Here is a 57671-nt window from a genome sequence, read left to right on the forward strand (position 1 = left end):
TGAGGGGTACAGCCTCCAGCCCCGCCGTGATGATGAGCTGCTGGCCGGGTCTGATGTTCAGCCCTGTGCGGACGGAGACTTCGGCCAGACGGTCCAGAAGCTGCTCATGTGTGAAAGATGATGTGGGCATGGTTTATCCTGTAAAATGATGATGTCTGGATGATTTTAGCGGGGCAGGAGCTCATCCAGTGCGGCCAGAAGGGCATCCATTTCTGCATCCGTACCGATGGTGATGCGGAGCCAGTCGCTGATACGGGGGCTGCTGCCCTGATGGCGCACGATGATGGCTCGTTCCCGCAGCCCTGTAAAAAGCGTATCTGCCGAACAGGAAGGATGATGGGCCAGAATGAAGTTGGCTGTGGAGGGGAGAACCTCCATGCCCCGTTTCCGCAGGGCGGCCACGGTACGCTCCCGTGTGGCGATGATGCGGGTCGTGGTCTGCTTCAGCCAGTCATCATCCCGGATGGAGGCCTCAGCTCCGGCCTGTGCCGGGCGGGAGAGTGGGTAGGAGTTGAAGCTGTCCTTCACTCGTGTCAGCCCTTCAATCAGCTCTGCCGAGCCAATGGCGTAGCCGACCCGCAGCCCTGCCAGACCGGAAGATTTGGAGAAGGTACGGACAATGAGCAGATTAGGATAATGCTGCGTCAGGGCTACGGCGCTTTCCCCACCGAAATCGACATAGGCCTCGTCAATGATGACCGTCTGTGACGTGAAGCGTTTCAGCAGCCCTTCGATGGCGGGTACGGGTAAGCTGATGCCGGTATTGGCGTTGGGGTTGGCGATGATGACGCCACCAGCCGGTCCGTCATAATCTTCCGGTGCGATGGTGAAATCATCCCGCAGGGGAATGGTGCGGTATTCCAGCCCGAACATCTGGCAGTAGATCGGGTAGAAGCCATAGGTTACATCGCTGAACAGCACCGGCGCATCATCATGAAAGAGCGCACGGAAGGCATGAGCGAGGACCTCATCAGAGCCATTTCCGGCAAAGACGCATTCAACCGGAACCTTTTCCTGTTCGGCAATGGCCGTGCGCAGGGCAAGGGCGGTCGGGTCGGGATAGAGGCGCAGATCGTCATTTACGCTGGCGATCATGGCTTCCAGAGCACGGGGGGACGGGCCATAGGGGGATTCATTGGTGTTCAGCTTGACCAGATTGGTCATGCGGGGCTGCTCACCGGGGATATAGGGGCTGAGGTCGTGGACCTGCTTGTTCCAGAAGCGGCTCATGGTGCTGGTGTCTCCGCAAAGAGGCTGCCAAGGCCCTGACGGTGGGCGAGGTCTCGCGCTGAAAGACCCTCAGCATCACGGAGATCAGGGTCAGCGCCACGGTCCAGCAAAAGGCGGGCCATGCTCTGACGCCCGAACATGATGGCGAACATGAGAGGGGTACGCCCGGCATGGTTGGGCCGGTCAATCTCAGCGCCACGGTCCAGTAGCAGGCGGGCGATGGGCTCATACCCCTTGAAGGCCACACCAGAGAGTGCCGTGGCGCCTTTGGCGTCCGTGCCGTTCGGGTCAGCGCCTTTATCCAGCAGCAGGCAGGCCGTATCGAGCTGGTCGTTATAGGTGGCGACAATCAGCGGCGTGTAGCCACGGCTATCGGCACAGTCAGCGGGCATTCCGGCTTCAAGGAACTGCTTGACCAGATCATTCTCTCCGTTGCGGGCCGCATCAATAAAGAGAGCGGTGATCTGCTCCGGGGTGAAAGACATTTCGGGCTGCGTCATGGATGGGCTGCCTTTACGGTAAAGAAATGGTGTCAGACGTGGTTTCCGAATGTCCTGCCTGTAGGCGGTCAGGTCAAGGGGGAAGCGCCTGTCTGTTCTGCTGGATATGTGATGGCGGGCCTGTGGATGGAAGGGGGTGGATCGACTGGAATCTATGCGGGGCTCTGACAGGAATGACTTATCTGTGAGTGTAAGGGAGAAATTTAACCTTATTTTTCTGTTGGGCATTGCGTTCTTTCGCAGGATAAGGCCAGTTGTGAAATATCTGGACCATGGTGGGTCGTGTTAAGGGGCACGGGCCTGCGATGGGAGATCAGATGAGTGTTTGAATTGAGGACGTTAGATCAGTGAACAGTATGCTGTCGAAACTTGGCATAGACACGATCCGCACATTGGTGATGGATAGTGTAGAGCGCGCAAAATCCGGTCATCCGGGTACCGCAATGGCTCTGGCTCCGGCCATGTATGCTTATTGGCAGTTTACAATGTATTATAACCCGGCCGATCCCTTTTGGCCGGGGCGTGACCGATTTATTCTCTCGGGTGGGCATGCGTCCATCCTTCTCTATGCCACGGTGTTCCTTGCCAGGGTGAAGGATATAGAGAACGGGCAGGTCGTTGACCGCCCGGCTCTGACGCTGGAAGACCTGAAAAATTTCCGCCGCTTTGAATCCCGCACGCCGGGCCATCCCGAATATGGGCTGACGGCAGGTGTGGAGATTACGACCGGCCCGCTGGGGCAGGGATGCAGCAGTGCCGTGGGCATGGCCATGGCCGAGAAATGGCTGGCTACTCATTATGGCCGCCCGGGCTTTAACCTGTTCGGCTATCACATCACGTCTTTCTGCGGTGATGGGGACATCATGGAAGGTGTCTCTGCCGAGGCAGCGTCTCTGGCGGGCCATCTGAAGCTGGGTAACCTCACATGGGTGTATGACAGCAACGCCATTTCTATTGAGGGCTCCACGGATGTGACCTTCACGGAAGATGTGGCCATGCGCTTCCGGTCCTATGGCTGGCATGTGCTGGAAGTGGAAGACGGCAATGACGTTCCCGCCATCTGTGAGGCGCTGAAGCAGGGGCGTGAAGAAACATCCCGCCCGACCCTCATCATTCTCAGGACGGTCATCGGCTATGGCGCACCGGGCAAGGCCGGAACAGCCTCTGCTCATGGTGAGCCGCTTGGTATGGAGGAGCTGATCGGGGCCAAGAAGGCCTATGGCTGGCCCGATGATGCGCCGCACTTCACGGTGCCAGATGGTGTCCGGGAGCGCTTCGAGGAGCTGGCCGGTCGCCGTGGTGCCAAAGCGCAGGCAGAATGGGAAGCACAGTTTGCTGCCTATTGTGCCCAGTATCCGAAAGAAGGGGATGAGCTGAAGCATATCTTCGCTGGTACCTTGCCAGAAGGCTGGGAAAAGGACCTGCCCGTCTATCCTGCTGATGAGAAAGGTCTGGCCTCCCGCCAGAGTTCCGGTGAGGTACTGAATGCCGTGGCGGCTCAGTTCCCGTGGCTGGTGGGTGGGGCGGCAGACCTTGCTCCCTCTACCAAAACGCTCATTAAAGGGGCACGGTCTGTCCAGTCACCATCCAACATGGTGCAGGAAGGGGCGCATTATGATGGCCGCAACATTCATTTCGGTGTGCGAGAACACGGTATGGCGGCCATCTGTAATGGTCTGGCTCTAAGCGGTCTGCGGCCCTTCTGTGCCGGGTTTCTGATCTTCTCGGATTACATGAAGCCCGCCATCCGTTTGGCAGCTCTGATGCATCTGCCGGTGATCTATGTCTTCACACATGATTCCATCGGGGTGGGGGAAGATGGGCCGACCCATCAGCCTATCGAGCAACTTGCTCAGTTCCGGGCCATGCCGGGCCTGACCATGCTGCGTCCGGCGGATGCCAATGAGGTGGTGGAAAGCTGGCGTGTCGCCATGCAGCATCGTGCTGGTCCTGTGGCTCTGGCCTTGACACGGCAGAATCTGCCTACTCTGGACCGTACCCGCTATGCGTCCGCCGCAGGTGTAGCCCGTGGTGGCTATGTTCTGGCCGATTGTGATGGCGAACCGGAGATTCTGCTGATGGCCTCCGGTTCCGAGGTCTCTCTCGTGGTTGGTGCCTATGAGAAGCTGACAGCCGAGGGTGTTCGTGCCCGTGTGGTATCCATGCCGAGCTTTGACCTCTTTGATAGTCAGGATAAGGCCTATCGTGACTCTGTCCTGCCACCTTCTGTCCGTAAAAGGGTTGGTGTAGAGATGGCTTCCGGTTTTGGCTGGGACCGTTATGTGGGGCTGGATGGCACCGTCATGGCCATGAACAGCTTTGGCGAGTCTGGTGCTGCGGCGGAGCTGATGGCGAAGTTTGGCTTTACGGTGGAAGCCGTCTATGAGCAGGCCCGCCAGCTCTTACAGAGGGCGGACTGACTGGATAAGGAGTGAGAATCATGGAGAGCACCCTGCCGGATACCCCGCTGACCCGTCTGGCCGATCATGGGCAGTCCATCTGGCTTGATTTCATCAGGCGGGATTTCATCGAGGAGGGCCATCTGGCCGCCATGGTGAAGGAGGATGCCCTGAAAGGGGTGACCTCCAATCCGGCCATATTCGAGCAGGCCATCGGTCATGGCGCTGAATATGATGAGGCGGTGCAGGCCCTTCTGAGCAAAGGGAGCCTGACGGCGGGTGAACTCTATGAGGCTCTGGCAGTGGAGGACATTCGCAGGGCCTGTCAGGTTCTACGGCCTGTGTTTGATGAAACGGCAGGGCGGGACGGCTATGTCAGCCTCGAAGTCTCTCCCTATCTGGCCTATGACGCCGAGGGCACGCTGGTCGAAGTCCGCAGGCTCTGGAAGCAGGTGGGCCACCCTAATGTGATGATCAAGATTCCGGCAACGGAAGTGGCCATTCCAGTCATTGAGCAGGCCATTGCTGAAGGGATCAATGTCAATATCACGCTGCTTTTTGCGCTGGGCCTGTATGAGAAGGTGCTGGAAGCCTATCTGCGGGGGCTGGAAACCCGTGTGAAGGCGGGTCAGCCTGTGGGACATATAGGCAGCGTGGCCTCTTTCTTTGTCAGCCGGATTGATGGGCGGATTGATGGTCAGATCGATCGCCGTGTGGCCGCTGGTGATCCGGAAGCCGATGCGCTGAAGGCGCTGCGGGGCAAGGTGGCTATTGCCAATGCCCGTATGGCCTATCAGCATTATCTGAGTGTCATGAACAGCCCCCGTTGGCAGGCGCTGGCCGCCAAGGGGGCGCAGACGCAGCGTCTTCTCTGGGCCAGCACGAGTACGAAAGATAAAGCCTATCGTGACGTGCTGTATGTGGAAGAACTGATCGGGGACGATACCGTCAATACTCTACCACCCCGCACGCTGGAGGCCTTTCGGGACCATGGGATTCCCCAGGCCCGTCTTGGGCAGAATGTGGAAGCTGCTCGTAGGATTCTGGCAGAAACGGGGCGATTGGGGCTTGATCTGGACAGCGTGACCACCACCTTGTTGGAAGAAGGGGTGGCTGCTTTCGAAGTCGCTTTTGATGGATTGCTCGGTGCGGTTGCAGCCCGCCGGGAAGCTGTTTTGGGGGAACGTCTTATGCGAGTATCCTTGGCATTATCGGATGAGCTGGAAAATGCTGTTGTCGCTGCCGGCAAGAGCTGGAGCCGGGACGGCAAGGTGCGGCGCCTCTGGGATCGTGATGCCTCCGTCTGGACCAATGGGCCGGAAAGCAAATGGCTCGGCTGGCTGGATGTCGTCAAGAATGGCCGTGCCAGCCTTGAGGCTTACGAGGCTTTTGCCCGTGAGGTGAAAGAACGTGGCTATAGCGATGTGCTGCTTCTGGCTATGGGTGGGTCTAGCCTTGGCCCGGAAGTACTGGAAGAAACATTCGGTCAGGTCTCTGGTGGGCCAAAGCTGCATGTTCTGGATAGTACGGACCCGCAGCAGGTTGCCAGCTTTGGCAAGGCTATTGACCCGGCCAAGACGCTGTTCATCATCTCCAGCAAGTCCGGTAGCACGCTGGAGCCGAACATTCTGTTCGCCTATTTCTGGGAGCAGGCTGGAAAAGCTCTGGGCCGCAAGCCCGGTGAGCATTTCGTTGCTGTGACAGACCCCGGTTCGTCTCTGGAGACGGTGGCTAAGGAACATGGCTTTGCCCATATCTTCCACGGCAACCCGGAGATTGGCGGGCGGTATTCCGTTCTGTCGGCCTTTGGTCTCGTACCGGCAGCCGCAGCGGGTTATGATGTCCGTGCCCTTCTGGATAGCACGCAGCTGATGATTGAAGCCTGCGATGCCTCCGTCCCGCCCGTGACGAATCCCGGTGTGAATCTGGGCCTTGCCCTTGGTGTGGCCGCAACGAGTTTCCGGCGGGATAAGGTCACGTTTGTGGCCTCTCCGAAGATTGCGTCCCTTGGGGCGTGGCTGGAGCAGCTTCTGGCTGAAAGTACGGGCAAGAGCGGCACAGGCCTGATCCCCATTGATGGAGAAACACTGGGCAAGCCGGACGTCTATGGTGATGACCGTGTGTTTGTGGAGCTGCGTCTGGGGCATGAGCCTGTCAGCCCGGGGCTGAAGGCTCTGAGGGATGCTGGCCATCCTGTCATTACCCTGCATCTCGATGATGTTGGGCAGATTGTTCAGGCTTTCTTTGTGTTCGAGTTTGCTACGGCTGTGGCTGGGTCCGTGCTGGGAATCGATCCGTTCGACCAGCCGGATGTGGAGTTCAGCAAAGTGGAAACACGCAAGCTGACAAAAGCCTACGCCGAGACAGGCCATCTGCCGGAGGAAACGCCGTTCGCCAAGGATGGTAACCTGTCTTTCTACGCTGATGAACGGAACCGTGAGGCTCTGGGAGCAGGGGATGCAGAAACCATTCTGAAAGCTCATTTTGACCGGGTGGGCAAGAATGACTATATTGGCCTCCTGGCTTATATTGAGCGGAACAAAGCTCATATCGCCTGGGAGCAGACGGTGAGAACAGAGTTGAGGGACCGGCTTCATGTCGCCACGGCGGCACAGTTTGGCCCGCGTTTCCTTCACTCTACAGGCCAGGCTTATAAGGGAGGCCCGAACAGTGGCGTCTTCTTGCAGGTGACGGCAGATGATGCAGCCGACCTGCCCGTACCTGGCCACGCTTATAGCTTTGGTGTTGTTAAAGCCGCTCAGGCACGAGGGGACTTTGACGTTCTGGCCTCTCGTGGGCGTCGTGCATTGCGTGTGCACATTACCGGGCCCCTACAGGCCGGGTTGGACCGTCTCGCTCAGCTGGTGACAGATAGTGTAAAAGGAGCTTGAGGATGCGTATCGGAATTATCGGACTTGGCCGCATGGGTGGCAACATTGCCGTCCGCTTGACCCGCAAGGGGCATGATGTTGTCGCGTTCGACCGGACACCTGCTGTCACTGAGAAAATTGTTGAGCGGTGTGAAAAAGGCCGTGCCCACGGGGCACCGACCTTCGAGAAAATGGTGGAGCTTCTTTCTGATGAAGAACGCCGTGTGATCTGGGTCATGCTTCCGGCTGGTAAAGTGACGGAAGACTGCATCCAGAAGCTCGCTCCCCTGCTGGGTAAGGGTGACATCATCATCGATGGTGGCAACACCTACTACAAGGAAGATATCCGCCGTGCGAAGGAGCTCGGTGAACGGGGGATCGACTATATCGATGTCGGGACATCCGGTGGTGTCTGGGGTCTGGAGCGTGGCTACTGCATGATGTACGGCGGTGAGAAGCACGCTGCGGAGTATGTAGACCCTATTTTGGACGCTCTGGCCCCGGGTATGGGGGATGTGCCTCGTACGCCAGATCGTGAAGATGATGGGCGCCATGACCCACGGGCTGAAAAGGGCTATCTCTATTGTGGTCCGGCCGGTGCTGGTCATTTCGTGAAGATGATCCATAACGGTATCGAATACGGCATGATGCAGGCCATTGCTGAAGGCTTTGATGTTCTTGCCAGCAAGAACTCCGAGAAGCTGCCGGAAAATGAGCGCTATGATCTGCACCTGGCCGATATTGCTGAAGTCTGGCGCCGCGGCAGCGTTGTCTCCTCATGGCTACTGGACCTGACAGCCGAAGCTCTGGCTCGTTCCGGTGATCTCAATGAGTTCAGCGGGGAAGTGCAGGATTCCGGTGAAGGTCGTTGGACGATCGAGGCTGCGATTGAGGAAGCCGTTCCGGCTCCTGTGATGACGGCGGCTCTCTATACCCGTTTCCGGTCCCGCACAGGCAACAACTTTGCCGAGAAGGCTCTGTCCGCCATGCGGTACGGCTTTGGTGGTCATACCGAACGTAAGAAATAAACTGTCCTGAAAAGGCTGGGGGATGCGGTAGGGGGAGCCGCACCCCGCTTCTTCTCCCGGAGAGGGAGGAAGAACACCATGACAGAAAAGTCCTCACATATAAGGCTGGTGCTGTCCGACATGGACGGCACCATTCTTGATTCAGACCATACCTTGTCCCCCAGAACATGCGCTGCTGTGCAGAGACTTGCCGAAAGAGGAATTGCTCTGGCGCTCGTCAGTGCCCGTATGCCGGCTGCTGTGCTGCCCTATGTTCGACAGCTTGGGCTGAAGGGCCCCTGTGCTGGCTTTAATGGTGGAGTCTTCTTCACCCCAGACGGTATTATTCTAAAAAGCCATCAATTTTCAGAGGCAGATCTTTCTGCTCTTATGGAGGCCCTGTCTCACTTTCCCGTGGAAATCTGGTGCCAGACAGAACAGGAATGGCTCCTTTGCGATAGCCAGACGAAACTGGCGTTACGGGAGCATAATCTGACAGGGATCACCCCACGGGAAGTTGAAGCTCTGCCCATTCAGTCAGGAACCGTGAATCGGCTGATGGTCTGCTCAGAGGACACGGCTCTGATTGCCCGATTGGAAACGGAACTGGCTGTGCCATTTGCTGGGCAGGCCAGCATGTTGCGGTCTGCTCCCCATAAATTGAACATCACCCCGGCGCAGGCCAATAAAGGCGCTGCTGTAGAGGAGCTGGGTAAGCTCTATGGTGTGACACCGCAGGAAGTGGCCACTCTTGGTGATGCGCAGAATGATATTCCGATGCTGAAAGCAGCTGGTATGGGCATTGCCATGGGGCAGGCTTCAGAATCTGTTAAAGAACAGGCCGCTTATGTTACTGGAAAACCTGATGAAGGTGGCTGGGCATACGCAGCCGAGACGTTCATTATACCTGCGGCTCCCCCGCATAAGGGAGCCTGATGTGATTCGGAGGGTACGGGTATGACGACAGACATGCGCCATGCGGTCGTGGATGTTTTGGAGGATGCAGATGCAGTCGCCATGAAGATGGCTGAACTGTTCATCAAGGTGGTGAAGGAAAAGCCCGCAGGGAAGGTGCGGATTGCTCTTTCGGGTGGGTCCACACCCAAGAAGCTGTTCACGATTCTTGCCCGTCCGGAAATAGCCGGGCAGGTGGATTGGTCCCGTGTCGAGCTGTTCTATGGCGATGAGCGTTATGTGCCGGATGGCCATGCGGACAGCAACCATGCCAGCGCACGGGAGCTTCTGCTCTCCAAGGTGTCCATTCCGGCCGGTCAGGTCCATCCGATGCCAACAGAGACAACCGCTGTGGAAGACGCCGCTCGCTATCAGACCAGCCTTCAGAAGGCTTATGGCGCTGATACGCTGGAAGCAGGCCGTCCGCTGTTTGATATTGTCATGCTGGGGCTGGGTACGGATGGCCATACGGCTTCCCTGTTCCCCGGTGAGGCTGTTCTGGATGAAAAGAAAGCTTGGGTGGGTGTTTCTGCCCCCAAAACAGCCCCGCATGAGCGCCTGACATTGACATACCCAGCCATTGCTTCCAGCGCTCTGGTTGTTTTCCTCGTTACGGGGGAAAATAAAGTACCAATGCTGGCCCGTTTGCGTCAGGGTGATGGCAGCATCCCATCAGGGCGTATTGTTTCCGAAGGGAAAATACTGATACTGGCAGACAGAGCTGCTGCTGGAGAGCTTTCATGAATGTAGATGACTGTAAACGTGCTGCTGCCCATCTCGCTGCCAGTTTTGTCAGCTCGGGAATGGTTGTCGGGCTGGGAACGGGTAGCACTGCGGCATTCATGATTGAAAGGCTCGGTGAGCGTGTTGCGGAGGAAGGGCTGGACATTCAGGCCATTCCGACTTCCGAGGAATCAACAAAGCTTGCTCGTGCAGCGGGTATTCCAATCACAACGTTTGCAGATCATTCCACGGTCGACATCACTATTGATGGCGCAGACGAGGTGGAGCGTGGTACGCTGAACCTCATCAAGGGGCTGGGGGCTGCGCTACTGCGTGAGAAGATTGTTGCTCAAGCGTCACGGCGTTTTGTCGTGATTGTGGATGTGACGAAACCGGTTGACCAGCTTGGCCAGCGGGTGCCCGTGCCTGTGGAAGTTGTTCCATTCGGGTACGAGGCAACGGCAGCACGCCTGGAGGCTATGGGGGCAAAGGTTATTCGCCCTCGCAGGCTCCTGACGGGCGAGCTGCTTACTACCGATAACGGGAACAGGATACTTGATTGCGCTTTTGGGCCGATCAGTGACGTGCAGGCTCTGGCCGCACGGCTTGACGGCACTGTGGGCGTGGTGGAGCATGGGTTGTTCCCCAATATGGCAACCGATGTGCTGGTTGCCACCGAACGGGAGGTTGAACAATGGACGCCATGACAGAGAAAGAAGCTGCTAAGGCAGCATCTGGTATTGCTCCGCATTACATTGTGGTGATGGGTGTTTCCGGTAACGGTAAGACCACTGTGGCCGAGCTTCTGGCTAAGAGCCTTGGCTGGCCGTTTCAGGAAGGTGACGACCTGCATCCGAAAGCCAACGTGGAAAAGATGCGGAACGGCCACCCGTTGACGGATGAAGACCGTGCCCCATGGCTGGAGCTGTGCCACAATTGGCTGGCCAAATGTGCCGAGCAGGGGACTGGTGCCGTGCTGACATGCTCCGCACTGAAGAAGAAATATCGTGATGTGCTGGCCAAGCATATTCCCGTTCAGTTCGTTTATCTGAAGGTGGACCCGAAGATTATAGAGGAACGGCTGAAGCACCGTGTCGGCCATTACATGCCGCCGTCTCTGCTGCCGAGCCAGCTGGCTACTCTGGAGGAGCCGACCGATGATGAGCCGGTGATCCGTGTTCCCGGTGATGCTACTCCGGAAGAACTGCGTGACCGTGTGATTGCACGTCTGCGTGTTGTTCCGCCGCCGAAGGTGGTGGACTGAGCCGCATCACCCTTCCGGGTATTGCGACAATGGCGGGGCTCTGACCCCGCCATTTTTTTATGAGGCTGTTTTCGATCACGTTGGGGAAATGGTTGGGTGCTGTCTATCGCCGTTACAACGTATCGGCTGTCTGCCAGCCCGGCCCGATGATGGCCACACGGCGGTGGCGCCCTGTTCCCTGCACGATGATGGCCTCACACTTTTCGAGATAGGTGAGCTGGCGGCGGGCCCGGCCGAGGGAATGGGTCCCATAGGCACGGGCTAGAGCGGCATCATCCGGGCAAGGATGGCCTTCCATGGCGGCATGGGCAAGCAGAAAATAGACGGGCTGTATGTCGTCCGGCAGCTGGCTGGCCCGTTGCTGGATGTCCTGCCATGCTTCACTTTCCGCTTCTTCCCGGCTGATGCCGCAGCGGATGGTGCTTAAGATGGTCTGAAACTGCGCTATGGGGAGCACGTTACGGGAGAAACCCGCCAGACGGGCCTTCATCTGGAAGTCCTGATAAAGGGTGGCCAGTGGGCGATAGGCGACTTCTTCATCCTGCCCGATGTCGGCAATCAGGTCCCAGAGCATGTTGGGGTCTGGTGTGGGCATCTGTTCTGCCTGTTTCTGCTCCTCGGCATCCCGGGTGGCGCTGTAGGCATCCAGTTGGGCCAGAAGGTCAGGTTTGGGAGCGGCCGGTTCTTTCCGGGGGCGGGGGATAGGCTCGGCCACGGGTTCAAGAATCAGGTCACGGAGCTCCTCCACGGGCATGGTAGGCTGCTCCAGTGGCATGAGGGCCGGACCACCGGCATGGCTGGCCGTTTCCACCGGACCGATGGTGACCTTCTGGGGGCGGCGGGCAAGGGCAGGGCCAAGGGCCATGAACTGCCCACGGGCAAGGTCTCGGAACCCTTCGGCAGCCCGCCGTTCCATACCGAGCAGGTCGGCAGCACGGGCCATATCAATATCCAGAAAGGTCCGTCCCATCAGGAAGTTGGAGGCTTCGGCTGCCACATTCTTGGCCAGCTTGGCCAGACGCTGGGTAGCGATGATACCCGCCATGCCACGCTTGCGCCCACGGCACATGAGATTAGTCATGGCGTTGAGGGAAAGACGGCGGGCTTCATCAGAAGTATCCCCGCCAGCGATGGGCGCAAAAAGCTGCGCTTCATCCACCACGATCAGCACCGGGTACCAGTAGGAGCGTGGTGCCTCGAACATGCCCGTCAGAAAGGCGCCAACGGAGCGGAGCTGCCCTTCCGGTTCGCTCTGTTCCAGATTCAGGACAACAGATGCCCGGTGCATCCGCACCCGTTCCCCGGCAGCCCGCAGACTGGCCTCAGACTGTGTGTCCGTCTCGATGACCAGATGATCGTATTTCTCAGCCAGTGTGACGAAATCGCCTTCAGGATCAATGATGACTTGCTGGACAAGGGTGGCACTCTGTTCCAGCAGGCGGCGGAGAAGGTGCGATTTACCGGAGCCTGAATTGCCCTGAACAAGCAGACGTGTCGCCAGCAGTTCGGGCAGGTCGATATGGGCGTCCTCGCCACGCTGTGTTGTGCCGAGGAGAAGGGGACCGAAATGTGATGAACTCATGAAGGCAGTTTACCGGGCAATGGCTGTGAGAGCCAGCGATGAACACCTTCAGCACATTGGTATGCGGTGGAAAAACAGCCCTGAAGCAGATACCCGCCTGTAGGGGCTTCCCAGTCCAGCATTTCACCGCAGGCGAACAGGCCGGGCTGATGGCGGAGCATGAAATGCTCATCCAGTGCATCCTGTTTCAGGCCGCCCGCAGTCGAGATGGCACGGTCCAGCTCCGCCGTGGCTGTGAAGCGAAGCGGGATCAACGTGATAGCATCGGCCAACTCTCCGGGTGTGCGGGCATCCGGGCAGAGTTGGGTGAGCAGCTCCCGCATGGTGCGGTCCAGATTCAGCGCTTTGCGGAGCTTGTTGCTGCGGCTTTCACGCAGGCGCTGACGGGCGAGGCGTTCCATTATCTGAGCGTGGCTCAGGGTAGGGCGGAGATTGAGCGTGACGGTCACGGGGTTGGACCGGGCCAGAGCCTGCCGCAGAGCGGCGGAGAGTGCATAGAGTGGTGCGCCTTCCAGCCCCCGTTTCGTGATGATGAGATCGCCACGATGGGTTTGCCCGTCAAAACTGAGCGTGATGCCCCGCAGGGTTGCTCCTTCATGGCGCAGCAGGAAATCATCCGGCCAGTCTGGCATGAAGCCGCAGTTGGACGGAGCAAAAGGCGTGCAGTGACCTTCCAGCAGGGAGGTCCAGCGCCCGTCACTGCCCAGCCGTGACCAGCTGCCACCGCCTAGAGCCAGAATGATGGCAGAAGCCTCTCGCTGGATGAGCCTTTCGGGGGTCTGGAAGGCGAGGGAGAGCCCTTGCATATCCACCAGCCTGTGGTGGGGAAAGAATTGCACGCCTTGGTCCTGAAGGCGTGTCAGCCAGCGCCGCAGCAGAGGAGAGGCCTTCAGGGATTTCAGGAACACACGGCCTGAACTGCCGGTGAAGCAGGGCTCACCAAGGTCTTCAGCCCAGTGGCGAAGGGCTTCGGGCGGAAAGTTGTGAATGCACGGTGCCAGCCACTCTCGTGCAGTGCCGTAGCGCTGAAGAAAAGGTTCCAGTGGCTCGGCGTGGGTGAGATTCAGCCCGCTCCGCCCTGCCATGAGGAACTTCCGCCCCGGGCGGGCCATATGGTCGAATAGATGGACCTCATGGCCTTTCTGGCTCAGCCTTTCGGCGGCGAACAGTCCTGCCGGACCGGCGCCAATGATGGCGATGGGGGCCGTCTGGGCTGTGGAAGAAACGGGCATGAGGTCATCCATCAGGAATATAGAATTGTTCAGGGTAGGGTGTTGTTAGCCTGTTCTTCTGTTCCGGGGAAGGTGGAGGGTGACAGGCTTTGTCTCCTTTATGGCATCCTGATGGTGGACACGGTATGGAAGGGGCACCTCCCGTCATCAGCAGACAGGGCGGGGTGAATCTATGTCCAGATGGGAAGTAATATGAAACTCTGTACGACAATTCAGGAGATGCGGCAGGAGCGGGCACGGCTTGGGGCTGTAGGCTTTGTCCCGACAATGGGTTTCCTGCATGAGGGACATCTGTCGCTTGTTCGTCGTGCCAGAGCGGAGAATGAGGCAGTCATCGTGAGCCTTTTCGTGAATCCCATTCAGTTTGGCTCTGCGGATGACCTCGCCAATTATCCTCGTGCTCTGGAAAGGGATGTGGCCCTGCTGCGTGAGGAAGGTGTGGCCTGTGTTTTCGCCCCGGAGGCGGCCGCGTTTTATCCTGAGGGTTTTGCTACGCAGGTGAATCCCGAAGGTGTGGCACTGGAACTTGAGGGGCCATCCCGTCCCGGTCATTTCGCTGGTGTGGCGACTGTGTTGACCAAATTTTTCAACATTATCCAACCGCAGCGGGCTTATTTTGGGCAGAAGGATGCCCAGCAATGCGCCGTTGTCCGCCGGTTCGTGAAGGATTTGAATATTCCGGTGGAGATCATCACCCTGCCGACATGGCGAGAGAAGGATGGTGTGGCGGGGTCCAGCCGGAATAGCCGTCTGACAGAAGCTGAGCGTCTTCAGGCGCCTGTTCTGTATCAGGCTCTGTGTCGTGCTCGTGATCTGGTGCAGGCTGGTGAACGCAGACGGGCCGTGCTGGAAACAGCCATGCGGGACGTGCTGGTGCAGGCGGGTCTTACGGAGATTGATTACGCCACGGTTGTGGACCCGGAGACGTTTCAGGCGAAAGAGACTTTCACGGAGGGTGCTCTGGCCCTTCTGGCTGTTCGGCTGGGTGCCGTGCGGCTGATTGATAACATGCCACTTCTTCCGGTGCCTTGAGACTATTGCTTCAGTAACCGGGCGGATATGGTGTGGAAGCCCTGCAATATTCCCCGGTTCAGTCTGATTAATCTCGGAATGGGGAAGATGATATAAAGAGGGCTGTATTTGTCCTGTTATTCATTGGGGACTGTCTGGTCAGGAAACCTATGCATGACAATACATGCTGTCATGTCTGGAAAATTGTGCAGCCCTCTGGTCAAGTCATGGGGAAGGGCGTAGCGTGGCGGGGTATCAGGCATTTTCAGATGCTTCAAGGAGATATCGAGCATGGTTGAGAAAACCCCGCGCACCGTTTCAGCCCCCAAAAAATTCATCATCGGCACGGGCCTGTTGGCCCAGCTGCATGACTTTGTGAAGGACTTTGGTGACAATGCCCTCATCATTAGTGATGAGTTCTTTGTTGAGCGTGTCCAGAAGGAATCCGTTGCCGGTCTGGAGAAGGCGGGCCTGAAGGGTAAAGCCGAGAAGTTCAACCGTGAATGTACGGATGCCGAAATCAAGCGTCTGGGTGAGCTGGCCAAGAAGCAGGGTGCCAATGTCATCGTAGGTATTGGTGGCGGTAAGACGCTGGATACCAGCAAGGCCGTGGCGCATTACTATAAGCTGCCGCTTATCCTGTACCCGACCATTGCCTCAACCGATGCTCCCTGCATTGCTCTGGCCGTGATCTATACGGAGAAGGGTGAGTTCGACCGTTATCTGTTCCTGCCGCAGAATCCGGATGTTGTGGTTGCTGATACGAGCGTGATTGCCGGCGCTCCGGTCCGCTTCTTTGCGGCTGGTATTGGTGATGCTCTGTCCACCTATTTCGAGGCTCGTGCCTGCTATCGCTCTGACGGGGTGAACCTGTCCTGCAAACGTCCGTCCCGTACGGGGCTTGGTCTGGCTCGTATGTGCTATGATCTGGTCTGCCAGAATGTTGAGCTGGCTATGGATGCCGTGCGTAACAAGGTGCCGACCCGTGCGCTGGAAGAAATGGTGGAGGCCACCATCTATCTCAGCGGAACAGGCGCCGAGACAGGCGGTCTTGCTGCCGCCCATGCTGTGCATAACGGCATGACAGTCATCGAGGAGCTCCATCACGCTCAGCATGGTGAGAAGGTCGTCTTCGGTCTGATGACCCAGCTGGTGCTTGAGAATGCACCGAAGGAAGAAATTGAGGAAGTCCTGCGTGTGGTCCGGGTTGCCGGCCTGCCGATGACCCTCAAGGAGCTGGGCGTCAAGGAATTCGTGGAAGCTGACTGGCGCAAGGTGGCTGAGATTGCCTGCGACAAGAACGACACGATGGGCAACCTGCCCTTCAAGGTCACGCCGGATGATGTGTATCATGCCATGGTGGCCGCCAATGCTCTTGGTGAGCGTTACCGTGCTGCCCATCAGGGCTGAAACGACAGGGAGTGAGGGATGGCTGACAGGCCGCCCCGTCATCCGTGAGAAAAGTCCGGGGCTTCAGGCTCCGGACTTTTTTTTGTGATCCGTTAACTGATACAGTCTGTTCATCAATGCCATTTTGTAAGAGTTGATGACCGTGCCCTACAAGGTTGCCATTATCCTGCGTACGAAGAACCGCCCTCTCTTTCTGGCTCGTGCTTTGGAGAGCATGAGACGGCAGAGCTTTCAGGATTTTCGTATCTATATCATCAATGATGGTGGTGATGCGGATGAGGTTGCCAGAATAGCGGCCCAGTTCGGCCCGTATGAGGAAGACCGGGTCGTGCATGTGGACCTGCCGGTCTCCGGTGGGCGAGGACAGGCCATGAGCATTGGTCTGGGGCTGGTGAAAGAGGCGTATGTTCACATCCATGACGATGACGACACTCTGGAACCTGAGTTCTATGCCCGTACCGTTGCTTATCTGGACGATGATGTGGCTGGAACCTTCGTAGGTGTCACGACAAGCAGCTACGATATTGTCGAGCATATGGAAGATGGGCGGATCGTCTTTGATAATCGATTTGACGTATATGGCAGGAAAGAAGGTACGATCGTAGATTACAGCCTGTTCCTGTCGCATGTCAGTCTGCTGAGCACGATCACGACTCTGTTTCGCCGGTCGGCTGTTGCGGGCTCTCATGGTGTGGATACGACCCTGCCTTATGTGGAGGATCAGGATTTCTTCCAGCGTCTCATGATGGCTGGTGAGGTCGGGATCATTCCTGATTTTCTGGCGAATTATCATCAGCGGCCTTTTGTGACGGGCGGGCCGGAAGATAAAAGCGAGACGGATTTCAAATACGATGCCGTCATGGCATATACCAACAATGTCGTGCGGGACGCCATTCGGGGCAGGGGAAAGATGAGGGAACTTCAGGCAGCCTTCATCCAGAATAGCCGACAGGGGCACCGTTATGCGGCACCCCTGTCTCATCAGGTATCACAGCTTCAGCAGCAATGCGGTCAGCTCTCGCAGGAGGTGAGCAGCTTGAAGGACGATATTGGCCGGCTGGCCCGTCTCGTGTCCCGTCTGGCGGATCGACTGGAGAAGAACTGACGGCCTTCTTAGCCTTATCCCCGGAGGGTGAACTCCCCAAGAAGCTGCTTCAGCTGGCGTGTCCGCTGGGCCATGTTGGAGGTTGCGGCAGATGTCTCCTCCACCATGGCGGCGTTTTCCCGTGTTCCCTGATCGATGGTGACGACAGCGCCATTGACATCCCGGAGAGCTGAAGCCTGCTCCGATGTTGCTTTGGAAATTGCTTTGAGGTGCGTCCCGATATTGGCCACGCTGGAGATGATGGTGTCGATGGCGCCGCTGGCATCCTTCATGATGGCAGAGCCGGAATTGACATGCGTCTGGGAGGTGGTGATGAGGTCTTTGACCTCCTCGGAGGCATCACCTACCTGATTGGCCAGTTTACGGATTTCCTGAGCCAGAACCCGGAAGCCACTGCCTGCTTCGCCAGCATGGGCGGCTTCCACACCCGTATTGAGGGCCAGAAGGTTGGTCTGTGTGGCAATGTTGGAGATGACGTTGGTGATCTTATTCACGGCCTCGGCAGAGCGTTCGATCTCCTCCATGGCTTTACTGGCACGGCGGATCATGGTGCCAAACCGTTCCGTTATGGTCTGGCATTCCTCCACGAACTGGGTTGCTTCTCCGACACGGGATTCTGTGGAAGATACTGTAGCTGTGATCTGCTCCACCGCAGCCGCGGTTTTTTCGACAGAGGCTGCCTGTTTTTCCGTACGCTGGGCAAGGTCCTGTGCGGCGCTGTTGATTTCGTCTGCCGTATTATCGATGCTTTCCGTGGCCTCGCTGATGGCATTCAGTGTCTGGCAGAGGGATGATATGGCGTGGTTAAGGTTATTCCGCATGGGAATATAGGTGGTCGGAAACTCGCCTTCGACCGTATGGGAGAGGTTCTTGTTGGCGAGAGCATCAATGATGCGGCCAAAGCGTTCGGTAACAAATTTCCGTTCCTGCTCGATGGCCTCATCGAGTTTGTTCATTTCCTCTTTGTTGAGCTTCTTGGCTTCATCAATATAGATGGAAATGGTGAGGTCCATGTCCAGAAAGACGGCTTTGCAGAGGCTGGCCAGTGAGTCCGTGATCTTGGAAAATGGCATCTTGGGCGGCATGAGCGGCATGGGCGGTGCCAGCTGGTTCGTGACATCATTGATGATGGATGCCAGCAGCAGGGCATAGCCGCTGATATACCAGCGTGGTTCCAGCCCGATTTTGGCATGGGTACGACCGATGCGGCGGACAGTGTTGGCATATTGCAGGCCAAAATTGGCCGCTGATATGCTTTTCCAGTAACCAAGCTGGGCCTGTTTTGCTTTCTGTATATGTGCTTCAGAGGCAAAAAAGCTCCGTGTGTTGGGCTCGTTGCGGACAGTATCGTAGAAGGCATCCAGCGCTTTGGGCAGGGCTTTGTTGACATACTGTTCGATACGGCGGATGGACAGGCAGTCATGTTCTTCCAGCTGGAGGAAGTGTAGCCGTGATTTCAGATCGTTAATATCCTCAAGGTCTTCGCTTGGGTCTTTCATGATTGCTGAAAATTTCGACATGGGTTCCTCGTGAAAGTCTTTGCCTCTCATGAAGAAATACGCCTACAAAAAGGCCATTAAAAGAATTATCTTCAATTTAAGTTTACAGGTCATTACATAAAACCCGATGTTAAGTTTTTTGGCCATAATGTAATTTGTTTTTAAAATAGTTATCATGATGCGTTAGCCGAAGATCATTGCATCTGCGTACAGACTGTTTATTCAGGGAGGTATGTTGACTCAGGCCAGTGGAGAAAGTGCAGAGATGGATACCGGCACCGCACGGGCAGCTCTGCCCCTGCAACGGGCTGAAGGCATGTTTGCGATTAGCGCCCGTCTGCGGGATGGCCAGACGAGGCGGGGTGTTTTACGGCAGGGCGGGTGCAGCCGGCTGCTTTTTCCACGCCGTGACGAAACCCAGCTTGAGGCTGTGATGGTCAATATTTCTGGCGGGTTGGCAGCGGGGGATCACCTGCGGAATGAGGTGCGTTGTGAGGAGGGTGCCGAACTGCTCATGAGCAGTCAGGGGCATGAACGTGTCTATCGTGCCCGCCCGGAAGACCCACCCGCTGTGATACACACAGACTGCCATCTGGCCCCTCAGTCCCGATTGGAATGGCTGCCTCACGGGACCATCTTCTTCAATGGTGCCCGGCTGGAACGTTCCATGACGGTGGAGATGGCAGGAACGGCCAGCTTTCTTTTTTACGAGAGCCGTATTCTGGGCCGTCGTGGCTCCGGGGAACAGCTGCAACAGCTGCATCTGCGGGACAGGCTGAGCATCAGGCGGGATGGTCGTCCTGTTCTGGAGGACAGCACGATCATGATGGGGGATGGCCTGCATGAGTTCCTCCAGCAGTCCCCGGTTGCGGATGAGGCCTGTATGGATACCACGCTTGTTCTGGTGGACAGGGACGCAGAGAGTTATCTGCCCCGGCTGCGCCCTCTGCTGGAGGATATGGGGCCGGAGGCTTCTTTTGCGGTATCATGCTGGGATGGCAAACTCGTCATCAGGGGGCTGGCCCGCAATAACTGGGTGGCTGAATCCCTCATGCACCGGCTTCTACCTTGCCTTCGGGCAGGCCGGAGGCTTCCCACAGGCTGGCGTATTTAGGGAGAGGCGTTATTGTGGCTAAAGGTGGGTACAGGCAGGGAACAGACAGAGTATGAAACTGACTCCACGGGAAAAGGATAAGCTTCTGGTGGCTATGGCTGCCATTGTGGCCCGCAAAAGGCTGGAGCGGGGTGTGAAGCTGAACTACCCCGAAGCCGTGGCCCTGATTACCGATCATGTCGTGGAAGGGGCCCGTGACGGCCGCAGCGTGGCGGAGCTCATGGCCAGTGGTGGCGAGGTGCTGGTGCGGGAACAGGTCATGCCCGGTGTGGCGGAGATGATTGCCGATGTGCAGGTGGAAGCCACCTTTCCCGATGGAACGAAACTGGTGACCGTTCATGACCCGATCCGCTGACAGGAGGCAGGACTGCCTGCCAGAAGGTGCTATCCCCGGCGAGATTTTACCCGCAGAAGGGGAGATTATCCTCAATGAGGGACGCCCGACCCGGCGGCTGATGGTCGTCAATACGGGTGACCGTCCCGTGCAGGTGGGTAGTCATTATCATTTCGCCGAGGTGAATCCGGCCCTGCATCTCGACCGGGAGCAGGCCTGGGGCTGGCGGCTGGATATTCCTTCCGGTGGGGCTGTCCGCTTCGAGCCGGGGCAGGAGCGTGAGGTGACGCTCGTTCCCTATGGTGGGGCAAAGCGGATCAGAGGATTCCATGGTGGCGACCGGAACAGGGAGAAGGAAACATCATGAGTCGTCTGTCCCGTCATGATTACGCCCATCAGTACGGCCCCACGACTGGGGACCGCCTGCGGCTTGCCGATACGGCCCTGATTGCTGAAATCGAAGAAGACCGGACTCTTTATGGAGAAGAAGTCTGCTTCGGTGGTGGCAAGACCATCCGGGACGGCATGGGCCAGTCCCAGCACAGTCAGGCTGAAGGGGCGATGGATACGGTCATCACCAATGCGGTGATTTTCGACCATTGGGGAATCATCAAGGCTGATATTGGCATCCGTGCGGGTCGTATCGCTGCCATCGGCAAGGCCGGGAATCCGGACATTCAGCCGGGTGTGGACATCATCATCGGGCCGGGAACGGAGATCATCGCTGCGGAAGGGCGCATCGTTACGCCGGGCGGAATCGACAGCCACATCCATTACATCTGCCCCCAGCAGGTCGAGGAGGCGCTTTCTGCCGGAATTACGACTTTCGTGGGTGGGGGAACGGGCCCTGCTACCGGGACTGCCGCCACAACCTGCACGCCGGGGCCGTGGCACATGGCCCGGATGCTTCAGGCGGCGGAGGGCCTGCCCATCAATCTCGCTTTTGCAGGTAAGGGCAATGCCTCCCGTCCTGCGGCTCTGGAGGAGATGGTGCGCTCCGGGGCCTCCTGCCTGAAGCTGCATGAAGACTGGGGCAGCACGCCTTCTGCCATTGACTGCTGCCTGTCCGTTGCAGACCGGATGGATGTGCAGGTGATGATTCACACTGATACGCTCAATGAGAGCGGCTTCGTGGAGGATACCATCGCGGCCTTCAAAGGGCGGACGATCCATGCGTTCCATACGGAAGGGGCCGGGGGCGGCCATGCACCGGACATCATCCGGGTGGCAGGCCTGCCGAACGTGCTGCCATCCTCCACCAATCCGACCCGGCCTTACACGGTCAACACGCTGGATGAGCATCTGGACATGCTGATGGTCTGCCATCATCTCAATCCCCGTGTGCCGGAAGATATCGCTTTTGCCGAAAGCCGCATCCGTAAGGAGACCATCGCCGCAGAGGATATCCTTCATGACATGGGGGTGCTGGCCATGATGTCCTCGGACAGTCAGGCGATGGGCCGTGTGGGGGAAGTCCCTCTGCGGACATGGCAGACAGCTCACAAGATGAAATGCCAGCGAGGCCCTCTGGCCGGGGATGACGGGCGGGCGGATAATGCCCGCATTAAACGGTATCTGGCAAAATATACCATCAACCCTGCCATTGCTCATGGACTGTCGCATGAGGTCGGTTCCATTGCCGTAGGGAAGCTGGCTGATCTGGTCGTGTGGGACCCGGCCTTCTTTGCTGTCAAGCCGGACCTTGTGGTGAAGGGCGGGATGATCGTTTACGCCATGATGGGTGACCCCAACGCCTCCATTCCCACACCGCAGCCCGTGCATGGCCGGATGATGTTCGGAGCCTATGGCGAGGCTCTGGCGGCAATCTGCACGACCTTCGTGTCACAGGCCGCTCTGGAAGATGAGGTCGGCCGGAAACTGGGGCTGAAACGCCCCCTCTCTGCGGTACGGAATACACGGGGTGGCATTGGCAAGGCGGATATGGTCCATAACAGTGCCATGCCGCATATTGAAGTGGACCCGGAAACCTACGAAGTCCGGGTTGATGGTGAGCCGCTGACCTGTGAGCCTGCGGCTGTTCTCCCTATGGCGCAGAGGTATTTTCTGTTCTGATGAAACATGTTGTCGATATCCTGCCAGCAGGTCGCTGGAACAAGGCAGAGGCTGCTGATGTTTTCGTGGCGGATTATGAAGGGCGGCACAGGCGGCGCATCGTCCTGTCCCTGAAAAGCGGGGAGCGTGTCCTGCTGGAGCTGAAAGAGACCCGGCTGCTCAATGAAGGGGAAGGGCTGGTGCTGGATGATGGCCGCATCATCCGGGTGGAGGCTCTGCCGGAAGCCCTCATGGAAGTCACGGCTCATTCGGCCCTGCATCTGCTTCAGCTGGCATGGCATCTGGGCAACCGGCATTTGCCTGCCATGATAGAGGAAAAGCGGATTCTGGTGCGGCAGGATGCCGTGATCGCCGACATGCTCGCCGGGCTGGGGGCGCATGTGCATCTCTGCGAGGCGCCTTTCTCGCCAGAAAGCGGGGCCTATGCAGGGCGGGGCGGGCATGATCATGCTCACAGCCACAGCCACAGCCACAGCCACAGCCACAGCCACAGCCACAGCCACAGCCACAGCCACAGCCACAGCCACAGCCACAGCCACGAGGCCGGATGAACCGGGTGGAGGGCACGGGCTTTCTTCAGCTGCTCTCATGGGTGTCTCCGGCCTTTCCGACAGGCAATTACGCCTATAGTCACGGTCTGGAATGGGCCGTAGAGCAGGGCAGCCTGCATGATATGCAGTCCCTCTGCCTGTGGCTCACGGTCCTTCTGGAGCATGGTTCTTTGAAGAATGATCTGATCTTTCTGAAGGAAGCATGGGGCCATGCCGCTGATGAGACCGCTCTCATGGAGCTGGCAGCCCATGTTCTGGCCTGTGCGTCTTCACGGGAGCGGTATGAGGAAACGCTCTGGCAGGGGGAGGCCTTCCTGCGGGCAGCTACTGTCTGGCAGCCAGACTGCGAGAGACTGCGCCGGATGATGGCCTGTCCGCTGCCAGTGGCGCAGGGGCTGGTGTTCAGCCGGGGTGGTGTCGGGCGGGGTGAAGCCCTTCAGGCGGGGGCTTATGGTGCCGTGGCGGCTCTTGTGGCCGCCGTGGTGAAGCTGGTGCCTCTGGGGCAGACAGACGGGCTGCGTGTCCTGCATCATATGGAGCCTGTCATCCAGAAGGCTGTTCTGGAGACCGCAGATCGGACATTGGAGGATGTGGGCAGTGCCTGTTTTGCGGCCGATCTTGCTGCCATCCATCACGAAACACAGAGAACGAGGCTTTTTCGCACATGACGACATCATCTTCTGAGCATCTGGTAGCTGGACGGCATGGCCCCTTGCGTGTGGGGATTGGCGGGCCGGTTGGTACGGGCAAGACGGCCCTTATGGATGCGCTCTGCCGCATTTTCCGTCAGTCTTACAGTGTGGCGGCTCTGACCAACGATATCTATACCCGTGAGGATGCCGAGTTCCTCACCCGTGCCGGGTCTCTCCCGCCAGAGCGGATCATGGGGATCGAGACCGGGGGATGCCCGCATACAGCCATTCGGGAAGATGCCAGCATCAATCTGGCGGGGATTGACACGCTGCGGGAGCGTTTTCCTGATCTGGACCTCGTTCTGGTGGAAAGTGGCGGGGACAATCTCGCTGCTACCTTCAGTCCGGAACTGGCAGACCTGACGATCTATGTCATTGACGTATCCGCCGGGGACAAGATTCCCCGCAAGGGCGGGCCGGGGATTACACGCAGCGATCTGCTGGTCATCAACAAGACGGACCTTGCCCCGCATGTCGGGGCCGATCTTGGTGTGATGGATCGGGACAGTCGCATGATGCGGGGCAGCCGTCCTTTCGTCTTCACCAATATCCGGGCAGGTGAAGGGGTGGAGGCTGTTGCCCGCTTCATCATAGAGCAGGGCGGGCTGTAACCCGCCCTGGTTTTTCAGGATTTCTTCAGGCCAGCACAGAGAGAGCAGACTGTGTCGTCCTGCTCTGGCAGGCACAGCATGTCGGGCCGTTCATACTCGCCCTCGCAGGAGATGCAGCGGTGAAGGGTCGTGTTGGCCGTTCCATCGGGATGAAAGCGGGGTTCTTCAATACCGTCATCGTCCCGCAGGAGGTAGGTGCGCCCCCGTGTCAGCAGGGCCAGAAGGGGCGTGGCGATGCTGGCGACCAGAAAGGCGATGAGGGCGGAATAGGGCTGTAACCCGGCTCCCAATACGCCTTCATAGGCCAGAATGGAGATCACCGTGGCCAGCAGGAAGGCCCCCGTACCAACTGGATTAATGGCAGGGAGCATCGTCCGACGGAATTCCGGTTCCTTCGGGGAGAGACCAAGCAGATATTTGTTGAAGACGATATCCGCCGTGACGGTCATGATCCATGCAATGGCGCAGTCCGCATACAGGCTGAGAATGGCCTGAAGGATGGAGAACATGTTGCCTTCCATCAGGGCCAGAGCCAGCAGCAGGTTGATGACCAGAAAGACCAGCCGACCGGGGAAATGGCCTGTCAGCCGTGTATAGGCGCTCGTCCATGCCAGCGAGCCTGAATAGGCGTTCGTGATATTGATCTTGATCTGGCTGATGACGACCAGAATGACAGCCAGAATCATGGCAAGGGTGGGGGTGAAGATGGTCTGCAAGGCGGCAAGGAACTGATGGACCGGCTCGGCAGCCGTATGGGCACCAACCTGTTTGAGAATGAAGACCGCCAGAAACGCCCCGATGATCTGTTTCAAGGCACCCAGAATGACCCAGCCCGGCCCCGCCGCAATGACGCTGACCCACCATGACAGGCGGTTCTCTTTCGTCTTTGTGGGCATGAAGCGCAGATAGTCGATCTGTTCACCAATCTGCGCCATGAGAGCGAGGGCTACGCCAGAAGAAAGCATGATGGCGGAAAGACTTAGAGCCTCATGACCGGAAAGACCGGGGAAGCTGAGGAAATGCGGCACGAGGGCAGGCTGTTTGTAAACGAGATAACTGACTGGCCCCAGCATGAGCAGCAGCCAGAGCGGTGTGGTCCAGACCTGCATTTTGGCCAGAGCCTTCATGCCATAAAGGACGAAGGGGAAGACCACGAGGGTGGAAAGCAGATACCCGGCCCAGAGGGGCATTCCCAGCCCAAGGGCCAGCCCCTGCGCCATGATGGAGCCTTCCAGTGCAAAGAGAATGCAGGTGAAGCTGGCAAAGACCAGTGAGGTCAGGATGGAGCCGCCATAGCCGAACCCGGCCCCACGAGAGATGAGATCAAGGTCGATATTATACCGGGCAGCATACCAGGCGAGCGGAAACCCGCTGATGAAAATGATGAAGGCCGCCACCAGAATACCCAGAATGGCGTTCCATGTTCCATAAGAGAGGGCGATGGAAGCCCCTATGGAGAAATCAGCCAGATAGGCGATGCCGCCCAGAGCCGTGATGGCTACCGTGGCGGATGACCAGCGGCGGTAATGACTGGGGGCGTAGCGGAGGGGGTAGTCATCATCGGTCTGACTGCCGGTTTGTCTGTCCATAGTCTGGGGAGAAGATGGTGTTGCTTGCGGGCCGGTGCTCATGGGCTTGTGTCTCCTTCATCATCTGAAGGGTAGCCTAGGACATTCATAACGAAACCGGAACAGTGAAAAACATATCGTGATGAGAGGGGGAGGGCATGGTCAGAGGCGGTATTCATCATGTTACGTTTTTGTAACATGATGCTTCAGGTTAGTCTTTAATCCGCCATTTCCTACAATCCAGCAGGGAAAGTGATCATGTTCCATGGTGATGCCAGTATGGAGGGGGGATGTGCGGGGCGGCCTGTTTTGGTAAAGTGCGCCTTGGCATAATTTTCACCCAGGAGGACGCCATGGCTACAACTGCCAAAATCAGTATCACTCTTGATCGTTCCAAGATGCTGAACTTCAACTCATCCATGTATGGACCTGAGTTTCTTGAGCGTATCTTGGAGGCTGTCCAGAAGGTTGCCCCTGAATCTTATCAGGTACAGGCCAATTTCGGCTCAGACATTGCCACGGTGGACGTCACCACAACGGAAGATGTGGAGGAGTTCCCCGATCTCGCACAGATTTATGAAGCCATCCGTCAGACCTTCAAGGAATGGAATCATGCTGTCCGTCAGATTGACGAAGAAAAGCTGGAGGACCTTCCGTTCGGGAAGAACCAGACGCTGATGAAGACAGAGGAACATCGTGGTGAGGGTGATGCCTCCGACCGCTTCCTCATTATTGACATCCATTACGACAATGAAGGTTTTGTCGTTTACGAGATCGAAAAGCTGGATCATGAGGGCAAGCCCATCCCCGGTACGCGGGAAGCTGTGTCTCTCGAATATCTAGAAGAAATTTTTACAGAAGCAAAATAAGACGCAGGGGAGTCATCAGCGCCTTTTGGTGGGGTGCGATGACTCCCCATAATTATTTTTTGGGGAAAAGGTCACGGAATGTTGCAGTTTTTGTCTCATGGGCTGTCGCAGCTTTTTGCGCAGGTCCCGGAGCTGGCCTTTTTCCTGTCCATCGGCCTAGGGTTCTGGGTTGGGCGCATCAAGGTGGGTGTTTTTCAGCTTGGGGGCGTTGCGGGGTCACTGCTCGTTGCCGTGTTGCTGAGCCAGTTCGGCGTGACTGTCAGTTCCAGCCTGAAGACCGTTCTGTTTGTTCTGTTCATCTATGCTGTGGGGTATCGTAGCGGGCCGGGATTTTTCCGGTCGCTGGGGCGGCAGTCCCTGCGGGAGATTGCTCTGGCTGTCATTATGGCTGTCAGCGCCTTTGCGACAGTGGTCGGAATGGGGCGGCTGTTCCATCTGGATAAAGGTACGGCGGCCGGTCTGGCAGCAGGGGGGCTGACACAGTCCGCCATTATCGGTACGGCCAGCTCTGCGTTGGAGAAGCTGGGTCTGCCTCTGGCGCAGGTGCAACAGATGCAGGCGCATGTCGCTGTTGGCTATGCCGTGACCTATATTTTCGGTTCCATCGGGACCATCATTTTTTGTGCCACTATTCTGCCACTCGTTCTGCGCCGCAATATGCGGGATGACGCCATGGCAGCCGGCGTTCTGCCGGAAGCGGTGGAAGGCGATAACCCTCCCGCTACGCCTGATGCGCCGCCTCAGCAGGCTGCTGTGCCTGTGGCGACTGACCTTGTTTATAATATGATAGGCGTGGCACTTGGGCTTGTGTTCGGGCTTGTGGTGGTCCGATTGGGCGGTGTGCCCATCACGCTGGGCAGTGGCGGTGGTGCTCTGCTTTCCGGCCTGTTGTTCGGCTGGTGGCATGGGCGTCATCCGAGTTACGGGGCCATGCCGTCCTCTGTCTGTTCTCTCTGGGGCAGTTTCGGGCTGGCGGGCTTTGTGGCTGTAACAGGCTTGCAGACAGGTGGGCAGGTTGTAGCCATTATTGCGCAGCATGGCATGATGCTGCTTCTGCTTGGCGTTGTGGTAACCCTTGTGCCGCTGATTGTGACAGCTCTTGTCGGTCGTTTTCTGCTGGGCTATCGCAATGTCGCTCTTTTTGCGGGGGCTCTGGCAGGGACCCGCAGTTCCAACCCTGCATTTGGCGAGGTTCTGGCTAAGGCGGGCCATAGCAGCCCGACTATTCCTTTTGCCATCACCTATGCCGTGGCTAATGTATTGCTGACCCTGCTGGGTCCGCTCATTGTGGCTTTCGTGTAAGAAAAGGCCTTATTCATGACCATCCGACACACGCTGAACAATCTGAAATCTCGTACGGGAGCACAGCGCTGCCTGAAGACCGCCTGGTCTGCCCTCAAGGTGCTGCCTTTGGGGGCCGGGTTGATGGCCGCTCAGCCCGCTTCTGCTGAGGAAGGCACAGCAACGGCTGATCTGCCTCGTGTGCTCATTCTGGCAACGGGGGGCACGATTGCTGGAAAGGCTGATCCCCGTTCGGCTATTGGATATGATGCCGGGTCCGCCACGGGGCAGCAGCTTGTAGAGGCCGTGCCCGGTGTGGACAGGCTTGCCCGCCTTCAGGTGGAACAGATTTCCAACATTCCGTCTCAGGATATGAATCATAAGGTCTGGTTTCGTCTGGTGGACCGGATCAATGCGGCTTTTGCCCATCATGAGGCTGATGCGGTGGTCATCACCCATGGGACGGACACGATGGAAGAAACAGCTTTCTTTCTCGATACTGTCCTGCACCACGAGCAGCCTGTGGTTATGACGGGGTCCATGCGGCCGGGTTCGGCCATTAGTGCGGATGGCCCAGCCAATATTTATGAGGCCGTCAAGGTGGCGGCGCATCCGCAGTCCAGAGGGCGGGGTGTGTTGGTGGTGTTGAATGATACCATTCATGCAGCTCATTGGGTCAGTAAGGCGGATACAACGGCCTTGCAGACTTTTGTGTCTCGTAACGCTGGGCCGGTGGGAATTGTGGACCCTGCTGCCGTGCGCTTCTATGGTCCGGCTCGTGCTCGTCTTGCCCTGCCGCTCTCTGCCGGGACGGAGCTTCCTCCTGTGGATGTGATTTACGCTCACGCTGATATGGATGGCCGTCAGATCGATGAGGCCATTCGTGCTGGTGTGAAGGGGCTTGTGATTGCCGGGATGGGTGATGGCAATGTTTCGGCTCCAGCCATGCAGGCACTGGATCGGGCTGTGAAGGCCGGGCTGGTGGTCGTGCGTTCCAGCCATGTCGGGGACGGGTTCGTGAACCGTAATGTGGAAGTGGATGATGATGCCCATCATTTTGTGGCATCGTATGACCTGAATCCGCAGAAGGCCCGTCTGCTGCTTCAGATTCTTCTGGCTGGTGGTGTGCAGGATGTGGCTGCCGTGCAGCAGGCTTTTGCCTTTGGCTATTGAGTGATTGCGCCATCATGGCAGGTTGAGGGAAAGGGCTGGTCATGAAGGATATGATGAAAGGGATCGGAAAGAGGTATGGGTCTCAGTCTCTTATCCGTCTTTCCCGCCGTAGTGTGTTAGGTGGCCTTGCCGGGCTGGCGGCGGCGCCACTTACCGGGCGTGCGCTTGGCTCTCTTGCCTCCGGGGCGAGTGTGATTTCAACCCCGCCCCGCACATGGGATGCTGCGGATACCCCCGTGAACCTGCCAGACCCGGATGTGCTGGCACTGGACCCGTCTTTCGGGCTCGTGAATTATGGGAACTCCCCTTTGCGGAAGCTCTGGCAGGGAACGGGCTGGCTGGAGGGGCCGGCATGGTGCACGGTTGGGCGCTTCCTGCTGCTGAGTGATACGATCACAAGCCAGCAATATCGGTATGATCCGGAGGATGGGCCGCAGGGGCATGTGAGCCTGTATCGGCGGGAGAGCTTCAATGCCAATGGTAATACCTTTGATGCTGAAGGGCGGCTGATTACCTGCGAGCATGGGATGCGCCGGGTGATCCGCTGGGAGCATGATGGCAGCGTGACCGTTTTGGCGGATCGCTATCGGGGTAAGACGCTTAACTCTCCCAATGATGTCGTGGTGGTTCCCGATGGGGGCATCTGGTTCACGGACCCGGCCTATGGTGATGGCGTGGTGGAAGGCCATGCGGATGTGGATGGTCCTGCCAACCCGCAGCGTCACCTCAACCCGTATCTGGATGCGGAACTGACCAGCCAGTATGGTGGGTTGCGGCGGCAGGAGGATCATGTTTTCCGAGTGGATGGTAAGACCGGAAAAATCGAGGCCATGCTGTCTCAGCATGATGTGGCAGGGCCGAACGGACTGTGCTTCTCTCCAGACGGTACAAAGCTGTATGTTGTGTCTTCCGCACCGGCCCCCGGCTCACAGCCACCTTTGCCGGATCATGCCATTCATGTGTTCGACATGAAGCAGGGACGGCCGACTAATGGTCGTCTTTTCACGGATTTCACACTGGCCGGGCGGGCCATGCGCCCTGATGGTATTCGTGCTGATGTGGAAGGAAATCTCTGGTGTGGAGCATGGGGCCCGCTGGGGCTGTGTGGCGTGTTTGTCTATAACCCGCACGGCCAGATGATCGGTCGTATCCGACTGCCTGTTGGCTGCTCGAATCTCACCTTTGGCGGACCAAAACGTAATGTCCTCTATATGTGTTGTGGCACGGCCTTGTTCAGTCTTATCACCGCCACGCAGGGCGCAGGCCATAGCTGACAGGTTACCCACAGTTCCGGCGGATGGAACGGTGGAGGAATCGGGGATGATGGTGTGAATTGCGGGTATGGGGACAGGGTGTTTTCATGGGATGAATGATAGAGGCAAGTGATGAGACATCCACAGACCATTCAGATTTTCCTCCCTTTGGGAGACCCCCAGAGCTTGCGTATAGCTTCAGTCACGACCCGTATCGTCAGTCTGATCGAGATTCCACGGGCGCAGCTGGATGTCTTCCTGGAAAGGCCTGAAGCCGGGCAGGTCGGCATCTATTTCCTGTTTGGCGAGGACGACCAGACAGAGCAGTCGAAGGCTTATATCGGACAGACGGGTAAGCTGGGTGTACGGCTGAAGCAGCATAACGAGGGGAAGGATTTCTGGAACCGGGCTGTGGTGGCTGTTTCCCTGACAGCCAATCTGACCTTGACCCATGCTTATTTCCTTGAGGCCATGTCTCTTGAAAGGGCCAATGCAGCGGGGCGTTACGTGCTGGATAACAGGACGGTCGGAACGTCCCCTCACACACCGGCCTATATGGAAGCCGAGTGCAGGGAACTGTTTGAGACCATCAATATTCTTTTGACGACCCTTGGCTATCCCATTTTCGAGCCTACTCTGAAAAGAGCCGTACAGGACACACGGCAGGCAGGTGACGAAACCGGACGAGAGGAAGGGGAGATGTTCTTCTGTCAGGCAGAAGGTGTTGAGGGGCGAGGTTACTATACCGAGGAAGGTATGGTCGTCCTAAAGGGGTCTTACGGACGCAGGGCCTCTCAGGGGTTTGATACATATTCTCCCGGTTACGCTGCGAAGCGGCAGACTGCCATTGAGGAAGGGTTCTTGAAATGGGAACAGGACCGGCTGGTCCTGACACGGGACATGATCTTCAAGAATCCATCACCGGCAGCTAGCTTTCTGCTGGGGCGTTCCGCTAATGGCTGGACAGAATGGAAAGACGGGCAGGGACGAACTCTGTCGCACTGTGTGCGGGATGTTGATTCAGGAATGGATGCGGACGTCTGAGGAGTCCAGAGAGTGGGCATGACGTGGTGTGCCTGTTTCATCACTCTCGTAAACTAATGGCGTCCCGGTCGGGATTTCCAGCGTCCGGGCATCTTCCGGGTCAAGGCCGTTGAGATGGCCGATGAGGGCCCGCATGACGGTTCCATGTGTGATGACAAGCAGGGACTGGCCCTGCCGTAGGCTGGGGAGCAGCGTGTCCTGCCAGTAGGGCAGAACCCGTTTCATGGTCGTGGCCAGACTTTCCGCCCGTGGAAGGTCACTTACGGGAATAGAAGCATAGCGTGGGTCATTGCCGGGATAGTGGGGACTGTCCAAGGTTACCTCTGGTGGGGTGACGTCAAAGCCCCGCCGCCATTGCTGCACCTGTTCCCGCCCGTAACGGGCGATGGTGTCGTCCTTGTTCAGCCCCTGTAAGGCGCCATAATGACGCTCATTCAGCCGCCAGCTTCTATATTCCGGTAGCCATGCCTGATTGAGCTCGTCCAGACAGTGATGAAGCGTGTGAATGGTCCGTTTCAGCATGGAACAGTGCGCAGCATCAAAGAGGAAGCCATGTTCCCGCATCAGTTTACCGGCCTTGCGGGCTTCTTCATGGCCGCTGGCAGAGAGGTCCAGATCATTCCATCCTGTGAACAGGTTGGCTTCATTGCCTAAACTCTGCCCGTGGCGCATCAGTACCAGCCTTGTTTCTGCCATGATGGTTTCCTCTTAATTCGTCAGGGCGCCTACCGCTGATAGGGGCATTGTGAAGCAGAATTGCAGGATATGTCGATTCAAGAAAGGCGGCAGGCCCTTATTATAATGCATGGCATATATTACTTGTCAGAATGATGAATATACGTCATGCCTTGAAGGGTGATTATGGAAGGGATCGGGTCATGATTGATAATCAGCAGCAGGCGTTACTGAAGCAGGAAGGTAATTGCGGCATCATCATGGGGGCGTTGATTGTCCTCACGGGTATTCTCATGGCGATGACTCCCGTTCTGACAGTCATTTCCCTTACAGCCCTGATTGCGGCTGTTCTGCTGGTTGTTGGTATCTGTACTCTGGTGGATGTTTTCCGCCGTACGGGGATGGAACGCAGGATGCTGGATGGCCTTCTGGGCGTGTTCTTCATTGTTCTGGCCCTTCTGATTTTCTTTAATCCTGCCGGGTCGGCCGTGGGGCTGACAATCTGGGTTGCAGCCGGGTTCATTGTACGGGGCGTGATGGAGCTGGCCGGAATGGGGGCCTCACCTTATGGGCGCAGTTTCATGGCGCTGGATGCCATTGTGAACATTGTGTTGGGTGTGACGCTGTTTTGTATCAATCCGATTACGGCACAGGCGGCACTAGGCTATTATGTGGCCATTAGCCTGATGTTCTGGGGGTTCTCCCTGATCCATCGAAGTGTTTTGCTGCGGCATCTGGGCTGATACTCATCATATCTGGATGAAGAAAAACCCGGCCTTTCATGGCCGGGTTTTTCTATGGAAGGAGGTTCAGGCATCTTCCAGTGTTTTGATGAGCGCAGCGGTGAACTGCTCTGTGGTGGCTGTACCGCCAAGGTCTCCCGTGCGTGTGCCTTTCTGGAGTGTGGTGGTGATGGCATTACGCAGTCGTGTTGCCAGAGCCTCATGGCCTGTATGGTCTAACATCAGCGCACTGGCGAGAAGCAGAGCCGTGGGGTTGGCTTTATTCTGCCCTGCAATATCCGGGGCAGAGCCATGTACAGCCTCAAAGATCGCCATATTCTCTCCGATATTGGCCCCCGGTGCCAGCCCAAGCCCGCCTGTCAGGCCGGATATCTGGTCTGAAAGAATATCGCCAAACAGATTCGTTGTGACGATCACATCAAATTGAGAGGGGTTCAGACAGAGCTGCATGGCGCAGGCATCAACGATGCGCTCATCACAGGCGATGCGCCCTTCATAGCGGGCAGCAACTTTTCGGCCTGTTTCCAGAAACAGGCCACTCATCAGCTTGAGGATGTTGGCCTTGTGGACGAGCGTCACCTTCTTGCGGCCATGCGCAAGGGCGTATTCAAAGGCGTGGGTCACGATGCGCTCACATTCGGCCCGTGTTGTGTACCCGGCGGAAAGCGCCATGCCCTGCGGGTCATCCCCTTGTGGGAGGTAATAGTCACGGGCGGCGTAATAGCCTTCGATATTTTCCCGTATCAGCACGATATCCAGCCCGTCATAGCGGCGCAGATCCTCCTGCGGGATGAGCGTGCGGGCCGGGCGGATATTGGCATAGAGGTCGAATTTCTGTCGCAGCGTGACATTGACGGAGCGGAACCCCGTGCCGCTTGGTGTGGCCAGTGGAGCCTTAAGGGCAAGGCGGGTGCGTTCCAGACTGCGGAGGGTGGCTTCCGGCAGGGGAGTGCCTTCTTCTTCCAGCGCTGTAGCCCCGGCTTTCTGCTCATCCCAGAGGAAAGGCGCACCAAGAGCTGTCAGAACTTTCCGGGTGGCTTGTGTAATTTCCGGGCCGATTCCATCACCGGGAATCAGGGTAACGGGGATGGGTTGTCCTGCTGTGGGGGATGTATGAGCCGACATGAGAACTCTCCCTGAAAATGGGGCCTGATGCCCCGTTTATGGCCGTGCCGTGCAGGGCATATGCCCGCCTGCGATAATGACTTGATCATGCTTCATAACGATATGGCAAGGGTTTGAGCGTAAAGATGGCTCATCAGGTCGGCCGCTTGCAGGTGGCAGGAATATGTGCGTTATTTGAATATAACGATAACGAAACAAATAGGACTGTTCCGGTTTCTTTTCGTAGGGAGAGCGTATCATGGGCATCAGAGACACAGCGGCAAGGCATGAGAATGCCGGGCAGTGGGTGCTTCATAAGGCGGATGAGTCGGCCCCGGCTGTTCATCTGGGCAGCATGGAAGGCCAGATGGGGCCGGACGTGGTGGATATGCGAAACCTGTACAGGCAGGCAGGTGTATTCTCGTATGATCCCGGCTTTGCCAATACCGCATCCTGCGAGAGTGCTATTACCTATATCGATGGTGAAGAAGGCATATTGCTGCATCGTGGCTATCCGATTGAGCAGCTCTGCGAGAAAGCCAGTTTTCCAGATGTGGCGTGGCTTCTCTCTCATGGGGAGCTACCTGATGCCCAGCAGAAGGCCCATTTCGAACGTGGCCTGATGGTTGAGGCGCATCTGCATGAACAGATACGCAACTTCTTCAACGGGTTCCGGCGGGATTCCCATCCCATGGCGATGCTCTGCGGAACATTGGCCGGGTTATCCAGCTTCTATGGCAATCAGGAAGCCGACCAGCGGCACCGCATCACGCCGGAAGAACGGGAGATGTCCACGCTGAGGCTGGTCGCCAAAATGCCGACCCTTGCGGCATGGGTCTATCGTTACAGCCGGGGCCTGCCATTGATCTACCCTCGTCCGGATTTGAGCTATGCGGAGAACTGCCTGCATATGCTGTTCTCCATGCCGGAAGCCCCGTGGGAGGTGAATCCCGTTCTGGCCCGTGCCTTTGACAGGATTCTGATCCTTCATGCCGATCATGGGCAGAATGTCTCCACTTCTACCGTGCGGACGGTTGGCTCCACGGGGGTTAATCCGTTTGCCTGTATTGCTGCCGGTGTGGCGGCCCTCTGGGGACCAGCGCATGGCGGTGCCAATGAAGCCGTGCTGGACATGCTGGATGAGATCGGCACGGTGGATGGTATCCCAGACTTCATGGAGCGGGTACGGAACCGGGAAGATGGCACGAGGCTGATGGGCTTCGGGCACCGTGTCTATAAAAAGCTGGATCCACGGGCCGGGTTGATGCGGCGCATCTGTCATGAGGTTCTGGCCGAGCTGGGCATGGATCACGATCCCCGCCTTGAACTAGCCCTGAAGCTGGAAGAAACGGCCCTGAATGATGAATATTTCATTTCCCGGCGGCTTTACCCCAATGTGGATTTCTATTCCGGCATCATTCTGCGGGCGATGGGGATTCCGTCTTCCATGTTCACGGTCTTCTTTGCGGTGGCCCGAACGGCAGGCTGGGTCGCCCAGTGGAAGGAAATGCTGGAGAGCCGCCCCGGCATCAGCCGTCCCCGTGCCCTGTATGTAGGGCAGACGAGACGGGATGTTCCGTCCTCTTACGGCGCAGAGAATTGAACAGAAAGACGCAGGAAAGCGGGAGCATATCATGAGTGAGATGAACGGGGCCGAGGGGCAGGGAACCATTGCGTGGCAGACGCTGGAGCATGAAGGGCGGAGCTATCGTTATGTGCCCCTCCCGCTAGTGCTGGCGGAAGCCGGAGAAAAGGCACTGCGCCTGCCTTATGCGCTGAAGATCGTGTTGGAGAATGTTCTGCGGCAGGGGCGGCATGATGCAGCTTCACTGGTGACGGGTTGGGCTGAGACCTGTCATTCCGAGGGGGAAATTCCCTTTTGTCCTGCCCGTATCCTGATGCAGGATTTTACAGGCGTGCCCGCCGTGGTGGACCTCGCCGCCATGCGGGATGGCATGAAGGCGTTGGGGGGTGACCCGGAAAAGGTCAATCCGTTCATTCCTGTGGATCTCGTGATTGACCATTCCGTGACGGTGGATGTGGCCGGGCAGAAAGATGCTCTGGCGCAGAATGTTGCCCATGAGTTCAGCCGCAACCGGGAGCGTTACAGCTTCCTACGCTGGGGGCAGCAGGCGTTCGAGAATTTCCGGGTTATTCCACCAGAGGCAGGCATCTGCCATCAGGTGAATCTGGAATATCTGGCTCCGCTGGTCATGCGGAAGGAAGAAAAGGGCGTGACGACCCTGTTCCCGGATACGGTCTTTGGAACGGACAGTCACACGACCATGATCAATGGCCTCGGTGTTCTGGGTTGGGGTGTTGGCGGGATTGAGGCGGAAGCTGCCGCTCTGGGCGAAGCCATCGCCATGCGCCTGCCCGATGTTGTGGGCGTGTATCTGGAAGGACGGCCCGCTCCCGGCGTGACGGCCACGGATATCGTGCTGACCCTGACAGAACTGCTCCGGGCAGAGGGGGTTGTTGGCAAGTTTGTAGAGTTCTTCGGGCCTGCGCTGGATCATCTGCCGGTGGCGGACCGGGCCACCATTGCCAATATGGCCCCGGAATATGGAGCGACCTGTGGCTATTTCCCACCCGATGCGCTGACGATGGAGTATCTGGCCCTGACAGGTCGTTCTCCGGATCATATCCGTCTCGTGGAAGCCTATCTGCGGAAGCAGGGTCTGTTCCGTGAAGGTGGTGAGGAACCGCTTTTCACCACCGTGCTGCGGCTGGACCTTGCTACCGTGAAGCCTTCTGTCGCCGGACCGAAAACACCATCCCAGCGTCACGACCTTCCCGCTGTGGCAGAGACAAGCCGTGCTGCGCTGGCGGCTGAGAAGCAGAATGATGCCCGTCTGCCCATCCGCACGGAAGATGCGGCTCTTGCGGAGGAAACGCTGGGGGCTGGGGATGTCGTGCTGGCGGCGATCACTTCCTGCACCAACACGTCCAACCCGGCCGCCATGCTGACGGCTGGTCTTCTGGCCCGAAAAGCTCGCCAGAGGGGGCTGAAAGTGGCGAGACGCATCAAGACCTCTCTGGCTCCGGGCAGTCAGGCCGTGACCCGCTATCTGGAACGGGCCGGTCTGCTGGAAGATTTCGCTGCGCTGGGCTTCGAGATTGTCGGCTATGGCTGCACGACCTGCATCGGCAATAGCGGGCCGTTGCAGGCTGATATTGCCCGGACGATCACGGAGCATGATCTGACAGTTGCCGCCGTGCTGTCGGGCAACCGTAATTTCGAGGGGCGTGTGTCCCCCTATACGAAGCTGAATTACATCACCAGCCCGCCACTCGTGATGGCTTATGCTTTGGCCGGGACCGTGACACGGGACCTGACGACCGAACCGCTAGGGCATGACGAAGCTGGCAAGCCTGTTATGTTGGCCGATATCTGGCCTGCTGGGGAGGAGCTGGCTCAGCTCATGGTACAGTCGGTTGTGGCAGAAGCCTTCTCTCGTGGCTATGCCACTGTGGAGCAGGGACCAGCCCAGTGGCAGGCACTGGGAGACGGCAAGGCTGGAGCCACTTTTGCGTGGGATGAAACATCTACCTACATTCATTCGCCGCCATGGTTGGAGGCAGCGGGCGGAGGGGTAGGGCCTATCCGCAATGCCCGGATTCTGGCCCTGTTCGGGGACAACATTACGACTGACCATATCTCCCCGGCAGGGACGATTGCAGGACATTCGCCTGCGGCCCGATATCTGAGGGAGCATGGGGTGGCTCCGGCGCAGTTCAATTCCTATGGCAGCCGACGGGGGAATGATCTTGTCATGGCACGGGGGACGTTCGCCAATATCCGCATTCGGAATGAGATGATTCCCGGCAGTGAAGGCGGCATAACCCGGCACTGGCCCGATGGTGAGGAAGGGTCAATCTTCGATGTCGCTGCCCGTTACCAGCAGGATCAGGTACCGCTGGTTGTGGTCGCCGGGCGGAATTACGGCATGGGGTCATCACGGGACTGGGCGGCGAAAGGCCCCCGCCTTCTGGGTGTGAAGGCCGTGATTGCTGAAGACTTTGAGCGGATTCACAGGGCCAATCTGGCCGGGATGGGGATTCTGCCCATCACCTTCCCCAAGGGCGTGACCCGTCAGACGCTGGGCCTGACAGGGCAGGAGCAGGTGAGCATCGACCTGTCTGATCAGCTGGAACCTCGGCAGCCTGTTCAGGTGCGCTTTACTGCCCCGGATGGGACAGAGCAGGCCATTCAGGCAATTCTCCAGCTGGAGACGGAGGCCGAGCTGGCTTACATCGTTCAGGGAGGTATCCTGCCCTATGTGCTGCGGCGTATTGCGGCGGCTGATGGGGTGGCCGTGTAACCCTAACCCACAGTTTTCCTGATGATGTGAGGGCGTGTTGGTGTTACGGTGCCTGCACTGACCGTAGAAGGAGAAAAATGATGTTCAGACGCCCTCATGTCGTGATGCTGGCAGCATTGGCCGGTCTGTTATCTGGCGTGTCTGCGTCTGCCGCAGGCTCAAAGGATAAGACGGCTGCCGCTGTGGAAGCGGTGACAGAGCACGGGGGTGGCCTTCCGGAGATTATGGCGGCTGAACATCCAGGTGTTACGGCACGGTCTGCTTTTGCAGGGCCGTGGCGTTATGGCTGTGCTTATCCGGCCAAGGGCAGCCGACAGGGAACGCAGTTCTGCACCATCCAGCTGGAGCATATGGCAGGCACTACGATGAAAAGCGGCTTCTTCCTGCTCGCTCATGCCACGCCAGACCTCATCAAGAAGCCTCTGGCCCAGCAGCCATGGCAGATCAGCCTGAACCTGCCGACACGCCTGCCTTTCGGCATGAAGGCTGATCTTCAGCTGGTCGTGGATAACGGGCAGGCTGTTTCCCTGCCATTGCAGTCCTGTGACGAGACGGGTTGCATGGCTCAGCAGGAGCTTCCGGCCAATATCGTGCAGGCATTATCATCCGGGCAGACAGCTCAGCTTACGGCAAAAACAAAAACCGGCGAGCTATGGTCTTACGAGTTTCGTCTTGCGGATATTCAGCTGGGCATGCAGCAGATATCAGGCTGGCTGGAACGAGGCGAGCTGAACCCGTAAGTGGAAGGGGAGAGGCTTTTAGCCTCTCCTGTTTTTATGGATGAGTAGCAGGAAGGCAAGGCTGAGTACTGTGCCAACGCTTATGGTTGTAGCCATGGGGCGGGGTGTGCCATCAGTCAGCAGCCCTACCATGCCAGACCCGATAATACCGCTGCCATAATGGACAGCCCCGGTCAGGGCCGAGACGGTGCCCGCATGGGCGGGGTCGTCATGCATGGCGCCAGAGAGGGAGTTGGCTACGATGAATCCTGCCATGGAGACAAAAAGGAACAGGGGTAAGAACAGCCCCCATATGCCGCCAAAGTCTGTCCAGACATCAGCCACCAGCCAGAGAGAAGCCAGAGCGCTGATTACCGCCCCCATGATGAGCAGCCTGTCACTTCCCCATGTGCGGACTAGGCGGGAATTGATCATGTTCGCTGCCATGATGCCTACGATCCCCATACCAAAGAGTAGGGCATAGAGTAGAGAGGATGCATGATGGTAGCTGATATAGGCAAAGGGGGAGCCGGAAATATAGGCGAATGTCCCTGCATAATAGCAGCCACCAGCCCCGGCATAGCCGATCAGACGGGGACGGCGGATGAGATGGGCATAATGTGAAAAGGCGTGGAAGACGGAGTGGGGCCGTTCATCTCGTCTGGGTAAGGTTTCCGGCAGGAAAATCATGCTGCCAAGCATGATGATGCCTACACAGACCAGACTGACAAAAATGGCCCGCCATCCCCATAGTGTCAGAATCTGCCCGCCGATCAGCGGGGCAAGAAGGGGGGTGATGGCTGTGACGGTCATTAATGTGGAGAGCATCTGCGCTGCCCGATGACCGTGATAGAGGTCCCGCACCATGGCACGGGCGATGACGACATTGGCGCAGGCCCCAATAGCCTGAAGGATGCGGAAGGCTATTAATGTAGTAATGGAATTGGATAGGGCACAGCCCGCCGAACCGAGCGTGAACAGGACCAGCCCGAGCGCAATGGGCAGCCGCCTGCCATAATGATCACTGATTGGCCCCCAGATAAGCTGGCTGAAACTGAACCCGACCAGATAACCGGAAATCGTCCATGCCATTTCTCCGCCCGGCGCCTGTAGCGCCTGTGACATGGTGGGCATGGCAGGCAGGTAGAAATCGGTCGAGATGGCCGCAAAGCCCATCAGGACACTGAGGATTCCAAGCAGGCGGAGTGGATGGGCAGCCGGTGGTGATGGTGAACTGGCGGACATGACCTCAGAGATGCGGAGCTGGTGACTATCTGTCAAGCGATCCCTCACATCTGCTTCAGGCAGGTCTCACCGAGCATCAGCAGGGCAATGCCTGTCATGGAGCAGCCCGAAAGCCGGTTGACCAGCCCGGCCATTCTGGGGCGGGAGGAGAGGAGAACATGCGCTCCGTAGCCGACTGCCAGATAGACACACAGGCAGGTCACGCAATGGATGAGGCCGAGCAGGCTGATCTGCCAATAGGGGCTCATGGCTGAATTCTGTTGAAGGAGCTGGGGCAGGATGGCCATGATAATCATCATGACCTTGGGGTTGAACAGGCTGATCGTGACACCCTTGCTGAGCCAGTGAAAGGCAGAGCCGGATGTGATGTCCACCATGTCGGGCAGTGCGCCTTTTGTTCGGAGCTGTCCGATCCCCAGCCAGAGCAGGTAGAGCGCACCGCAGAAGGTGAGGGCAGGCAGGGCAAAAGGAGTGGCTTTGAGAAGCGAGCCGAGGCCTGCTGCGACCAGAAGAATGACGAGGAAATGCCCCAGCACCATGCCGCTGACAGCCGGAATGATACGGCGCCCCGTACTCCCTGCGGTAATGGCATAGGCCCAGTCCATGCCCGGAGACATGATGAACAGGAAAGAAACAAGCCAGAAGGTCGATAACAGGCTGAAGGACATGGAAGACTCTCATTACATGCAGGTGATGAGAGGAACGATAATCTTCCTTTCATGGGAATATTTTGCAAAATATCCTATTCTATGAAGAAAAATTGGAAGGAAATCCCCTATGGATGCGCTCGATAGAAAGATTCTTTCAGAGCTTCAGAGGGATGGTCGTCTGAGTGTCACGGAACTGGCCGAACGTGTCGGCCTCAGCCTGTCTCCCTGTCACAGGCGTGTCAAAGCCCTTGAGGCTAATGGAGCCATCCGGGCTTACAGGGCGCAGATCAATCCGGCGAGTGTAGGGCTGGCCTTTTCATCACTCGTGTTTGTGACGTTTCGGGACATCACGCAGAGCGTTCTGCGGGCGTTTGAGGAAGCTGTCATCGCTATTCCTGAAATCACGGAGGCCAGACGTCTTTTCGGAGACCCGGATTTTATGCTGGAGGTTATGACCAAAGACCTGCCAGCCTATCAGAAGCTGTATGACGACCGCCTGACGGCCCTTCCCGGTGTGCAGAGACTGACCTCAACCCTCATCATGAAAGATGTCGTGCGGGACAGGATGTTTCCCCTGTAGTCATTTTCCATCTGGTCTAGGGCGGGAAGTGCCGTTACGGTTCAAGGATCAGCAAGTTTTATGTGGAGTGCTGCCAATGGGCGCCGTGTCTTCTCTGCCGTCCCTGACTGGGGCAAAACGTCTTGTCATCAAGATTGGCAGTGCGTTGATGGTGGACCCACAGAAGGCAGCTCCACGCCATGAGTGGCTGGATAGTGTGGCGGCAGACGTTGCCTTTCTGCGGGAGCGGGGTGTGCAGGTCTGTGTCGTGTCATCCGGGGCGATTGCTCTGGCACGCTACAGGCTGGGGCTGACAGGTGGGGCTCTGCGGCTGGCTGAGAAACAGGCGGCAGCCTCTGTCGGACAGGTGCTGCTGGCGCAGGCATGGGCGGAGGCTCTGGGCCGTCACGGTATGACGGCCTCGCAGATTCTGCTGACGGTGGAAGATACCGAGGAACGGCAGCGGTATCTCAACGGGCGGGCTACACTTCAGACCCTGCTGGAGATGGGGTGTGTTCCGGTCATCAATGAGAATGACACGATTGCCACGGCAGAAATTCGTTTCGGTGACAATGACAGGCTGGCTGCCCGCATTGCCCAGATGATTGGGGCCGATCAGCTTGTTCTGCTGTCTGATATTGATGGCCTGTATGATTCAGACCCCCGCAGTAATCCCGAGGCCAGACATCTGCCCGTGATCGACCAGCTGACACCGGAGATTATGGCAATGGGGGGGAATCCTCCGCCCGGTTATTCCTCTGGTGGTATGAGAACGAAGCTTCTGGCGGCGTCTATGGCCACGCAGTCGGGTTGTGCCATGGTGATTGCACAGGGGGCCATGAATCATCCGCTCTGTGCCGTGCTGGAAGGCGGGCGGTGCAGCTGGTTCCTGCCTGCGGAGGAGGCCCTGACGGCCCGCCAGCAATGGATCGCTGGTGGCCTGAAACCCGGTGTTGCTCTGGTGGTGGATGCCGGGGCACGGGAGGCCCTGAGGCAGGGAAGCTCCCTGCTTCCTGCCGGTCTTGTCCGGGTGGAAGGTATTTTCTCGCAGGGTGAGCCTGTGCCTATTCTGGATGAAGACGGAACCTGTCTGGCGCATGGCCTGCCTGCCTATGATTCGGATGAGGTGGCCCGTCTGGTCGGGTGCCAGTCGGACGAGATTGCCGGGATCATCGGGCATGAAGGACCGGATGTGATCGTGCATCGCAACGATCTTGCCATGATGCCCTGAAACGGCCCGATGATATTTTGAAGACGGAAGGAAAAAAGGCCATGCCCGTGAAAACACAGAATGAGGGTACGTTCCCTCCCATGCATGTGCTGGCGAAGCGTGCTCGTGAGGCAGCTGGTGTTTTGGCATTGAGTCCAGCGGAGCAGCGGGCAGAGGCTCTGCGTCATATTGCCGCTGGTCTGCGGAGTGAGACGGAGGCCCTTCTGGCGGCCAATCGGCAGGACCTTGAACAGGCGGATGTGAGTGCGTCCTTCCGGGAGCGGCTGACCCTTACAGAAGAACGCCTCGAAGGGATGGCCAGCGGTGTGGAAACCCTTGCCGCCATGGAAGACCCGGTCGGACAGGTTCTGGCCGAATGGGAGCGGCCCAATGGCCTGAAGATGCGCCGTGTGGCTGTTCCTTTCGGGGTATTGGGCGTGATCTACGAGAGCCGCCCGAATGTGGGGGTGGATGCTGCGGCTCTGGGTATACGCTCAGGCAATGCCCTGCTTCTGCGGGGTGGATCGGAGAGTTTTCATAGTGCACGGGCTTTGCATAAGGTGATCCAGCAGGGGCTGGCCTGTGCCGGTCTGCCGGAAGATGCCGTCCTTATGGCCCCGGATGCTGGAAGGGAGCATGTAGGGGATATGCTCAGCGCTGCGGGGCTGATTGACGTGATCGTGCCTCGTGGTGGCCGTGCGCTGGTGGAGCGTGTACAGGCGGAAGCCCGTGTGCCGGTTCTGGCCCATGCGGCGGGGCTGTGCCACAGCTATGTGCATGAGGCTGCGGACCATGAGCTGGCAAGGAAGGTCGTGCGGAACGCCAAGCTGCGCCGACCCGGCATCTGCGGAGCCACGGAGACGCTTCTGATTGATGCCGCCATTGCTCCGGCTCTCCTGCCGAAGATTGTTGCCGATCTGGCAGTAGAAGGCTGCACCTTCCGGGCGGATGAGGCGGCCCGTGCCATCCTGCCGGACCTGCCAGCCGCCACTGAAGATGACTTTGCCACGGAATGGCTGGACAAGACCCTCAGCATCTCTGTTGTGGACGGTGTGGATGCTGCACTGGCGCATATTGCCCGTTTCTCCTCCCATCATACGGAGGCGATCCTGACGGAAGATGCGGCGGTGGCGCAGTATTTCATGCAGCGTATGCCCAGTGCCATCGTGATGTGGAACACGTCCACTCAGTTCAGTGATGGGGGTGAATTCGGGTTTGGAGCGGAGATTGGCATTGCGACAGGGCGTATGCCCCCTCGTGGTCCGGTCGGTCCGGCCCAGTTGATGACGTATCGTTATGAAGTGCATGGAACAGGACAGCTACGCCCATAAGTGACTTATGGCGGGGCATCTGTCCCGCCATGTCGATATGGAGATGAAATAATTTCCCAGAATCAAGATTCTGTGTCTAAATGTTCTCATAGCGAAATAAGATTATCGGATATGGGGAGAAAAGCTATGGGATCGTTCAGCGGATCCACTGGAGGGCAGGGTGGCGCATCTTCCCCATCCTCACAGTCAGGAAGTGTGGGGCTGAAAAAGGTTATGGGACCGTGGAAGCTGACGGCCCTTGGTGTCGGGGTAACGGTCGGTGCCGGTCTGTTTTCTTTGACAGGCGTTGCGGCGGGTCAGCATGCCGGGCCTGCTGTTCTGCTCTCCTTCATCGTGGCGGCTATTGCCTGCGGGTTTGCGGGTCTCTGTTACGCTGAACTGGCGGGCATGATGCCTGTGGCGTCTGGTTCGGCTTATTCCTATGCATCCCGCATCATGGGGCGGGGCATGGGCTGGGTTATCGGCTGGGACCTGATACTGGAATATATCGTTGCAGCTGCTGCTGTGGCGTCCAGCTGGTCAGGCTATGTAGTGTCCCTGCTGCGTGGCTGGGGGATTGTTCTGGACCCCCGTTTTCTGGCTCCCACCATGACACCGGTTATCATGCCGGATGGACGGCATACGGAAGCATGGTTCAATGCGCCTGCCATGCTGATCCTTGCACTGGTGTCGATCATGCTGATGCGGGGGATGAAAGAGTCCAGCACCATCAACAGCATCATCGTGGGGCTGAAGCTTTCCATCGTTGCGCTGGTCATCATCGTTTGTCTGCCTTCCGTAGCTGGAGAGAATTTTCATCCTTTCATTCCGCAGAATACGGGGCATTTCGGTCATTTCGGGCTGAGTGGCATCATGCAGGCGGCCAGCATGACCTTTTTTGCCTATATCGGGTTTGACATTGTTTCCACGGCAGCACGGGATACAGCGAACCCGCAGCGTGATCTGCCCTTGGGCATTCTGGGCAGCCTGCTGGTCAGCTCCGTTCTGTATGTGGCGTTTGCGGCTGTGATGGTGGGCGTGGTGAACTATCACGAGCTGGCCAATGACCCGAACCCGGTCGCCACATTGATGGATCGTGTTCATATTCCATTTCTGGCTCCGCTGGTGAAGCTGGGTATTTCGATAGGCTATATTTCGGTGCTGTATGGGCTGCTGCTGGGTCAGAGCCGTGTGGCGATTGCCATGTCGGATGATGGGCTTTTGCCCCGCCTGTTCGCACGGCTGAATCCACGGACCCATACGCCTTGGACAACTCATATTCTGATTGGTGTGGCTGCCTGTGTCTTGGCAGGAACATTGCCGATTGGCGTGCTGGGCGCCATGACCTCCATCGGGACGCTGCTGGCCTTCGTGATCGTCTGCGTGGCTGTCATGATTCTGCGGTTCCGTTCGCCGGAGATGGAACGGTGCTTCACGGTGCCGGGTGGCCCGTGGCTCGTCCCTGTTGCTGGCGCTTTGTCTTGCTCTGCCGTGATGCTCTCCATGGATGGCGTGACATGGGCACGGCTGGTCATCTGGCTGGTGATCGGGGGTGGTATTTATCTGGTTTATGGGCGGCGACATGGCCGTGTAAACGGATCGTGAGACAAAACCGCCTTTCCATTCAGGGAGGGCGGTTGACGTGCGGGGCAGTGGGGCAGAAGGTGGCTTTTATCAGAAAGGTTCATTGAACAGGAGAAAGCCCCATGTCCCGGAATGAGACGGATACAGCCCAGTCAGGCGGTGTTGTCGCCAGTCATGAAGATGGGGGTGTGTCATCCGTGGGTAGGCGGGCGTTTTTCTCCGGTGCGGCAGCTCTGGGGTCCCTGTCACTGTTTTCCTCAGCACAGGCAGCGGGGAGTAGCCCGTCTGTCGTGCAGGCTCCGGGGACAACGGGCCTTCTAGACCCTGTGACCCGTTATCCGGCACCACCATTTCCTCAGCAGCCCCAGAAATGGCCGGGTCTTCAGAGTGAGATGACACCTCGCCCCGACTGTGGGGAGGAGCATTATCAGGGTTCTGGCCGTCTTGCAGGGCGTAAGGCCCTGATTACGGGCGGGGATTCCGGCATCGGGCGGGCTGTTGCCATTGCCTATGCACGGGAAGGGGCTGATGTTGCCATCAGCTACCTGCCGCAGGAAGAAAGCGATGCCCGTGAGGTGGCTGCCCTGATTCAGAAAGCGGGACGGAAGGCTGTCCTTCTACCGGGGGATATACGGAAAGAGTCTATCTGTCAGAAGATTGTTCATAAGGCTGTATTGGAGCTGGATGGGCTGGATATTCTCGTCAATAATGCGGGGCGTCAGCGTTATTGTGAAGATATTCTCGAACTGACGACCGAGGAGTTTGACTGGACGCTGAAGACGAACATTTATGCGCTGTTCTGGCTCGTCAAGGCAGCCGTGCCGCATATGCCGAAGGGCAGTGCGATCATCAATACGGCATCCCGCAACGCCTATCAGCCGAACCCCATTCTCGTTGATTACGCCATGACGAAGGCGGGCATTGCTAATATGACGCATAGTCTGGCCCGGCAGTTCCTGCCCCGGGGTATTCGGGTCAATGCTGTGGCACCGGGGCCGTTCTGGACGCCTTTGCAGGTCTGTGGGGCTCAGCCTCAATCAGTCGTGCAGCATTTTGGGGATGAGACACCTTATCATCGTCCCGGCCAGCCGGTGGAAATTGCGCCGGTTTATGTCACTCTGGCCTCTCAAGAGAGCAGCTATGTGACAGGGCAGGTTTGGGGTATCACCGGCGGGGATGGCGTACCGGGGTAAAGAAGGAAGGGCGGGCCTGTGAGTGGCCCGCCGATGATTCATTTTATATGATCGCAGCTTGGCGTGTCGCCATCGTGGCAGGCTTGTTTATATAGGGACTGTGCCATGGCTGGGTCCTGCGGGAGACCTGCTTTTCCAGTCTCGTAAAAAGAGGCAAGGTGGGCTTCGGCTGAAGATTCGTGTTTCTGGGCTGATTTTTCATACCAGTAGCGGGCAGTCTGGTAGTTCTGTGGAACACCTCGTCCGAATTCGTACAGGTTTCCTAGATTATACATGCAGATTTCATCATCCTGCTGGATGCATTTTTCATAGAGTGAACGGGCTTTCTGAAGGTCCTGCGGTACGCCGCCATATCCGTAATTGTAGATTTCTCCCAGATTATTCAGGGCTGCCACGTCATTATTATTGTTAATTTTGTCATACCAGTATTTGGCCTTCCGGAAATCCCTCATGACTCCCTGACCCAGAAAATAGAAATTTCCAAGGGACGGATAAGCGCATTGTTCATTTTTGGCAGCGGCGGCTTCGTACCAGTATACGGCGCGTTTATAGTCGTATGTGCCGGTAGGGTCTGGCTGATATCTGTCGGCAATGTCACAGAAAGCAGATGGTCCGTTTTGTTGGACAGCCCGGTCAGCCCATTGTTGGGATTTTTGTGGATCGGGTGATGTACCCAGCCCTTTATCATATAGGAGAGTGAGGAGAGAAAAGGAGCGAGGTTCATCTTCGTCCGCTGCTTTTAGCAGCCATTTGAGTGATTTTTTATAGTCATGGGATAATTGCTTGGAGTAGGCGTATATATAACCAATCCTATATTTTGCGGCTGGTGAGTCTTGGTCTGCTGCTTTTTGATAAAGTTCCATAGCTTTTAGGTCATTCTCAGCTACGCCATCGCCGAATAAATAGGAGTTTCCTAGAAAATACTGACCGAAAATGTTTCCCTGTTTTGCCGAGGCCTCAAAGAGGGCATTGGCCGAGGCTGCATTCTGCGGGACGCCTGAACCATACATATACATCCGGCCGAGTAGAGCCATGCCGGTAGCATCATGTAGTTCGGCTGCTTTCTCTCGGAGATGGAGGGCAGCAGAGATGTCTTTGGGGCCTCCAAGTCCTTCCTCGTAAAGGTTGGCAAGTTCTATCATGGAGGTGGTATCACCCTGTGCTACGCCTTTTTCATAGTAATAGCGGTGCAGGGCGTATTTATCCTGTATTCCTCGGTGGTATGTCTGGTTGAGGGTTAGGAGGCTGTCGAAAGCAGCTTCATTTGTGTTGTCATATGTAATGGCTTGGTCATACCAGTAATGGGCACGTTCATAATCCTTTGGAACGGTGATGCCGTGGGCATACATCAACCCGCAAACATAGGCTGACCGTATATGTTCATGGCAACGCCCTTCTATATAGAGGCGATAGATTTTGCTCAGGCTACTGAAAAGAGAAAAGGAAGTATCCGCTGAGGCCGGGTGAGGTATGACGGAGAAAGAGATAAGGCAGGCGAGACCTGCTATGTTGAGCCATGATTTGGGTTTATGATGGTGTTTCTGTAGGGGCATGTGACTGCTTTCACGGATACTGAAAATTTACCTGATGTTAGGATAGAGTTTTTGCGTTCTGACGTGAATAAGATAGCGTTCCTTTGATAGGGGCATAGATGAATGATATTTTTCCGATATCGTAACAGTCTCTGGATTATGCGTTCAACATGATGTAATGGTCTCGCCAGAACAGCCCAGAAAAAGGACGGTTATGGCGGTGAGGGTACGGAGACTGCTTTGTGCGGCAGCAATGTCGGCTGGTGTTTTGGCCGCTTCTGACGCATCTGCGGATGTGACCCTATTTTCCCGCAAGGATATTACTCTGAACGCTGCTCTCGATATCGGGGGTGATGCGTTTTATTTCCCGAACGCTAATTTCGGCACGGGGTCTTATGAGCCTCATAAGTCAGGCTATTACACGCGTACCAAAAATGTAGCCCTTGGGGAGCTGTATGGCCAGCCCATGCTTTCCGGAACATGGAAGACACCGTGGGGGTTTTCTGTGTTCGGGTTGGTTTCGGCTATTGGCTCTACGACTTTAGGTGATGGTGACGCTGAAAGTGTGAGCCAGACGTCCGGTACACCCCGGCAGGTCAATCTTGAGGATGCCAATCTGGGCGTGAAGATTCCGCTTAGTGAGAAAAAGCGCCTCATCATTCAGGGAGGACGGCAGAAGTTTCAGATTGATGATGGTTTCCTTATGGGGAAGGGGGCTTATAGCTCTGGTGAGCGTGGGGCATGGTGGTATGCACCCCGTTTTGCGTTTTCCGGGCCGGGGGTCATCAAATATGAAGGGAAGTCCATCCGGTCAGACATCTTCATGCTGGAGAATAATAGTAACAACCGGCAGACATATGGCAACGACAAGCCAGAAACGAAGTTTGTCGGGTTTGATGTGACGCTGTTCCGCAGCCGTCCGGATGGAGATGGCGGGTCGTCTTACGGGGACAGAGCGGCTTATGTCACGCTGACGTATTTTTATGTCCGTCATGCCGACAAGGGCGCTGCCTATGATTACTCGAACAGGGCAGACCGGCAGGGCATGAGCGTGACGGCTTTAAGCTGGGGTGGGACACCTTTTGCTATGAAAAGCCATCCTTTCACGAAGAATATTACATTTTACGGTAATTTTGTTTCCGAACAGAACAGTCATGCGGGCAATGGCTATAAGGGTGTCAGTGCCTATGCTGTGTATGTAGAGCCGGGTTATACTTTTGCCCGGCTGCCATGGCGGCCTCATATTTTCTATCGCTACACTCGTTTTAGCGGTGGACGGGACCTGCATAGCCGGACGAAGCATAATTACGATACGTTTTTTCTCTATGATGGTGCCCGCTATACTTATGGTGGATACTGGCCGGGCGAAATTGTAGGGAACAATATGTCTCCTCTCTCCAATATGGAGATTCATCAGTTTGATATTACGGGCGTGCCGCCTGTTCATCTGCTGAAGAAGGATGATGAGCTGAAGTTGGGCGTGCATTTTTATGATCTCGCCTATCTTTACCCTACAGGGGCCGGTCTGCCCGCTGGAACGAAGCGGCATATGTCTGATGAGGTGAATATTTCGGCAGAATATGCGCTTGATGCTAACACATCCGGGGCGATTGCTGCCGGGGCTGCTTTTTCTGGTCCGGGAGGGCGTGCCTTGGCAAAGTCCGGTGTGCCAGAAGGGCAGGCGATGCCGGGGATTCATGGTGCATCTGGTGTGATAGAATTGTACTTCTACAAACATTTTTAAAATTTTTTTGAGAGCTTCAGGCGTCTTATTGGGTTCTGTGGGATAGTGGTGATGACTCCAGCGGAAGGAGTTGAGAAACTGCCAATCAGAGCGGAATCGAAACGGCTTTTGCGTGCATAATGAAATAAAAATATAACTTATATATATAAATGTAATTATAGATTATTTTGATATGTTGTGAGAAGGTGACATAGACAATGACAAATTATGCTGCAATAAAATAGGGCATGAACACCCCAAAAAGGTTCTTACATGCCCTCTAAAATGCGGAAACTTCTTGTTTCGTTAACCATTCTTGGTAACGTCTATGCTGTTTCTGACGCCTATGCTGATCAGACACTTGTTTCTAGTCAAAATGTCACGATCAAGGCGTCTCTTGATATTGGGGGTGATGCGTTTTTTCTGCCCAATACAAACTATGGTGCAGGGTCTTACCGTCAGCGCCGGTCGGGCGGGTATGCGTTGATCAAGGATACGACATATGGGGAGCTGTATGGCAAACCCATCCTTGCCGGGCAGTGGAAAACGCCATGGGGGTTTACCGTTTTCGGGCAGGCCTCCGCTATCGGCTCCACAACATTGGGGGATGGTGATGCAGAAAGCCTGTCCCAGACAACACGGACACCGCGGGCTGTAACGCTGGAAGAAGCCAATCTGGGGATTGATCTGCCTTTCAATAAGGAACAGAAGCTGATCGTAGAAGGTGGTCGGCAGAAGTTCCAGATTGATGATGGTTTTCTGGTCGGTAAGGGGGCTTATAGCTCCGGGGACCGAGGGGCCTGGTGGTATGCGCCCCGTTTTGCGTTTTCTGGTCCGGGGGTTATCAAATATCAGGGTAAGCGGATCCGTGCGGATGTTTTTATGTTGGAGAATAATACCAACAATAACCAGACACGGAACTATGACCGCCCTGAAACCAAGTTTGAAGGGTTTGATGTCACCTTGTTCCGCAGCAAGCCGGGCGGAGATGGTGGTGCGGTTTATGAGGACCGGGCGGCTTATGTCACGCTGGCTTATTTCCATGTACGCAAGGCGAATATCGGGTCTGCTTACGACTATGCCAATCGTGGCGATCGTCAGGGGATGAACGTCACTCAGCTCAGTTGGGGTGGTAGTTTCGTGCCCATCAAGAGGTGGGGAATATCGAAGAAGTTTACCCTCTATGGCACGTTCGTGTCCGAGCAGAATAGCCATGCGGGCAATGGCTATAAGGGGGTGAGCGCCTACGCAACCTTTATCGAACCGGGCTATACATTTACGGATCTACCGTGGAAACCCCATATTTTCTATCGCTATACACGTTTTAGTGGTGGAAAGAATCCGTATAGCCGGACAAAGCATAATTACGATACCTACTTTCTCTATGATGGTCGCCGCTATACTTATGGTGGATACTGGCCGGGGGAGATTACGGGTATGTATCTGGCACCTCTTTCCAACATGGAGGTTCATCAGGTTGATCTGACCGGGATTCCGCCTGTTCATCTGCTGAAGAAAGATGATGAGTTGAAGCTGGGTCTGCATTTTTATGACCTGTCTTTCCTGTATCCCACAGGGGCCGGTCTCTCGCGTGATGCAGGGCACCATATGTCGGATGAGCTTGATTTTTCTGCCGAATACACGTTTGATAGCAATACGTCAGGCGCCATAACCGGGGGGGCGGCATTTGCTGGCCCTGCTGGAAAAGCCTTGGCGAAGTCTGGCATTCCCGGAGGGATGGCTGTCCCGCCCATGCATGGTACGGCGGGTGTGCTGGAACTGTATTTTTACCGGCACTTCTGAGAGGGACAGGGGCTTTTATTCTGTTCTGACTTCCATTTTGCCAGTAGATGTTACAAGATGGGAACGACTTAGCAGAACGTGTACCTGTGTGGGTAAGCGTTCTGCATAGCGAAAATTCATAAGGACCTTTTCATGACGGAACCCACCACTGATCAGGCTCAGTCCGAAGATAAAGGACTTTCGAGTCGTCATATTGCGATGATCGCCCTTGGCGGCGTGATCGGCGCTGGACTGTTTGTTGGTAGTAGTGCTGCCATCGCCAAGGCCGGGCCGGGTATTGCGTTCGTTTTCGTGGCCGTTGGATTCCTGATCATGGGGATCATGCGGATGCTTGGCGAGATCGTTGTCAGCGACCCGGGTCGCGGCTCCTTTGTGGAGTATATCCGCCTCGCCCATGGGGACAGGATCGGCTTTGCCTCTGGCTGGCTGTACTGGTTCTTCTGGGTGGTCGTGATTGGCTCCGAAGCCATCGCTGGCGCCATGATGCTGCGGGACTGGATCAACCTGCCTGTGTGGCTTCTGGCGGTCGTGCTCATCATCTGCATGAAGTTTGTTAACTTCTTTGCTCCCAAGATTTTTGGTGAGTGTGAGTTCTGGCTCTCCAGCATCAAGGTCTTCACCATTGTGGCCTTCATTCTGCTGTCGCTGCTGTTTGTTCTGCATGTGTTCGGGCCGGGTGTCCCTGTCCATCATAACCTGTTTGGTCAGCGTGGCCTGCTGCCGAATGGTGTCGTGCCGCTGCTGGCTCTGGTGCCGACCGTGCTGTTCACCATGATGGGCTCCGAGATTTCCACTGTTGCTGCATCTGAAACGGCTGATCCGGGTGAGAACGTGTCCCGTGTGACACGGACGCTTGGTCTGCGTATCATGATGTTCTACGTCTCCTCCATCTGCCTGATCACGATGATTGTGCCGTGGTGGACCCTGTACCCGGGTAAGTCTCCGTTCGTGGCTGTGCTCAAGATCATGGGTGTGCCGGGTGCTGCGCTGATTATGCAGATCGCTATTCTCAGTGCCGTGCTGTCCTGCCTGAACTCCAGCATGTACATTACGTCCCGTATTCTGACGGAGCTGGCTATTCAGGGTGATGCTCCGGCTTTCCTCGTACGGACATCCCCGGACAAGGCTCCTCGTATGGCGATCACGATCAGCTCTGTGGCTGGTCTGCTGGTGGCTTTCTCCTCCATCTTTGCACCGAGCGAGATCTTTGGCTTCCTGCTGAACTGTAGTGGTGGTCTGATCCTGCTGACCTATGCGCTGATCTCCACCTCTTACATCGTGCTGCGCCGCCGGAGTAAGCGGGCTGGGACGAGCAAGCACTTCACCCTGCCGCTTTTCCCTTATGTGAGCCTGATTTGTCTGGGTGCGATCATTCTGGTGTTCGTGGCCATGCTGGCTAATCCGGGTGAACGTGAGACGGCCTTTGCCTCTCTTGGTACAGCCGTGGTCTGCTACCTGATGGCCTGCAATTTCGCCAGTCGTCTGGCCCCTGTGGTGACAACCTCAGACGAAACAGCGGACAAAGAAGGCGAGTAATCGCTAGAAAAGCTGGACTGTTTTGGGAGAACGGACCTGCCTGTCGGGTCCGTTCTTTTTTGTGTGAAGGTTTCAACCCAGAGAAACCAGTATGGCTCCAAGCCCGATGAATATGATGCCCAGCCAGCCTTTGAGTGAAAGCTGTTCGCCAAGGATCATAACGCCCAGTATAGCCACGAAGACAACGCTCAGCTTGTCGAGAGGGGCCACACGGGCGGCATCTCCCAGTTTCAGGGCACGGAAATAACACAACCACGAAGCCCCCGTTGCCAGACCGGACAGTAGCAGGAACAGGCAGGCCCGTGGGTTGAACCCCTCCGTATTATGAAACTTCCCTGTTGCCAGCAGCAGAACCCCCAGCACGCCAAGGATGACCAGCGTACGGATGAAAGTGGCGAGGTCAGAGTCAATATTACTGACGCCAATCTTGGCACAGAGGGCCGTCAGAGCCGCAAACCCGGCTGATAGCAACGCCCAGAAAATCCATGAGGTTGAGAGCATGATGGTGCAGCGGCCTTTCTGGTCTTGATGAGAAATCCTATTTTAAGGAGTAGAAAATTATGTGAAATTTTTCCAGTTGATAGGTACGGCTTTGATGCCTGATTGGGTCTGTTATGAAAGGTCGTTATCTACGGGAAAGTATAGTATGCACTTGTTAATTTGGTGCCGCTGCTATGTTATCAATCTCTCGTAGGAGCTTTCCCGTATCCTGTGCGTGAAGATGGAAGACGATTTTGGGCTTTATTTGAAGTTAGAGGCTCTACATGGTCTTTTCTATCGTTCTTGAAGGTGATGCATGTGGTGTTGGAGATGAGAGAGGTGCTGGGTATGCTGTCGAAAATGGAGTTGTGAGGGAGGTAGGCGTTTTTTCTTTCACAGTTTTATACATTTAAAGGAAAAGAATGGAATGTTTAAAAGAATAACAAAGAAAGAGGCAGAGAGACTGATAGCGAAATTTTATGATATTGAATCTCGTTTACAGGAATTATTGAACAGGAATCCCGAGGAAGCGATTAGGGAAGCGAGAGAGATAAAGTTAATAGATAAGGATTTTGTGGAGTATTTTAATCTGAATCAGGTGAAGGCATGTATCCTAGTTAATGCTGGAAGTCTTATACGAGATAAGAATGCCCTTGAGGAAGGTCTGAGAATATTTCAATGGTGTTATGAACAATATCCCAATCCTGGAATAGCGTATAATCTAGCAAATGGCATGAGCGTCATGGTTGGCACGCCACCACATAATGCGGACTGGCTGGATCATCAGGAAAGAACACGGCATGATCGCAATAAGATACGTCAATATTTCTGGAAGGCAGCAGATGGTAAAAAATTTGATAATTTACAGAGATCAATCGCTTTAACAAATCTTGGAAATCAATTTTCAGCCAGCTTCCGATATGGAGATGCGCAAGATGCGTGGTCTTTCGCTCTGAAGGCAGACCCGAAAAATGGGGTTGCCGCCTGTTGTGCAGCTCGGAATTTGTTTCATTTATACCAGCTGAATATGGGTTCTGATGCAACGCTTGAACAGATAAAAAGACTGAGCAGAATTATAAGACTAAATAAAGGAGAATTGACTAGATATACCAGTCAAAAAGAAGCTGATGACATTCTGAATTTTGCGAGTAAATGGGATGAACCTTTGGCTCAGCCTTTATTCGAGAGTTCTTATGTGCAGTGGGTTAAGGATGAACGCCTTGCTCTTGCGCCGACTTTGGAGGCTGTGAATCCCACCCCAGAAACTTTGGATTGGCTGTGTCTACCCGGAATCAAAGTGCCAGCAGGTGAAGAACAACCAATTATCTTTTCCATGTTTAATATGCTGAAAAGTGATTACATTCTGGCTCGTGATCTGACATGGCAGGCTTTAGATAGAGATCATTGGGCAGATATAGAAGGATTTGCCAGTACATTTGATGGTGCTTTATACGGAGCGGATACATCAGCTCTTATTTTAGCTCATCGTTCAGTATTGGATATTTTGGATAAGATTTCTGTATTTATTAATAGATATTTTGAAATCGGCGAGAATATGAAAGATGTAAATTTTAGAAAGTTGTGGCGTGTTCCTAAAATTGTGGGTGGTGGCCGCCCATTAAAAGATAAAGTTACGGAAATAATTAATTCTGGTGTTCTAGCTCTTTATGGTTTGGTTGAATTGTCAGGGGATTATAATTCTGACGATGGTATTTTCAACACTCATAAAAATATACGAAATTCTTCAACGCATCGTTTTTTAATACTGCACGAATATCTGTTACCTGAAGAAGGAGGTTCTTTTGAAGAGGTGAAAAGATTCGAATTTGCACAATTTCAGGAGGAGGTCCTTCAGGCACTTCGTATTGCACGGTCAGCATTACAGATACTTGTCTTATCAATAAAACAGAATGAAGATATCTTATCGAAAGATAGTGAAGGTCTTGTTCTTGGTATTGATGTTCCAGACTTTAGAAGGAGTTAGTTGTAATTTTTGCATATTTATATTTTATCTAATGTACTAGGATTCTACTTTCAAAGTTTTCCATTTTGTAACTTGATAACAGAGTAGATACAGGCAAGAGGCCTGATGATCTTTCAGAATGGGTGCAGGTAAAATTCCCAAGAGTACTCAGAACAATGTTCTGATCTGACACAGGACTCAGAAAATCGAAGGAAAAATCCATGGTGGACCCGGCGCGATTCGAACGCGCGACCTTTGCCTTCGGAGGGCAACGCTCTATCCAGCTGAGCTACGGGTCCCTGTTGGCGGTACTTTTAACGGCAAGAGGCTTGTTTGCCTAGCCCTTAATCCGTTCTTTTTTCCATTCCTCTCAACGTGTCTGCTCCAGCCAGAGCCACATGGTGGCGGCACTGTCTCCGCCAGAAGGCAGGAAATGTCCCGGCTCTCTGATCCACGCAATGATATCCTTGGCAGGTCGGTCATGCGGCTCACGGGTGATGAGGTGATAGCCACGGGGCAGTTCGTCCAGCCGGAACATGGAGGGCGGAGCCTGCTGGATAAGGCGGCGTGTGGCCGAAGCCGGAACAAACTGGTCACGGGCCCCCCAGATGAGCAAGGTGGGTGTCTGTACATAGGGGGCCTGTTTCAAGGCACGGTCCATCAGGTGGGTCAGCCCGTGGAGGGCGTGGACAGTCGTGCCGTGACGGGTCAGCGGGTCGAAGAACATGCGGCGTAGGGCTCGGAGATTACCCGTAGCGACATGGTGCCCCGGCATGTGCGCTCCTGTCAGATGTGCCTGTGGGGTGATGAGGTTCCAGCCTTCCAGAAGGGTCTGCCACGGCTCACCAATCGTCATGATGGCCGGGGCAAGAAGGATCAGCCCGTCAGGGTGGGGTGCAGGCAGGATTGTGCTGGTGAGGAGGGCAATGGCACCGCCCATGCTTTCCCCCATCAGATAGAGCGGCTGGCCGGGCCAGCGCTGCTGGCACCAGCGAGCTTCTTCCGCAGCATCTGCAATCATCCGGCCTGTCGTGCTCCAGTTTCCTTTGACCGGGAATTCACCAAAGCTTCGCACATCCGGTGCGACAATCAGAAACCCTGCCCTGTTCAGGGTTGGAGCCATGATTTCCCACGCATCCCGGCTGTCTCCAAAACCATGAAAGGCCAGAATGACACCACGCTGGGGAGCCGTAGCCGGGTAGAGCCGTACTGGGGCCGTGCTGCCATCGGAGAGAGCAATCTGCGTGCTGGCGGGGATGAAGGCGGCCTCGGCAGGGCGGTGGGGCAGGCTCCGGGGGTCTGGCGGGGTCTGGCAGCCTCCCAGAAAAGCCATGAACAGAAATAGGGCGAGGCGAAAAAGGGAGCCGTTTTTAAAATGCTGGAAATCGGCTAGAGAAGAAAGCATCTGCAAGACTGATCTGCCCGGAAGGGTAAGGGAGAAAGACGGCGTGACGTCAGAAAATACACATCTGGTTCTGGTGGATGGTTCGGGGTTCATTTTCCGTGCCTTTTTTGCCATTCCCTCCATGAGCAGCCCAGAGGGTGTACCCGTCAATGCCGTCTATGGCTTTACCAATATGCTCTCCCGGCTCATCAAGGAGCATGAAGGTCAGCCGATGGCCGTGATCTTTGATGCCGGCCGCAAGACATTCCGTAACGATATTTACCCGGACTATAAAGCCCATCGCCCCGAACCGCCGGAAGACCTGCGGCCACAGTTCGACCTCATCCGTCAGGCAACGGACCAGTTTGGGATTCCGGCCATCGAGCTGCCGGGCTGGGAAGCTGATGATCTTCTGGCAACCTATGCCCGTCTGGTTGTGGAGCAGGGGGGGAGCTGCACCATCATTTCCTCCGACAAGGACCTGATGCAGCTCGTGCGTCCCGGCGTTTCCCTGAAAGACCCGATGAAGCAGAAACCCATCGGTTTGGCCGAGGTTGAAGCCAAGTTTGGCGTGACGCCGGATA

At 56.4% G+C, this 57671-nt stretch carries 50 protein-coding genes and 1 tRNA gene (2 of these 51 running past the window's edge); 36 read left to right on the plus strand and 15 right to left on the minus strand.

Annotation, left to right across the window (positions count from 1 at the left end):
* The 3 genes in view from NQF86_RS01030 to NQF86_RS01040 are tightly spaced (at most 35 nt apart) and all read right to left on the minus strand, a layout consistent with a single transcriptional unit that may run on beyond the window.
* A protein-coding gene (locus tag NQF86_RS01030; protein ID WP_266115770.1) for an aminopeptidase crosses the window boundary here: on the minus strand, positions 1-130 show its 5' portion. It extends 1109 nt beyond the left edge of the window; the window shows 130 of its 1239 coding nt (coding positions 1-130); its start codon is at positions 128-130; the stop codon falls past the left edge of the window.
* A gap of 35 nt (positions 131-165) precedes the next feature.
* Positions 166-1230 (minus strand): histidinol-phosphate transaminase, encoded by a 1065-nt coding sequence (gene hisC, locus NQF86_RS01035; RefSeq protein WP_266115771.1) that lies wholly within the window; start codon positions 1228-1230, stop codon positions 166-168.
* On the minus strand, positions 1227-1730 hold the full coding sequence (locus NQF86_RS01040) for an ankyrin repeat domain-containing protein (RefSeq protein ID WP_266115772.1): 504 nt from the start codon (positions 1728-1730) through the stop codon (positions 1227-1229). The genes hisC and NQF86_RS01040 overlap by 4 nt, the downstream gene beginning before the upstream one ends.
* 356 nt (positions 1731-2086) lie before the next feature.
* Between NQF86_RS01040 and tkt the strand changes: the two genes are divergently transcribed.
* From tkt to NQF86_RS01075, 7 genes are all read left to right on the plus strand, one after another.
* The gene (tkt, locus tag NQF86_RS01045; RefSeq protein ID WP_266115773.1) at positions 2087-4150 is read left to right on the plus strand and encodes a transketolase; all 2064 of its coding nucleotides are present in this window, start codon (positions 2087-2089) and stop codon (positions 4148-4150) included.
* 20 nt (positions 4151-4170) lie between these two features.
* Positions 4171-7020 carry a bifunctional transaldolase/phosoglucose isomerase gene (locus NQF86_RS01050; RefSeq protein ID WP_266115774.1) on the plus strand — a complete coding sequence of 950 codons (2850 nt, stop codon included), beginning with the start codon at positions 4171-4173 and terminating at the stop codon, positions 7018-7020.
* Between the two features lie 2 nt (positions 7021-7022).
* Positions 7023-8027, plus strand: a complete 1005-nt coding sequence (gnd, locus tag NQF86_RS01055) for a phosphogluconate dehydrogenase (NAD(+)-dependent, decarboxylating) (protein ID WP_266115775.1) — start codon at positions 7023-7025, stop codon at positions 8025-8027.
* A gap of 78 nt (positions 8028-8105) precedes the next feature.
* Positions 8106-8942, plus strand: a complete 837-nt coding sequence (locus NQF86_RS01060) for an HAD family hydrolase (RefSeq protein ID WP_266115776.1) — start codon at positions 8106-8108, stop codon at positions 8940-8942.
* 21 nt (positions 8943-8963) lie between these two features.
* Positions 8964-9704, plus strand: coding sequence for a 6-phosphogluconolactonase (pgl, locus tag NQF86_RS01065; protein WP_266115777.1), 741 nt, complete (start codon positions 8964-8966; stop codon positions 9702-9704).
* On the plus strand, positions 9701-10390 hold the full coding sequence (gene rpiA, locus NQF86_RS01070; protein WP_266115778.1) for a ribose-5-phosphate isomerase RpiA: 690 nt from the start codon (positions 9701-9703) through the stop codon (positions 10388-10390). Before pgl ends, rpiA begins: the two co-directional genes overlap by 4 nt.
* Positions 10378-10947: a gluconokinase gene (locus NQF86_RS01075; protein WP_266115779.1), complete on the plus strand. Its 570-nt coding sequence runs from the start codon at positions 10378-10380 to the stop codon at positions 10945-10947. Before rpiA ends, NQF86_RS01075 begins: the two co-directional genes overlap by 13 nt.
* Before the next feature lie 112 nt (positions 10948-11059).
* Here NQF86_RS01075 and NQF86_RS01080 read toward each other — a convergent pair whose 3' ends face one another.
* Positions 11060-12529 carry a helicase HerA domain-containing protein gene (locus NQF86_RS01080; protein ID WP_266115780.1) on the minus strand — a complete coding sequence of 490 codons (1470 nt, stop codon included), beginning with the start codon at positions 12527-12529 and terminating at the stop codon, positions 11060-11062.
* Positions 12526-13761 carry a TIGR03862 family flavoprotein gene (locus NQF86_RS01085; protein ID WP_266115781.1) on the minus strand — a complete coding sequence of 412 codons (1236 nt, stop codon included), beginning with the start codon at positions 13759-13761 and terminating at the stop codon, positions 12526-12528. The genes NQF86_RS01080 and NQF86_RS01085 overlap by 4 nt, the downstream gene beginning before the upstream one ends.
* 192 nt (positions 13762-13953) lie before the next feature.
* On the opposite strand from NQF86_RS01085, the gene panC reads away from it, so the two are divergent.
* The 3 genes from panC (at position 13954) to NQF86_RS01100 (ending at position 17287) form a co-directional block, all read left to right on the plus strand.
* The gene (gene panC, locus NQF86_RS01090; RefSeq protein ID WP_266115782.1) at positions 13954-14793 is read left to right on the plus strand and encodes a pantoate--beta-alanine ligase; all 840 of its coding nucleotides are present in this window, start codon (positions 13954-13956) and stop codon (positions 14791-14793) included.
* A 270-nt stretch (positions 14794-15063) separates the two neighbouring features.
* Positions 15064-16182 (plus strand): glycerol dehydrogenase, encoded by a 1119-nt coding sequence (locus NQF86_RS01095; protein ID WP_266115783.1) that lies wholly within the window; start codon positions 15064-15066, stop codon positions 16180-16182.
* A 136-nt stretch (positions 16183-16318) separates the two neighbouring features.
* Positions 16319-17287 carry a glycosyltransferase family 2 protein gene (locus NQF86_RS01100; RefSeq protein WP_266115784.1) on the plus strand — a complete coding sequence of 323 codons (969 nt, stop codon included), beginning with the start codon at positions 16319-16321 and terminating at the stop codon, positions 17285-17287.
* A 14-nt stretch (positions 17288-17301) separates the two neighbouring features.
* Here NQF86_RS01100 and NQF86_RS01105 read toward each other — a convergent pair whose 3' ends face one another.
* Positions 17302-18807, minus strand: coding sequence for a protoglobin domain-containing protein (locus NQF86_RS01105; RefSeq protein ID WP_266115785.1), 1506 nt, complete (start codon positions 18805-18807; stop codon positions 17302-17304).
* Positions 18808-19018: 211 nt separating this feature from the next.
* Between NQF86_RS01105 and NQF86_RS01110 the strand changes: the two genes are divergently transcribed.
* The 7 genes from NQF86_RS01110 to ureG are packed head-to-tail and all read left to right on the plus strand — an operon-like array spanning position 19019 to position 24161.
* The gene (locus tag NQF86_RS01110; RefSeq protein WP_266115786.1) at positions 19019-19900 is read left to right on the plus strand and encodes an urease accessory protein UreD; all 882 of its coding nucleotides are present in this window, start codon (positions 19019-19021) and stop codon (positions 19898-19900) included.
* Between the two features lie 52 nt (positions 19901-19952).
* Positions 19953-20255 carry an urease subunit gamma gene (locus NQF86_RS01115; protein ID WP_266115787.1) on the plus strand — a complete coding sequence of 101 codons (303 nt, stop codon included), beginning with the start codon at positions 19953-19955 and terminating at the stop codon, positions 20253-20255.
* A complete protein-coding gene (locus tag NQF86_RS01120) occupies positions 20239-20601 on the plus strand; it encodes an urease subunit beta (protein ID WP_266115788.1) in 363 nt (120 codons plus the stop codon). The genes NQF86_RS01115 and NQF86_RS01120 overlap by 17 nt, the downstream gene beginning before the upstream one ends.
* Positions 20598-22307 carry an urease subunit alpha gene (gene ureC, locus NQF86_RS01125; RefSeq protein ID WP_266115789.1) on the plus strand — a complete coding sequence of 570 codons (1710 nt, stop codon included), beginning with the start codon at positions 20598-20600 and terminating at the stop codon, positions 22305-22307. Before NQF86_RS01120 ends, ureC begins: the two co-directional genes overlap by 4 nt.
* Entirely contained in the window at positions 22307-22858 is a 552-nt protein-coding gene (locus tag NQF86_RS01130) for an urease accessory protein UreE (RefSeq protein WP_266115790.1), read from the plus strand. The genes ureC and NQF86_RS01130 overlap by 1 nt, the downstream gene beginning before the upstream one ends.
* Positions 22855-23526 carry an urease accessory protein UreF gene (locus NQF86_RS01135; protein ID WP_407652830.1) on the plus strand — a complete coding sequence of 224 codons (672 nt, stop codon included), beginning with the start codon at positions 22855-22857 and terminating at the stop codon, positions 23524-23526. Before NQF86_RS01130 ends, NQF86_RS01135 begins: the two co-directional genes overlap by 4 nt.
* Positions 23523-24161 (plus strand): urease accessory protein UreG, encoded by a 639-nt coding sequence (gene ureG / locus NQF86_RS01140; RefSeq protein ID WP_407652831.1) that lies wholly within the window; start codon positions 23523-23525, stop codon positions 24159-24161. The genes NQF86_RS01135 and ureG overlap by 4 nt, the downstream gene beginning before the upstream one ends.
* A gap of 14 nt (positions 24162-24175) precedes the next feature.
* Here the strand turns inward: ureG and NQF86_RS01145 are convergent, their stop codons facing one another.
* A complete protein-coding gene (locus NQF86_RS01145; protein WP_266115791.1) occupies positions 24176-25792 on the minus strand; it encodes a purine-cytosine permease family protein in 1617 nt (538 codons plus the stop codon).
* 290 nt (positions 25793-26082) lie between these two features.
* Here NQF86_RS01145 and NQF86_RS01150 point away from each other — a divergent pair, with 290 nt between their 5' ends.
* The 5 genes from NQF86_RS01150 to NQF86_RS01170 all read left to right on the plus strand — a co-directional run bounded on the left by NQF86_RS01150 (position 26083) and on the right by NQF86_RS01170 (position 31349).
* Positions 26083-26598 carry a hypothetical protein gene (locus NQF86_RS01150; protein WP_266115792.1) on the plus strand — a complete coding sequence of 172 codons (516 nt, stop codon included), beginning with the start codon at positions 26083-26085 and terminating at the stop codon, positions 26596-26598.
* A gap of 78 nt (positions 26599-26676) precedes the next feature.
* Positions 26677-27900 (plus strand): aspartate-alanine antiporter-like transporter, encoded by a 1224-nt coding sequence (locus NQF86_RS01155; protein WP_266115793.1) that lies wholly within the window; start codon positions 26677-26679, stop codon positions 27898-27900.
* Positions 27901-27915: 15 nt separating this feature from the next.
* Positions 27916-29052, plus strand: a complete 1137-nt coding sequence (locus NQF86_RS01160) for an asparaginase (protein ID WP_266115794.1) — start codon at positions 27916-27918, stop codon at positions 29050-29052.
* Positions 29053-29102: 50 nt separating this feature from the next.
* Positions 29103-30326, plus strand: a complete 1224-nt coding sequence (locus NQF86_RS01165; RefSeq protein ID WP_266116417.1) for an SMP-30/gluconolactonase/LRE family protein — start codon at positions 29103-29105, stop codon at positions 30324-30326.
* Positions 30327-30491: 165 nt separating this feature from the next.
* Positions 30492-31349: a GIY-YIG nuclease family protein gene (locus NQF86_RS01170; RefSeq protein WP_266115795.1), complete on the plus strand. Its 858-nt coding sequence runs from the start codon at positions 30492-30494 to the stop codon at positions 31347-31349.
* Here the strand turns inward: NQF86_RS01170 and gpmA are convergent.
* A complete protein-coding gene (gene gpmA, locus NQF86_RS01175) occupies positions 31326-32045 on the minus strand; it encodes a 2,3-diphosphoglycerate-dependent phosphoglycerate mutase (protein ID WP_266115796.1) in 720 nt (239 codons plus the stop codon). The two genes, NQF86_RS01170 and gpmA, sit on opposite strands and share 24 nt — an antisense overlap.
* A gap of 182 nt (positions 32046-32227) precedes the next feature.
* Between gpmA and NQF86_RS01180 the strand changes: the two genes are divergently transcribed.
* Positions 32228-32767, plus strand: a complete 540-nt coding sequence (locus tag NQF86_RS01180; RefSeq protein ID WP_266115797.1) for an HdeD family acid-resistance protein — start codon at positions 32228-32230, stop codon at positions 32765-32767.
* Positions 32768-32833: 66 nt separating this feature from the next.
* Here NQF86_RS01180 and NQF86_RS01185 read toward each other — a convergent pair whose 3' ends face one another.
* Positions 32834-33892, minus strand: a complete 1059-nt coding sequence (locus NQF86_RS01185; protein WP_266115798.1) for an isocitrate/isopropylmalate dehydrogenase family protein — start codon at positions 33890-33892, stop codon at positions 32834-32836.
* Positions 33893-34226: 334 nt separating this feature from the next.
* Here NQF86_RS01185 and NQF86_RS01190 point away from each other — a divergent pair, with 334 nt between their 5' ends.
* The 3 genes from NQF86_RS01190 to NQF86_RS01200 all read left to right on the plus strand — a co-directional run bounded on the left by NQF86_RS01190 (position 34227) and on the right by NQF86_RS01200 (position 38936).
* Positions 34227-35474 carry a citrate synthase gene (locus NQF86_RS01190; protein ID WP_266116418.1) on the plus strand — a complete coding sequence of 416 codons (1248 nt, stop codon included), beginning with the start codon at positions 34227-34229 and terminating at the stop codon, positions 35472-35474.
* Positions 35475-35514: 40 nt separating this feature from the next.
* Positions 35515-38196: an aconitate hydratase AcnA gene (gene acnA / locus NQF86_RS01195; protein WP_266116419.1), complete on the plus strand. Its 2682-nt coding sequence runs from the start codon at positions 35515-35517 to the stop codon at positions 38194-38196.
* A 77-nt stretch (positions 38197-38273) separates the two neighbouring features.
* Positions 38274-38936, plus strand: a complete 663-nt coding sequence (locus tag NQF86_RS01200) for an invasion associated locus B family protein (RefSeq protein WP_266115799.1) — start codon at positions 38274-38276, stop codon at positions 38934-38936.
* An 18-nt stretch (positions 38937-38954) separates the two neighbouring features.
* On the opposite strand, the gene NQF86_RS01205 is transcribed toward NQF86_RS01200, so the two are convergent.
* Both NQF86_RS01205 and NQF86_RS01210 read right to left on the minus strand, forming a co-directional pair.
* The gene (locus tag NQF86_RS01205; protein WP_266115800.1) at positions 38955-40196 is read right to left on the minus strand and encodes a multidrug effflux MFS transporter; all 1242 of its coding nucleotides are present in this window, start codon (positions 40194-40196) and stop codon (positions 38955-38957) included.
* An 8-nt stretch (positions 40197-40204) separates the two neighbouring features.
* Positions 40205-40828, minus strand: a complete 624-nt coding sequence (locus tag NQF86_RS01210; protein ID WP_266115801.1) for a LysE family translocator — start codon at positions 40826-40828, stop codon at positions 40205-40207.
* A gap of 109 nt (positions 40829-40937) precedes the next feature.
* Here NQF86_RS01210 and NQF86_RS01215 point away from each other — a divergent pair, with 109 nt between their 5' ends.
* The 5 genes from NQF86_RS01215 to NQF86_RS01235 all read left to right on the plus strand — a co-directional run bounded on the left by NQF86_RS01215 (position 40938) and on the right by NQF86_RS01235 (position 46666).
* A complete protein-coding gene (locus NQF86_RS01215; protein WP_266115802.1) occupies positions 40938-41390 on the plus strand; it encodes an Lrp/AsnC family transcriptional regulator in 453 nt (150 codons plus the stop codon).
* A gap of 76 nt (positions 41391-41466) precedes the next feature.
* Positions 41467-42600, plus strand: coding sequence for a glutamate 5-kinase (gene proB / locus NQF86_RS01220; RefSeq protein ID WP_266115803.1), 1134 nt, complete (start codon positions 41467-41469; stop codon positions 42598-42600).
* Between the two features lie 41 nt (positions 42601-42641).
* Positions 42642-43910 carry a glutamate-5-semialdehyde dehydrogenase gene (locus NQF86_RS01225; protein WP_266115804.1) on the plus strand — a complete coding sequence of 423 codons (1269 nt, stop codon included), beginning with the start codon at positions 42642-42644 and terminating at the stop codon, positions 43908-43910.
* A gap of 126 nt (positions 43911-44036) precedes the next feature.
* Positions 44037-45494, plus strand: coding sequence for an APC family permease (locus NQF86_RS01230; protein WP_266115805.1), 1458 nt, complete (start codon positions 44037-44039; stop codon positions 45492-45494).
* A gap of 101 nt (positions 45495-45595) precedes the next feature.
* Positions 45596-46666, plus strand: a complete 1071-nt coding sequence (locus NQF86_RS01235) for an SDR family oxidoreductase (protein ID WP_266115806.1) — start codon at positions 45596-45598, stop codon at positions 46664-46666.
* A 38-nt stretch (positions 46667-46704) separates the two neighbouring features.
* Here the strand turns inward: NQF86_RS01235 and NQF86_RS01240 are convergent, their stop codons facing one another.
* A complete protein-coding gene (locus NQF86_RS01240) occupies positions 46705-48219 on the minus strand; it encodes an SEL1-like repeat protein (protein WP_266115807.1) in 1515 nt (504 codons plus the stop codon).
* 193 nt (positions 48220-48412) lie between these two features.
* Here NQF86_RS01240 and NQF86_RS01245 point away from each other — a divergent pair, with 193 nt between their 5' ends.
* From NQF86_RS01245 to NQF86_RS01255, 3 genes are all read left to right on the plus strand, one after another.
* Entirely contained in the window at positions 48413-49942 is a 1530-nt protein-coding gene (locus tag NQF86_RS01245; protein WP_266115808.1) for an alginate export family protein, read from the plus strand.
* Between the two features lie 252 nt (positions 49943-50194).
* Positions 50195-51724: an alginate export family protein gene (locus tag NQF86_RS01250; RefSeq protein ID WP_266115809.1), complete on the plus strand. Its 1530-nt coding sequence runs from the start codon at positions 50195-50197 to the stop codon at positions 51722-51724.
* A gap of 132 nt (positions 51725-51856) precedes the next feature.
* Positions 51857-53260: an amino acid permease gene (locus tag NQF86_RS01255; protein WP_266115810.1), complete on the plus strand. Its 1404-nt coding sequence runs from the start codon at positions 51857-51859 to the stop codon at positions 53258-53260.
* Between the two features lie 72 nt (positions 53261-53332).
* On the opposite strand, the gene NQF86_RS01260 is transcribed toward NQF86_RS01255, so the two are convergent.
* Positions 53333-53761: an EamA family transporter gene (locus tag NQF86_RS01260; protein ID WP_266115811.1), complete on the minus strand. Its 429-nt coding sequence runs from the start codon at positions 53759-53761 to the stop codon at positions 53333-53335.
* 406 nt (positions 53762-54167) lie between these two features.
* On the opposite strand from NQF86_RS01260, the gene NQF86_RS01265 reads away from it, so the two are divergent.
* On the plus strand, positions 54168-55724 hold the full coding sequence (locus NQF86_RS01265) for an LA2681 family HEPN domain-containing protein (RefSeq protein ID WP_266115812.1): 1557 nt from the start codon (positions 54168-54170) through the stop codon (positions 55722-55724).
* A 201-nt stretch (positions 55725-55925) separates the two neighbouring features.
* On the opposite strand, the gene NQF86_RS01270 is transcribed toward NQF86_RS01265, so the two are convergent.
* Both NQF86_RS01270 and NQF86_RS01275 read right to left on the minus strand, forming a co-directional pair.
* Positions 55926-56002: transfer RNA gene (locus tag NQF86_RS01270), tRNA-Arg, on the minus strand.
* Positions 56003-56073: 71 nt separating this feature from the next.
* Positions 56074-57108 carry an alpha/beta fold hydrolase gene (locus tag NQF86_RS01275; protein WP_266116420.1) on the minus strand — a complete coding sequence of 345 codons (1035 nt, stop codon included), beginning with the start codon at positions 57106-57108 and terminating at the stop codon, positions 56074-56076.
* Between the two features lie 43 nt (positions 57109-57151).
* Here NQF86_RS01275 and polA point away from each other — a divergent pair, with 43 nt between their 5' ends.
* A protein-coding gene (polA, locus tag NQF86_RS01280) for a DNA polymerase I (protein WP_266115813.1) crosses the window boundary here: on the plus strand, positions 57152-57671 show its 5' portion. The gene runs 2261 nt beyond the window's last position; 520 of the gene's 2781 nt are visible here — the first part of the coding sequence; it begins with the start codon at positions 57152-57154; the stop codon falls past the right edge of the window.

The sequence above is a fragment of the Bombella pluederhausensis genome, assembly GCF_026385525.1.
GTDB classification, from domain to species: domain Bacteria; phylum Pseudomonadota; class Alphaproteobacteria; order Acetobacterales; family Acetobacteraceae; genus Bombella; species Bombella pluederhausensis.

Bases quoted from the DNA above. Each gene is read 5' to 3' on its own strand.
- hisC (WP_266115771.1), bottom strand. From the start codon at position 1,230: ATGAGCCGCTTCTGGAACAAGCAGGTCCACGACCTCAGCCCCTATATC.
- NQF86_RS01040 (WP_266115772.1), bottom strand. From the start codon at position 1,730: ATGACGCAGCCCGAAATGTCTTTCACCCCGGAGCAGATCACCGCTCTC.
- tkt (WP_266115773.1), top strand. From the start codon at position 2,087: ATGCTGTCGAAACTTGGCATAGACACGATCCGCACATTGGTGATGGAT.
- NQF86_RS01050 (WP_266115774.1), top strand. From the start codon at position 4,171: ATGGAGAGCACCCTGCCGGATACCCCGCTGACCCGTCTGGCCGATCAT.
- gnd (WP_266115775.1), top strand. From the start codon at position 7,023: ATGCGTATCGGAATTATCGGACTTGGCCGCATGGGTGGCAACATTGCC.
- NQF86_RS01060 (WP_266115776.1), top strand. From the start codon at position 8,106: ATGACAGAAAAGTCCTCACATATAAGGCTGGTGCTGTCCGACATGGAC.
- pgl (WP_266115777.1), top strand. From the start codon at position 8,964: ATGACGACAGACATGCGCCATGCGGTCGTGGATGTTTTGGAGGATGCA.
- rpiA (WP_266115778.1), top strand. From the start codon at position 9,701: ATGAATGTAGATGACTGTAAACGTGCTGCTGCCCATCTCGCTGCCAGT.
- NQF86_RS01075 (WP_266115779.1), top strand. From the start codon at position 10,378: ATGGACGCCATGACAGAGAAAGAAGCTGCTAAGGCAGCATCTGGTATT.
- NQF86_RS01080 (WP_266115780.1), bottom strand. From the start codon at position 12,529: ATGAGTTCATCACATTTCGGTCCCCTTCTCCTCGGCACAACACAGCGT.
- NQF86_RS01085 (WP_266115781.1), bottom strand. From the start codon at position 13,761: ATGCCCGTTTCTTCCACAGCCCAGACGGCCCCCATCGCCATCATTGGC.
- panC (WP_266115782.1), top strand. From the start codon at position 13,954: ATGAAACTCTGTACGACAATTCAGGAGATGCGGCAGGAGCGGGCACGG.
- NQF86_RS01095 (WP_266115783.1), top strand. From the start codon at position 15,064: ATGGTTGAGAAAACCCCGCGCACCGTTTCAGCCCCCAAAAAATTCATC.
- NQF86_RS01100 (WP_266115784.1), top strand. From the start codon at position 16,319: ATGACCGTGCCCTACAAGGTTGCCATTATCCTGCGTACGAAGAACCGC.
- NQF86_RS01105 (WP_266115785.1), bottom strand. From the start codon at position 18,807: ATGTCGAAATTTTCAGCAATCATGAAAGACCCAAGCGAAGACCTTGAG.
- NQF86_RS01110 (WP_266115786.1), top strand. From the start codon at position 19,019: ATGTTGACTCAGGCCAGTGGAGAAAGTGCAGAGATGGATACCGGCACC.
- NQF86_RS01115 (WP_266115787.1), top strand. From the start codon at position 19,953: ATGAAACTGACTCCACGGGAAAAGGATAAGCTTCTGGTGGCTATGGCT.
- NQF86_RS01120 (WP_266115788.1), top strand. From the start codon at position 20,239: ATGACCCGATCCGCTGACAGGAGGCAGGACTGCCTGCCAGAAGGTGCT.
- ureC (WP_266115789.1), top strand. From the start codon at position 20,598: ATGAGTCGTCTGTCCCGTCATGATTACGCCCATCAGTACGGCCCCACG.
- NQF86_RS01130 (WP_266115790.1), top strand. From the start codon at position 22,307: ATGAAACATGTTGTCGATATCCTGCCAGCAGGTCGCTGGAACAAGGCA.
- NQF86_RS01135 (WP_407652830.1), top strand. From the start codon at position 22,855: ATGAACCGGGTGGAGGGCACGGGCTTTCTTCAGCTGCTCTCATGGGTG.
- ureG (WP_407652831.1), top strand. From the start codon at position 23,523: ATGACGACATCATCTTCTGAGCATCTGGTAGCTGGACGGCATGGCCCC.
- NQF86_RS01145 (WP_266115791.1), bottom strand. From the start codon at position 25,792: ATGAGCACCGGCCCGCAAGCAACACCATCTTCTCCCCAGACTATGGAC.
- NQF86_RS01150 (WP_266115792.1), top strand. From the start codon at position 26,083: ATGGCTACAACTGCCAAAATCAGTATCACTCTTGATCGTTCCAAGATG.
- NQF86_RS01155 (WP_266115793.1), top strand. From the start codon at position 26,677: ATGTTGCAGTTTTTGTCTCATGGGCTGTCGCAGCTTTTTGCGCAGGTC.
- NQF86_RS01160 (WP_266115794.1), top strand. From the start codon at position 27,916: ATGACCATCCGACACACGCTGAACAATCTGAAATCTCGTACGGGAGCA.
- NQF86_RS01165 (WP_266116417.1), top strand. From the start codon at position 29,103: ATGATGAAAGGGATCGGAAAGAGGTATGGGTCTCAGTCTCTTATCCGT.
- gpmA (WP_266115796.1), bottom strand. From the start codon at position 32,045: ATGGCAGAAACAAGGCTGGTACTGATGCGCCACGGGCAGAGTTTAGGC.
- NQF86_RS01180 (WP_266115797.1), top strand. From the start codon at position 32,228: ATGATTGATAATCAGCAGCAGGCGTTACTGAAGCAGGAAGGTAATTGC.
- NQF86_RS01185 (WP_266115798.1), bottom strand. From the start codon at position 33,892: ATGTCGGCTCATACATCCCCCACAGCAGGACAACCCATCCCCGTTACC.
- NQF86_RS01190 (WP_266116418.1), top strand. From the start codon at position 34,227: ATGGAAGGCCAGATGGGGCCGGACGTGGTGGATATGCGAAACCTGTAC.
- acnA (WP_266116419.1), top strand. From the start codon at position 35,515: ATGAACGGGGCCGAGGGGCAGGGAACCATTGCGTGGCAGACGCTGGAG.
- NQF86_RS01200 (WP_266115799.1), top strand. From the start codon at position 38,274: ATGATGTTCAGACGCCCTCATGTCGTGATGCTGGCAGCATTGGCCGGT.
- NQF86_RS01210 (WP_266115801.1), bottom strand. From the start codon at position 40,828: ATGTCCTTCAGCCTGTTATCGACCTTCTGGCTTGTTTCTTTCCTGTTC.
- NQF86_RS01215 (WP_266115802.1), top strand. From the start codon at position 40,938: ATGGATGCGCTCGATAGAAAGATTCTTTCAGAGCTTCAGAGGGATGGT.
- proB (WP_266115803.1), top strand. From the start codon at position 41,467: ATGGGCGCCGTGTCTTCTCTGCCGTCCCTGACTGGGGCAAAACGTCTT.
- NQF86_RS01225 (WP_266115804.1), top strand. From the start codon at position 42,642: ATGCCCGTGAAAACACAGAATGAGGGTACGTTCCCTCCCATGCATGTG.
- NQF86_RS01230 (WP_266115805.1), top strand. From the start codon at position 44,037: ATGGGATCGTTCAGCGGATCCACTGGAGGGCAGGGTGGCGCATCTTCC.
- NQF86_RS01235 (WP_266115806.1), top strand. From the start codon at position 45,596: ATGTCCCGGAATGAGACGGATACAGCCCAGTCAGGCGGTGTTGTCGCC.
- NQF86_RS01240 (WP_266115807.1), bottom strand. From the start codon at position 48,219: ATGCCCCTACAGAAACACCATCATAAACCCAAATCATGGCTCAACATA.
- NQF86_RS01245 (WP_266115808.1), top strand. From the start codon at position 48,413: ATGGCGGTGAGGGTACGGAGACTGCTTTGTGCGGCAGCAATGTCGGCT.
- NQF86_RS01250 (WP_266115809.1), top strand. From the start codon at position 50,195: ATGCCCTCTAAAATGCGGAAACTTCTTGTTTCGTTAACCATTCTTGGT.
- NQF86_RS01255 (WP_266115810.1), top strand. From the start codon at position 51,857: ATGACGGAACCCACCACTGATCAGGCTCAGTCCGAAGATAAAGGACTT.
- NQF86_RS01260 (WP_266115811.1), bottom strand. From the start codon at position 53,761: ATGCTCTCAACCTCATGGATTTTCTGGGCGTTGCTATCAGCCGGGTTT.
- NQF86_RS01265 (WP_266115812.1), top strand. From the start codon at position 54,168: ATGTTTAAAAGAATAACAAAGAAAGAGGCAGAGAGACTGATAGCGAAA.
- NQF86_RS01275 (WP_266116420.1), bottom strand. From the start codon at position 57,108: ATGCTTTCTTCTCTAGCCGATTTCCAGCATTTTAAAAACGGCTCCCTT.